Raw genomic sequence first — 57232 nt, forward strand, 5'->3', positions numbered from 1 at the left:
CGCCGGTCGGCCCAGATCACCAGCAGGGCGATGCCGATGCACCACAGCGACTCGTACAGGAACGTCGGGTGGTAGGTGCCCGCGACCCGCCCGTCGGCGGAGGAGGTGATCTCCACCGCCCACGGCAGGTCCGTGGCCCGTCCGTACAGCTCCTGGTTGAACCAGTTGCCCCAGCGTCCGATCGCCTGGGCGAAGGCGATGCCCGGCGCGACGGCGTCGGCGTAGGCGGGCAGGGGGATGCCCCGGCGCCGGCAGCCGATCCACGCCCCCAGCGCACCGAACGCGATCGCGCCCCAGATGCCGAGGCCGCCCTCCCAGATCTTGAAGGCGTCCACCCAGTCACGGCCCTCGCTGAAGTACAGCTGGTAGTCCGTGATCACGTGGTAGAGCCTGCCGCCGACGAGACCGAACGGCACGGCCCAGACGGCGATGTCGGCCACCGTGCCGGCCCGCCCGCCCCGGGCGATCCAGCGCTTGTTGCCGAGCCACACGGCTACGAAGACGCCGATGATGATGCAGAACGCGTAGCCGCGCAGCGGAACGGGGCCGAGGTACAGCACCCCGCTCGACGGGCTGGGAATGTAGGCAAGTTCCATGGCAGGGTCGACGCTACCCTGCCGGACCGGCCGCACGGCGGGCAGCCCGGCTACGGCTCCATAACAGGGGCCCGCAATTCCCGGGGCGGCGCGGCTAGTCCTTGTTGGCCTCCTGCACCATCTGCTTCAGCTTCTCCGGGGTCATCGAGCGGTCCTGGTAGATGTTCTCGCCGTCGAACAGGACGGTCGGCGTGCCCGTGAAGCCGCCCTTCTGGAAGGCTTCGTGGGACTTGGCGACCCAGCTGTTGTGCCTTCCGTCCTCGACGCAGGAGCGGAAGGCCGGGGTGTCGAGGCCGTCGACCTTGCCGGCCAGCTCGATGAGCCTGTCGTTGTCGGCGTAGGCGTCGTCGCTCTCCATCGGCTGGTTGGCGAACAGCACCTCGTGGTACGCGGCGAACTTCCCGTCGTCCTGGGCGCAGGCGGCGGCGTTGGCCGCGTTGCGGGAGCCGGTGCCGCCCATGCCGCCGTCGATGAGGGTGACCAGGTGGTACTCCACCTTCAGCTGCCCCGCTGCGGTCAGTTCGTTGACGGTCGGGCCGTAGGCCTGCTCGAAGGCCTTGCAGGCCGGGCAGCGGAAGTCCTCCCACACCGTGAGCGTGGCCTTGGCGTCCTTCTTGCCGACCGGGATCACGGTGCCGTCCTCGCCCAGCGCGCCCGCGGGTGTGACGACCGGGCCCGCCGAGTCGCTCTCGTCGTCCTTGCCGGCGTTGGCGGCGACGACGCCGATCACCGCCGCGAGTCCCAGGACGCAGACCACGCTCGCGCCCACGATCAGGCCGCGGCGCCGCTTCTCCGCCGTCTTCTGCTTCTCGCGCTCGACCGCCAGCCGCTCCCGGGCGGTGCGCTTTCCCTCATGATTCTTCTCGCTCACACCCCGCAGAACGAACCGGGGAGGCGCACCGCGCCTCCCCGGCCGTAGGTCCACCCGTACGAGGGACCCGTATGACTGCCTGCGGGTCTCCGGCCGGTCGCCCCGGCCCACCCCGCCCGCTTCCTACGCCAGGCCGCGCACGCCCTTGGCCAGGTCACCGGCGAGCGCGCGGACGGCCTCGACGCCGGCGGCGCGGTCGGGGGCGTCCAGCATCCGCTTGACGAAGGCCGAGCCGACGATCACGCCGTCGGCGAAGCCGGCGACCTCGGCGGCCTGGGCGGGGGTGGAGACGCCGATCCCGACGCAGACCGGCAGCCCGGCGCCGGTGGCCCGGGTGCGTTCCACCAGGTCCCGGGCCTGCGCGCCGACCGTCTCGCGGGTGCCGGTGACACCCATCAGGGAGGCGGCGTAGACGAAGCCGCTGCCGGCCGCGGTGATCTCGGCGAGCCGCGCGTCCTTGCTGCTGGGCGCGACCACGAAGACCGTGGCGAGGCCGTGCTTGTCGGCGTGCTCCCGCCACAGCGCCGACTCCTGCACGGGCAGGTCGGGCAGGATGCACCCGGCGCCGCCCGCCTCGGCGAGTTCGGCGGTGAACCGCTCGACGCCGTAGCGGTCGATGGGGTTCCAGTACGTCATGACGAGGATCGGCTTGCCGGTGGCCCGGTGGGCCTCGCGGACCGTGCGCAGCACGTCGGCGATCCGCACGCCGCCGCGCAGGGCGATGTCGTCGGCGGTCTGGATGACGGGGCCGTCGAGGACGGGGTCGCTGTGCGGCAGGCCCACCTCCACGACGTCGGCGCCGCCGTCGAGGACGGCCTTGGCCGCCTCGATGCCGCCGTCCACGGTCGGGAACCCGGCCGGGAGGTAGGCGATGAGCGCCGAGCGCCCCTCGGCCCTCGCCGCGGCGAGGGTGTCCGTCAGCAACTGGATGTTCCCGCTCACTTGGCGTCCCCCTCGATCTCGGCGGCGCCGCCGGCCTCGTCGGCGGCGACCTCGGCGTCGGTGTCGTAGAGCCCGAAGTAACGGGCTGCGGTGTCCATGTCCTTGTCGCCGCGGCCGGACAGGTTGACGACGATCAGCCCGTCCCCGCCCAGCTCCCTGCCGACCTCCAGGGCGCCGGCCAGCGCGTGGGCGCTCTCGATGGCCGGGATGATGCCCTCGGTGCGCGACAGCAGCCGCAGGGCCTGCATCGCGGCGTCGTCGGTGACCGCGCGGTACTCACCGCGGCCGGAGTCCTTGAGGTGGGCGTGCTCGGGCCCGATGCCCGGGTAGTCGAGCCCCGCCGAGATGGAGTACGGCTCGGTGATCTGGCCCTCGTCGTCCTGGAGGACGTAGGAGCGCGAGCCGTGCAGGATGCCGGGCTCGCCCGCGGTCAGCGTGGCCGCGTGCTCGCCGGTCTCGACGCCGTGCCCCGCGGGTTCGCAGCCGATGAGGCGGACGCTCGCGTCGGGGATGAAGGCGTGGAACAGGCCGATGGCGTTGGAGCCGCCGCCGACGCAGGCGACCGCGGCGTCCGGAAGGCGTCCGGCTCGCTCCAGCAGCTGGCGGCGGGCCTCGACGCCGATGACGCGGTGGAAGTCGCGGACCATCGCCGGGAAGGGGTGCGGTCCGGCGACGGTGCCGAAGAGGTAGTGGGTGCTCTCGACGTTGGCGACCCAGTCCCGGAACGCCTCGTTGATGGCGTCCTTGAGGGTGCGGCTGCCCGACTTCACGGCGATGACCTCGGCGCCGAGCATGCGCATCCGGGCCACGTTGAGGGCCTGGCGCCGCGTGTCGATCTCGCCCATGTAGATGGTGCAGTCGAGGCCGAACAGGGCGCAGGCGGTGGCGGTGGCGACGCCGTGCTGGCCGGCGCCGGTCTCGGCGATGACGCGGGTCTTGCCCATGCGCCGGGTCAGCAGGGCCTGGCCGAGCACGTTGTTGATCTTGTGGGAGCCGGTGTGGTTGAGGTCCTCGCGCTTGAGGAAGACCCGGGCGCCGCCGGCGTGCTCGGCGAACCGGGGCACCTCGGTGAGGGCGCTCGGGCGGCCGGTGTAGTGGACCAGCAGGTCGTCGAGCTCACGGGCGAACTCGGGGTCGGCCTTGGCCTTGTCGTACTCGACGGCGACCTCGTCCACGGCGGCGACGAGCGCCTCCGGGATGAACTTGCCGCCGAACGCGCCGAAGTAGCCCTCGGCGTCGGGCGTCTGCCCCTCCGGATCGGGGAGGAAGAAGGTGCTGGGCATGCGGAAACCTCACGGTGAGTGCGGGGAGGAACACTGTTCGCCGTGGGGGCGGGGATGATCAGTCGGCTGCGGACCCGTCGCGGTCGGTCGCGACCGCGCGGCGACGTCGCGCATCCGGCTGCAGCCCCGCGCCCCTTCGGACCGGTCGCTGCCATCGCATGCCGTTCACCTGCCCCGGCTCGTCGCCGATGACGTACCGCACCCGGCGGCCGTGGACGCGGCGGGCGGGCGCGCGGCAGCCGCGCGGGCGGCAGCCTCGCGCCAGGCGCGCGTACGGGTCCCTGGTCACCAGGGGGAGCGGGGGCGTCATCGGGGCCAAGCCTATCGGGGTCAGCCGCGGCCGTGCCGCAGTGCGGGGTGCTCGCCGGCCGCCACCAGGTCGGAGACCGCCGTCTTCGGGTCGCGCCCGGTGACGAGGGACTCGCCGACCAGGACGGCGTCGGCGCCGGCGTTGGCGTAGGCGATGAGGTCGTGCGGGCCGCGGACGCCGGACTCGGCGACCTTGACCAGGTGGGCGGGGATCTCGGGGGCGACCCGCTCGAAGGTGCCGCGGTCGACCTCGAGGGTCTTGAGGTTGCGCGCGTTGACGCCGATGACCTTGGCGCCCGCGTCCACCGCCCGCTCGACCTCGTCCTCGTCGTGCACCTCGACGAGCGGGGTGAGCCCGATGGACTCGGCGCGCTCGATCAGCGACTCCAGGGCCGGCTGGTCGAGGGCCGCGACGATCAGCAGCGCGAGGTCGGCGCCGTACGCGCGGGCCTCCCAGAGCTGGTACGAGGTGACGATGAAGTCCTTGCGCAGGATGGGGATGTCCACCCGCGCGCGGACCGCCTCCAGGTCGGCCAGCGAGCCGCCGAAGCGGCGCTCTTCGGTGAGGACGGAGATGACGGCCGCGCCGCCCGCCTCGTAGTCGGCGGCGAGTCCGGCCGGGTCGGCGATCGCGGCGAGCGCGCCCTTGGACGGGCTGGAGCGCTTGACCTCGCAGATCACCTTGACGCCGTCGCCGCGCAGGGCGGCCGCGCCGTCCTTGGCCGCCGGAGCCTTCGCCGCGCGCTCCTTGAGCTCGTCGAGGCTGACGCGCGCCTGCCGCTCCGCGAGGTCGGCCCGGACTCCGTCGATGATCTCGTCGAGCACACTCACGCGAGCGGCCCCCTTCCAGACGGTGGGTCTTCGATGCGTCCGTTTCCGCCGCGGACCCGCCTCCGGGGTCGGGTCGTCGGACGAAACCGGTGGTCACTGCGATGGTATCCGCAGCCGGGCGTATGCCCCGCATCCGGTTGACGCCGGTCCCACTAGCTGGACATTCACCCGTCGATCAAGGATGCAGCCAGCCACCGAACGGCAGGTTCCGGACAACCGTGAAGACCAGCAGCAACGTCCCCAGGGTCCACAGGAGCACCGGCGGGGGGTCGAGCCTCGTCGGCCTCCCGCGCACCGCGCGGACCACCCATACGGTCCACAGGACGGCGAAGCCCGCGTAGCCGAGGACGGCCGGCGCGTTGGCCTGGAGTGCGGCGGGGAGGTCGCCGTGGACGACGGCGTGCGCGCTGCGCAGTCCGCCGCAGCCGGGGCAGTACAGGCCGGTGAGGCGCAGCAGCGGGCAGGCGGGGTAGTGGCCGGGCTCGTTGGGGTCCACGGCCCCGACGTAGGCGAAGGCCCCGGCGACGGCGGCGAGCACCCCCGCGGGGACGGCCAGCCGGGCCGCCCTGCCGCGGGTCGTGCCGGGATCGGGGAGGTTCACGCCGTGCATTGTGCCCCGGACACGCGGCAGGGGCGGGTGCGGCACCACCGTGCCGGCCGCCCCTGTCGGGAGTGCCCCGCCGTGCTCAGCCCTCGGCGCGGGCCGGCTCGCGGTCACCGGTGGTCTGGTGCACCGGGTGGGTGTGCTTCGGCTGGCCCATGCCCATCGCGCTCATGATGCCGCCGACGACGGCGCCGAGGATCACCAGGCCCATGCCCGCCCAGAAGCCGACGGGCTGGGCCATCACCATGAACATGCCCGCGACGCAGAAACCGATGAAGGCGATGATGACACCGGTCCAGGCGGCCGGGGTGTGACCGTGGCTGCTGCCCGCCATTGCTTGCTCCTCGTTGCTGTGTACGTGTCTGAGCAGGACGCTCAACGCTCATTGTCCCGCACCCACGCCCGCGCGGTGAGCGGGGGTGTCCCCGGCGCGCTGAGCGGCTCCGAGGCCGCACGGGTCTCAGGCGCCGGTCGGGTCCTCGCCGCGGTCGAGGGCCTTCCAGAGGTCCTCGGGGCGGTCGGGGTCCACGGCGGGGGCCCTGCGGCGCTCCCGGGGGGCACCGCCCCGTTCGTAGCGGCCGGACATGGCGGGCCACAGCCGGCCGTAGCGCAGGGCGAGCAGCCCGGCCAGCAGGATCAGCGCGCCGCCCACGGCCGCGACGTAGGGCCACGCGGTGTGGGTGAGCGCCTCCACCGTGGCGGAGGTGTCGCCGGAGGCCCGAGCGGCCTTCTCGTCGAGCGCGGAGCCGTCCGAGGCTCCGACCAGGGCCGCCGTCACGGTGCCCGCGCCGGCGAGGGCGAGCAGCGCGGCGACGGCGAGACGGCCGGCGCGGCGGACGGCGAAGACGGCGACGAGCGCGGCCAGGCCCACCACGGCCAGGGCGGCGGGGACGCCGGTGACGTCGCTGCCCTGGGCGGTCAGGGGGAAGGCGCCGCCGGCCACGCGCGCGGTGCCCTCCGACCACTGCTGCCGGGTGGCGAGCAGGGCCACGGCCGCGCCCAGGGCGCCGCACAGCAGGGCGGCGGCGAGGCTGAGGCGGCCGGCCCGGGCGGAGCCGGCGGCCTCGGAACGGGGGTGGGGTGCAGCAGTCACGTACTCCACTATCACCCGAACCCCGGGCGAACCGTCACCCGGGGTTCGTCTCAGGGCTTCCCCAGCCGGTTCGCCGTGTGCACGGCGCGCAGCACCGCGGCCGCCTTGTTGCGGCACTCGGTGTCCTCGGCGACCGGGTCGGAGTCGGCGACGATCCCGGCGCCGGCCTGGACGTACGCGGTGCCCTCGCGGAGCAGCGCGGTGCGGATGGCGATGGCGGTGTCGGAGTCGCCGGCGAAGTCGAGGTAGCCGACGCAGCCGCCGTACAGTCCGCGCCGGGACGGCTCGAGTTCGTCGATGATCTGCATCGCGCGGGGCTTGGGCGCGCCGGAGAGGGTGCCGGCCGGAAAGCAGGCGGTGAGCACGTCGAAGGCGGTGCGGTCGGCCGCCACCCGGCCGGTGACCGTCGAGACGATGTGCATGACGTGCGAGTACCGCTCGATCGACATGAAGTCGACGACCTCGACCGAGCCGGGCTCGCACACCCGCCCGAGGTCGTTGCGGCCCAGGTCGACGAGCATGAGGTGCTCGGCGCGCTCCTTGGGGTCGGCGAGCAGTTCGTCGGCGAGTGCCTGGTCCTCCCGCGGGGTGGCGCCGCGGTGCCGGGTGCCGGCGATGGGGTGGACCATCGCGCGCCCGTCCTCGACCTTCACCAGGGCCTCGGGGGAAGAGCCCACCACGTCGAAGCCGTCGAAGCGGAACAGGTACATGTACGGCGAGGGGTTGGTGGCGCGCAGGACCCGGTAGACGTCCAGGGCGCTCGCCGTGCACGGGGTCTCGAACCGCTGGGAGGGGACGACCTGGAAGGCCTCGCCCGCGCGGATGCGCTCCTTGACGTCCTCCACGGCCCGCTGGAAGTCGGGGCCGCCCCACAGCGCGGTGTACTCGGGCGTTTCGGAGGGCGGCAGCACGGCCGGGGGCTGGGCCACCGGGCGGGCGAGGTCGGCCTCCATGGCGTCGAGGCGGGCCACGGCGTCGGCGTGGGCCTCGTCGACGCCGGTCTCGAGGTCGTTGTGGTTGATCGCGTTGGCGATCAGCCAGACGGTGCCCTCCCAGTGGTCCATGACGGCCAGGTCGCTGGTGAGCAGCATGGTCAGCTCGGGCAGCCTCAGGTCGTCCCGCTCGCCGGGGCCGATCCGCTCCAGGCGGCGCACGACGTCGTAGCCGAGGTAGCCGACCATGCCGCCGGTGAAGGGCGGCAGGCCGAGGTCGTGGGCGAGGTCGTGCGGGGTGTGCAGGGTCTCGAGGGTGGTGCGCAGCGCGGCGAGCGGGTCGCCGCCGGTGGGGACGCCGACGGGCGGGGAGCCCTGCCAGTGGGCCCGTCCGTCGCGCTCGGTGAGGGTGGCGGCGCTGCGGACGCCGACGAAGGAGTAGCGGGACCAGGAACGCCCGTTCTCGGCGGACTCGAGCAGGAAGGTGCCGGGGCGCTCGGCGGCGAGCTTGCGGTAGAGCGCGACCGGGGTGTCGCCGTCGGCGAGCAGCTTGCGGGTGACCGGGATGACCCGGCGGTCGGCGGCGAGCTTGCGGAACGTCTCGAGGTCCATGGCGGCAGCCCTTACTGATCCGGGACGGCCGTGCCGGACCCGGCGCCGTCGGCGGGGGCTTCCTCCAGCAGCACGTCGGCGTCGAAACAGGTGCGGGCACCGGTGTGGCAGGCGGCGCCGACCTGGTCGACCTTGACCAGCACGGTGTCCGCGTCGCAGTCGAGGGCGACCGACCTGACCCACTGGAAGTGACCGGAGGTGTCCCCCTTGACCCAGTACTCCCGGCGGCTGCGCGACCAGTAGGTGCAGCGGCCGGTGGTCAGCGTGCGGTGCAGCGCCTCGTCGTCCATCCAGCCCAGCATCAGCACCTCCCCGGTGTCGTACTGCTGGGCGATGGCGGGCAGGAGGCCGTCGGGGCTGCGCTTGAGTCGCGCGGCGATCTCCGGGTCGAGGCGGCTGGGCCGGGACGTGCTGGTCATGCCGACCATTGTGCCGCGCCCGCCCGGCCTCCCGGGGGGACGTCCACGGGTTGGGCGGGCGGCGCGAAGTCTCCCGGTGGGGGGTGGGACCGGATGACGGGTGGGCGGACCGGGCGGGCGGCCGTAGGCTGGCTGGCATGTCGACCCATGCCAAGCGTGAACGGCTCCTCCTCGCCGACCTGCTGGAGACCGCGGGACCCGAGGCCCCCACCCTGTGCGAGGGCTGGACGACCCGTGACCTCGCCGCCCACGTGGTGGTGCGCGAGCGCCGCCCCGACGCCGCCGGCGGCATGTTCGTCAAGCCGTTGGCGTCGCACCTGGAGCGGGTGACGGCGGAGTTCACCGCCAAGCCGTACGAGGAGCTGATCCAGCTGATCCGTACCGGGCCGCCGCGCTTCTCGCCCTTCTCGCTCAAGCAGGTCGACGAGATGGCGAACATCGTCGAGTTCTACGTCCACACGGAGGACGTCCGCCGGGCCCGGCCCGACTGGACGCCGCGGGAGATCGACCCGGTGTTCCAGGACGCCCTGTGGTCCCGGCTGGAGCGCTCCGCCCGCCTGATGGGCCGCGGCATCCCGACGGGCCTGGTGCTGCGCCGTCCGAACGGCCAGACGGCGGTGGCCCACCGCGGCACCCCGGTGGTCACGGTGACCGGCGAGCCGTCGGAGCTGGTGCTGTTCGCCTACGGGCGGCAGAGCGCGGCGAAGGTCGAACTGGAGGGCGACGAGAACGCGATCGCGAAGCTGCAGGAAACCAAACAGCTCGGTATCTGACCGGTACCCGAAAGGCACGGTTCGTGATCAAAGTCGCCATGACCAGTGTGTACGTCGACGACGTGGCGAAGGCGCACGCCTTCTACACCGGCGTCCTCGGCTTCGAGACCCGCACCCACAGGGACCTGGGCGACGGCGCCCTGTTCGTCACGGTGGGCGCGCCGCAGGGGGCCCAGCCGGACCTGGAGCTCCTGCTGGAGCCGGGCCAGGGGCCCATCGCCGAGCCCTACCGCCGGGCGGTGCGCGAGGCGGGACTGCCCTCCATCGTGTTCTCCGTGGACGACCTCCGCGCGGAGTACGAACGGCTCCGCGGCGAAGGCGTCCACTTCGTCCGGGACCCCGAGGAGCAGGGCCCGGTGCTCACCGCCCTGCTGGACGACACGGTGGGCAACCTGGTCCAGCTGACCCAGCCGCTGGGCTGAGGGTCAGCGGACCGGGTGCCCGGCCTCCCGCAGGGTCTCCTTGACCTGGCCGATCCGCAGGTCTCCGAAGTGGAAGACCGAGGCCGCGAGGACCGCGTCCGCGCCCGCCGCGACCGCGGGCGGGAAGTCGGCCAGCCTGCCCGCGCCGCCGGAGGCGATCACCGGGACGGTGACGTGCTTCCGGACGGCGGCGATCATCTCCAGGTCGTAGCCGTCCTTGGTGCCGTCCGCGTCCATCGAGTTGAGCAGGATCTCGCCGGCGCCCAGCTCGGCGGCGCGGTGCGCCCACTCCACGGCGTCGATCCCGGTGCCGCGGCGGCCGCCGTGCGTGGTGACCTCGAAGGAGCCGGAGTCCGTGCGCCGGGCGTCGACCGAGAGGACGAGGACCTGCCGGCCGAAGCGCTCGGCGATCTCCCGGATGAGGTCGGGGCGGGCGATGGCGGCGGTGTTCACGCCCACCTTGTCGGCGCCCGCCCGCAGCAGCCGGTCCACGTCCTCGGCGGTGCGGACGCCGCCGCCCACCGTCAGCGGGATGAACACCTGCTCGGCGGTGCGGCGCACCACGTCGTAGGTCGTCTCGCGGTTGCCCGACGAGGCGGTGATGTCCAGGAACGTCAACTCGTCGGCGCCCTCGGTGTCGTACACCTTGGCCATCTCGACGGGGTCGCCCGCGTCGCGCAGGTTCTGGAAGTTGACGCCCTTGACGACCCGGCCGTTGTCCACGTCCAGGCAGGGGATGACTCGGACCGCCAGGGTCATGAGGTCACGGCTCCTCTGAATGCTTCGAGTTCCACTGAGACCAGGACGCGCGGGTCGACGAAGCCCTCGACCACCAGGAGGGTGGTGACCGGGCGCACCGAGTCGAACAGTTCCTTGTGGGCCCGGCCGGCCTCGTCGACGTCCCGCACGTGGGCGAGGTGGACGCGGGTGCGGATCACGGACTCGATGCCGAGTCCGAACGCGCCGATCGCCTCCAGCGCGATGGTGAAGGCCTCCTTGGCCTGCTCGTAGGGGTCGCCCTCCCCGTGGAGCACCTCGCCCCGGAACGCGGTCGTGCCCGCCACCAGGACGCGGTCACCCGCCGCCACGGCCCGTGCGGAGCCGAAGGACTCCTCCCAGGGGTTTCCGCTCTGCACGCGCCGTACGGCCTCGGTCGTCATCGCGACACAGCCTCCAGGGCCTCTTCCAGGGTGAACGCCTTCGCGTACAGGGCCTTTCCGACGATGGCGCCCTCGACGCCGAGCGGTACGAGCTCCGCGATGGCGCGCAGGTCGTCCAGCGAGGACACCCCGCCGGAGGCGACCACCGGGCGGTCGGTGGCGGCGCAGACGTTCTTCAGCAGCTCCAGGTTGGGGCCCTGGAGGGTGCCGTCCTTGGCGATGTCGGTGACCACGTAGCGGGCGCAGCCCTCCTTGTCGAGGCGCTCCAGCGTCTCGTAGAGGTCGCCGCCGTCGCGGGTCCAGCCGCGTCCGCGCAGGGTGGTGCCGCGCACGTCGAGGCCGACGGCGATCCTGTCGCCGTGCTCGGCGATGATCCGGGCGACCCACTCGGGGCTCTCCAGGGCGGCGGTGCCGAGGTTGACGCGGGTGCAGCCGGTGGCGAGCGCGGCGGCGAGGGTGTCGTCGTCGCGGATGCCGCCGGACAGCTCCACCTTGATGTCCATCGCCCCGGCGACCTCGGCGATCAGCTCACGGTTGTTCCCGGTGCCGAACGCGGCGTCCAGGTCGACCAGGTGCAGCCACTCGGCGCCCGAGCGCTGCCAGGCGAGGGCGGCCTCCAGGGGGGAGCCGTACGACGTTTCCGTCCCGGACTCGCCGTGCACGAGGCGGACGGCCTGGCCGTCACGGACGTCGACGGCGGGGAGCAGTTCGAGCTTGGCCATGTCTCTACAGGGTTCCGATCCAGTTGGTGAGGAGCTGGGCACCGGCGTCGCCGGACTTCTCGGGGTGGAACTGGGTGGCCCACAGGGCGCCGTTCTCCACCGCGGCCACGAACGGCTTGCCGTGCGTGGACCAGGTGACCAGCGGGGCGCGCATCGCCGGGTTCGCCGTCTCCAGGGTCCAGTCGTGGACCGCGTAGGAGTGCACGAAGTAGAAGCGGGCGTCCGCGCCGAGGCCGGCGAACAGCTCGGAGCCGGCCGGCGCGTCCACGGTGTTCCAGCCCATGTGGGGCACGACGTCGGCCTGCAGCGGCTCGACCGAGCCGGGCCACTCGTCGAGGCCCTCGGTCCGCACGCCGTGCTCGACGCCGCGCGCGAACAGGATCTGCATGCCGACGCAGATGCCCATCACCGGGCGCCCGCCGGCCAGCCGGCGGTCGACGATCCAGTCGCCGCGCGCCTCCTTCAGGCCGCGCATGCAGGCGGCGAAGGCGCCGACGCCGGGCACCAGCAGGCCGTCGGCGTTCATCGCCCGGTCGAAGTCGCGGGTGATCTCGACGTCGGCTCCCGCGCGGGCGAGGGCACGCTCGGCGGAACGGACGTTGCCGAAGCCGTAGTCGAAGACCACGACCTTCTTGGTGGTGCTCAAGGGATCACACCTCCAGCCTCAGGACGCCCGCGAAGAGGCACATCGCGGCGCCGACCGAGAGCAGCACGATCAGGCTCTTGGGCATCTTCTGCTTGACGAAGGAGATGACCCCGCCGACGAGGAACAGACCGACGACGATCAGGACGGTGGACAGTCCGTTCATGGGCTACAGCGCGCCCTTCGTGGAGGGCACGATGCCCGCCGCGCGCGGGTCGCGCTCACAGGCGTAGCGCAGGGCCCGGGCGAGCGCCTTGAACTGGCACTCCACGATGTGGTGCGCGTTGCGCCCGTAGGGCACGTGCACGTGCAGCGCGACCTGGGCCTGCGCGACGAAGGACTCCAGGATGTGCCGGGTCATCGTGGTGTCGTACTCGCCGATCATCGGCGCCATCTTCTCGGGCTCGGTGTGCACGAGGTAGGGGCGGCCGGACAGGTCGACGGTGACCTGGGCGAGGGACTCGTCCAGCGGGACCGTGCAGTTGCCGAAGCGGTAGATGCCCTTCTTGTCGCCGAGCGCCTGCTTGAAGGCGCCGCCGAGCGCGAGGGCGGTGTCCTCGATGGTGTGGTGGGAGTCGATGTGCAGGTCGCCCTCGGTCTTCACGGTCAGGTCGAACAGACCGTGCCGGCCGATCTGGTCGAGCATGTGGTCGTAGAAGCCGACCCCGGTGGAGATCTCGGTCTTCCCGGTGCCGTCGAGGTCGATCTCGACGAGGACCGAGGTCTCCTTGGTCGTCCGCTCCACACGTCCCACGCGGTTCATGCGCTCTGCTCCTTCTTGATCTCACGGACCGCGTCGAGAAACGCGTCGTTTTCCGCCGGGGTGCCCGCGGTGACCCGCAGCCATCCCGGTACGCCGTTGTCCCGGACCAGGACGCCCCGGTCGAGGATCCGCCGCCAGGCGGCCTGGGAGTCGGCGAACCTGCCGAACTGGACGAAGTTCGCGTCCGACTCGGTCACCTCGTAGTCGAGGGCGCGCAGTTCGGCGACCAGCCGGTCCCGCTCGGCCTTCAGCTGCTCGACGTACTTCAGCAGCGTGCCGGTGTGTTCGAGGGCGGCCAGCGCGGTCGCCTGGGTGATCGCCGAGAGGTGGTAGGGCAGCCGGACGAGCTGCACGGCGTCCACGACCGCGGGGTGCGCGGCGAGGTAGCCGAGGCGCAGCCCGGCGGCGCCGAACGCCTTCGACATGGTGCGGGAGACGACCAGGTGCGGCCGTCCCTCGAGCAGCGGCAGCAGCGAGTCGCCGTGGCTGAACTCGACGTACGCCTCGTCCACGACCACCATCGACGGCTTGGCCGCCTGGGCGGCCTCGTACAGCGCGAGCACCGTCTCGGGCGGGACCGCGTTGCCCGTGGGGTTGTTGGGGGTGGTGACGAAGACGACGTCGGGCCGGTGCTCGGCGATCGCCTCCTCGGCGGCGGCGAGGTCGATCGAGAAGTCGTCGCGGCGCGGGCCGGAGATCCAGCCGGTGCCGGTGCCGCGCGCGATCAGCGCGTGCATCGAGTACGACGGCTCGAAGCCGATCGCGGTGCGGCCGGGCCCGCCGAAGGTCTGCAGCAGCTGCTGGATGACCTCGTTGGAGCCGTTGGCGGCCCACACGTTCTCGAGGCCGACGGGGTGCCCGGCCGTCTTCGTCAGGTACTCGGCCAGCCCGGTCCGCAGCTCCACCGCGTCCCGGTCGGGGTAGCGGTTGAGGTGCCGGGCGGCTTCCCGGACCCGCTCGGCGATCCGCTCGACCAGCGGCTCGGGCAGCGGGTAGGGGTTCTCGTTGGTGTTCAGCCGTACGGGGACGTCCAGCTGGGGCGCGCCGTAGGGGGACTTGCCGCGCAGCTCGTCCCGTACGGGCAGATCGTCGATCCTCACGTCGCTCACTTGCTCTCGGGCACCTTCCAGCCGAACCTCGCCTTGATCGCCGCGCCGTGCGCGGGCAGGTCCTCCGCCTCCGCCAGCGTCACCACGTGGTGCGCGACCTCGGCCAGCGCGTCCTCGGTGTAGTCGACGATGTGGATGCCGCGCAGGAAGGACTGGACCGACAGCCCCGAGGAGTGGCAGGCGCAGCCGCCGGTGGGCAGGACGTGGTTGGACCCGGCCGCGTAGTCGCCGAGCGAGACCGGGGCCCAGGGGCCGACGAAGACCGCGCCGGCGTTGCGCACCCGGTCGGCGACCGCGGCGGCGTCGGCGGTCTGGATCTCCAGGTGCTCGGCGCCGTAGGCGTCGACCACGCGCAGGCCCTCGTCGAGGCCGTCGACCAGGACGATGGCGGACTGCCGGCCGGACAGCGCCGGGACGATCCGGTCCTCGATGTGCTTGGTCGCCGCGACCTGCGGCTCCAGCTCCTTCTCGACCGCGTCCGCGAGCTCGGTGGAGTCGGTGACGAGGACGGCGGCGGCCAGCGGGTCGTGCTCGGCCTGGCTGATCAGGTCGGAGGCGACGTGCACCGGGTCGGCCGTGGAGTCCGCGAGGATCGCGATCTCGGTGGGGCCGGCCTCGGCGTCGATGCCGATGCGGCCGGTGAAGTAGCGCTTGGCCGCGGCGACCCAGATGTTGCCGGGGCCGGTGACCATGTTCGCGGGCGGGCAGGACTCGGTGCCGTACGCGAACATCGCGACGGCGGTGGCGCCGCCGGCCGCGTACACCTCGTCGACGCCGAGCAGCGCGCACGCGGCGAGGATGGTCGGGTGCGGCAGCCCGCCGAACTCGGCCTGGGGCGGGGAGGCCAGCGCGACGGACGGGACACCGGCCTCCTGGGCGGGTACGGCGTTCATGATCACGGAGGACGGGTACACGGACCGGCCGCCCGGCGCGTACAGCCCCACGCGGTCGACCGGCACCCACTTCTCGGTGACCGTGCCGCCCGGCACGACCTGGGTGGTGCGGGTGGTGCGGCGCTGCTCGCGGTGGACGAGCCGGGCGCGGCGGATGGACTCCTCCAGGGCGGCCCGCACGGCCGGGTCCAGCGCCTCCAGGGCGTCGGCGAGCGCCTGCGCCGGGACCCGGACGGATTCCAGACGCACGCCGTCGAACCGCTCGGCGAAGTCGATCAGCGCCGCGTCGCCGCGATGATGCACGTCCTCGCAGATCGGACGCACCTTCTCCAGGGCGGCCGCGACGTCGAAGTCGGCTCGGGGCAGCAGGTCACGCAGGGCGGGGCCCTCGGGAAGGGCGTCGCCGCGCAGATCGATTCGGGAGATCACGTGCTCAATTCTCTCAGACCCGCGCAGTGAGCCGTCCGCGCGTTCCAATGGCTGATACGGGGCCCCTCGGTGACGGTGTGCACACATGTCGGAGATCCTCCTCACTTTCCGTGTTCAACCTCTCACGGAAACGGGCATCACCGGTTGTACGAAGGGATGAACCGACGAGTACCCGGGAGGGAGGGGAAAGCCGTGGCCGAAGGGGCGGGACCGCGCGCCGGGGACGTGCCGGAGGATCTGACCGCCGTGGAGGCCGGGATGTGGCAGGCCTTCCGGAACGGCAGCGTGTACGACCTGAGCAGCGGTGACACGGTCGTCGACGACCCGCACGGCGGGCATCCGTGGGGCCCCGAGCGGACGGTCCGGGCCCGTGTCGTGTGCTGGCTCCTGCTGGACGGGCCGCCCGCGCTGGCCGGCCGGGTCTCCTCGCTGAAGCTGGTCGGGGTGCGGATCAGCGGCCTCCTGGACCTGGCGGGCGGCACGGTGGGGCCGTACGTGGAGATGCGGGACTGCCGCTTCGAGCGGGACGTGCTGCTGCCGGAGGCCCGCTTCACGACCGTGCGGCTGGTGGACTGCTCCGTGCCGCGCCTGGAGGCGGCCCGGCTGCACACCGAGGGCGATCTGCATCTGCCGCGCTGCCGGTTCCTGGGCGGCATACGGCTCACCGACGCCCGCATCGGCACGGACCTGATGCTCAACCAGGCGATCGTGCACCGGGACCGCAGCGGCCGCTCGATCGCCGGGGACGGCATGACGGTCGGCCAGGACCTCCAGGCGGAGATGCTGGAGTCGCACGGCGAGCTGAGCCTGCGCAGCGCGCAGATAGGCGTCTCGCTGAGCCTGCGCGGCGCCCGCCTGGTCAACCCGTACACCCGGCTCGCGCTGAACGCGCCCCAGCTGACCGTGGAGCGTTCGCTGTACCTGACCCCGGCGGGGGTCGGCGCCCAGGCGCGGAGCGGGATGACCCCGGCGCGCGGGACACGGATCCAGCGGTTCGAGTGCCAGGGCGGGGTGCGGCTGGACGACGGGCGGTTCGGGGACGCGGTCGACTTCGAGGGGGCCCAGTTCGCCTTCACCGACGACCAGGAGCTGTCGCTGCGCCGGGTGCAGACGCCGGAGCTGCGCTTCCTCGGGGAGCGGCCGGCGCGCGGCAAGGTGGTGCTGTCGGGGGCGCGGGTGGTCAACCTGATGGACCGGGCGGAGAGCTGGCCGGGGCCCGGGCGGCTGCACATGGGCGGCTTCACCTACGAGAACCTGGTGCCGCGCGGCCCGTTCCCGCTGGAGCTGCGGCTGCGCTGGGTGGACGCGGCGAGCGCCGAGTACAACCCGGAGCCGTACGAGCGGCTGGCCGCCGTGCTGCGGGCGAGCGGGGAGGACGAGGAGGCCCGCGAGGTGCTGCTCGCCAAGCAGCGCCGGCGTCGCGAGAGCCTGCCGCTCGCGGCCAAGCTGTGGGGCTACGCGCAGGACTGGACGGTCGCCTACGGATACCGGCCGGGCCGGGCCGCGGTGTGGATGGCGGTGCTGTGGGCGGGCGGTTCCCTGGCCTTCGCCCGCGCGCACCACCCGCCCCTCAAGAGCGGTGAGCACCCCCCGTGGGACCCGGCCCTGTTCGCCCTGGACCTGCTGCTGCCGGTGATCGACCTGGGGCAGGTGGGCTTCTGGGAGCTGCGCGGCGGCTGGCAGTGGCTGGCGGCGGCGTTCATCCTGCTGGGCTGGGTCCTGGCGACGACGGTGGCGGCGGGGGCGACGCGGACGCTGCGGCGCACCTAGCCCAGCCGCACGGTGCCGTGGCGTCATGGCGTCATGACGTCCTGTGCGACGCATGAGGCCCGTGGTGTTCCGCAGGCGTCGCACACGGCAAGAAACCGACCACTTTTTAACGGCCCTTGACCGGTCCGCGTACAACCTTCCACGACTTCAGCGTGGCCTCTGGCGCGGCCGTGACCTGCGGTCTTTCAATGGTCGACACCATGGCTCTGCTGCACGGATTCACCCGTACGTCCCGGGCACGAGGCAGGGCGGACGCCGCGCCCGTCGGCGTGCTGCCCGCCGACGTCGTACTGCCCACCGACGACGACGTGCTCCTCGACGCGCCCGACGACGCGCTGGGTCCGGCGCTGGTCGCGGCGGCGGGCGGCGACCACGCGCCCGCCGCCGGCCTGCTCGCCGCCACCCGCCGCCAGGGCTCCTGGGAGCACCGCGACCGCTATGTGCGGCGACTGGCCGTCTTCGCCCGCTCGCGCCCCGGGTGGCTGGACGCCTGGCGCGCCCTCGATCCGCACGACCCCGACGGGCTGCTGGTGGAGGCCCAGCGGGCGGTGGACCTCGCGTGGGACTCACCGGCCCGGACCGAGCTGCTGCGCGAGGTGAGCCCGCTGATCACCGCCGCCGCGAAGGGGGACGACCGCGATCCGGTGCCGTGGCGGCTCGCCCTGGACCACGCCCGCGGCGCACGCGCCGGGCACCGGTACTTCCAGGAGCTGTGGGAGGCGGCGGTCCGCCGCGCCCCGCACCACTACGGCTGCCATGTGGCGGCCCTGCGCTACCTGTCGTCCTCCTGGCACGGCGCGCACCGCGAGTGCTTCGACTTCGCGGACCTGGCCGCCCAGGACGCGCCGGGGGACTCGCTCACCCAGGCACTGCCGCTGTGGGCGGCGTTCGGCTATCTGACCGACGGCGGCGGCCCCGAGGTGCCGCGCGCGCGACTCGAAGCCGCGGCCGACCGGGCCGCCGTCCTGTCCGCCCGGCTGCCGACGGGCCACTCCTGGCCGGCCGAGCTGCGCAATCTGCTGACCTACGTCCTGGTGAGCCTCGAACGCTGGCCGGACGCCCTGGAACAGCTGCGCCTGACCGGCCCGTACGCCACGTCCTTCCCGTGGGACCGGGACGCGGACGACCCGCTCGGGCGGTTCCTGGAGGTGCGTCAGGGGGTGCGCGCGGCGATGGCGTTCGGCTCTCCCGGGGGCGGGAACCGCTTCCTGCGCCACGGGCTCCGGCCATCCGAGGAATGAACAGGGCGGACGGGTCCGCTTCGGCGACCATTAGGCTCTTGAGTCGTGACCACCGTCCGCCTCCCGCTCTTCCCCCTGAACACGGTGCTGTTCCCGGGGCTCGTGCTCCCGCTCAACGTCTTCGAGGAGCGCTACCGCGCCATGATGCGCGAGCTGCTGAAGACCTCGGAGGACGAGCCGCGCCGGTTCGCCGTCGTGGCGATCCGCGACGGCCACGAGGTCGCGCCGAGCGCCCCCGGCCTGCCCGACCCGACCGCCGTGCCCGACCGGGGGGCGGCGGCCGGCTTCGGCACCGACCCGCTCCGGGCCTTCCACAAGGTGGGCTGCGTGGCCGACGCGGCGACGATCCGGGAACGCCCCGACGGCACCTTCGAGGTGCTGGCCACCGGCACGACCCGGGTGCGGCTGCTGTCGGTCGACGCCTCCGGGCCGTATCTGACGGCCGAGCTGGAGCCGGTGGCCGAGGAGCCCGGCGACGGGGCGGGGGCGCTGGCCGAAGGGGTGCTGCGGGCGTTCCGCCAGTACCAGAAGCGGCTGGCGGGGGCCCGGGAGCGGTCGCTGGCGACCGGTGCGGACCTGCCGGACGAGCCGGGCGTCGTCTCCTACCTGGTCGCCGCCGCGATGATGCTGGACACACCGACCCGGCAGCGTCTGCTCCAGGCGCCGGACACGGCGTCCCGGCTCCGCGACGAGCTGAAACTCCTTCGCACGGAGACGGCCGTCATCCGTAGCCTGCCGTCGTTGCCGGCGTCGGACCTGACGCGCGGGCCGACGAGTCTCAACTGACGCACGACTGTCTGGGGGTACGGACCGGGATGGCGAAGAAGTCCAGGAAGCAGCAGGCGGGAGGCACACCCGCGACGGTGGCCCTCACCGCGGCCGGGGTGCCGTTCACGGTCCACTCCTACGACCACGACCCCTCCCACCCGTCCTACGGCGAGGAGGCGGCCGAGGCGATGGGCGTCCCGCCGGACCGCGTCTTCAAGACGCTGGTGGCCGACGTCGACGGCGCGCTGACCGTGGCGGTGGTCCCGGTGGCCGGCCAGCTGGACCTGAAGGCGCTCGCGGCGGCGGCCGGCGGCAAGCGGGCCGCGATGGCCGACCCGGCGCTGGCGGAACGCACCACGGGGTACGTCCGCGGCGGCATCTCGCCCCTCGGCCAGCGCAGGGCACTGCCGACGGTCCTGGACGAGTCGGCCGTCCTGCACGACACGATCTGCGTCTCGGCCGGCCGCCGCGGCCTGGAGGTCGAGCTCTCCCCCGACGACCTGACCAGGCTGACCTCGGCCGTCCTCGCCCCGATCGGGCGTGCGTGACCCCTCGGCGGGGCCCTCTTCCTCGACCAGGGAGACCAGGGGGCGAGGGGACCAGGGGGACCAGGGAGAAAGGGCACGTCGCAGGGGCCCCGCACACGCGGGTGGCGCGCGGGGAAGGGCCGGGCGCACCGCGGACGGCGCCCGGCGTGGACCGCCGGGGCCGGGAGACCGGTGCCGGGGAGCCGGTGGCCGGGGGGATACCCGGCGCCGGCCCCTACGGTCCCTGCGGGATGTACGGGTCCGGCAGGAGGGGGTCCGGGTCGCGGGGGCCGAACAGGGCGGTCAACCCCAGGTGCAGGACCAGCGCCGCGAACGGCCAGGCCAGCAGCGCGCCCTTGGCGCTCAGCTTCAGCGGCGCGTCGAAGGCGACCCCTTTGCCCACGCTCCTCGCTTGGGCGATCACGTCCTGCGCGGGGCCGAGCCATATGCCGATCCGCCATGCCAGCAGCGATCCGAGCAGCCCTCCGACCGCCAGCGCCACCACCAGCGGCACACCCCCGTGCCGCCGCACGAGGAACACGGCGAGCGCGCTCACCCCGCCGAAACCCAGCGCCAGGAGGGCGAACGTCCCGTCCACCCCGACGGCCTGCTCGCCCTCGGTGTCCTTGAGGTAGACGACCCAGTTGCCGCCCACCACGTCGCCCACGAGCGGCACGCGCGGCGCCAGCCACCACCACAGCACCCCGAGGAGCGCCCCGCCGAGCGCCACCGCCACCGCGATCACGGTGGCCTCCCGCACTTCCGTCTTCATCGCGGGGCCGTCCTGTCCGTACCAGCCGTACCCCCCGGCGTTCCCCGCGGACCCGTCCTTCCCGGACGGGTCCGCCACGGGTCCGGCGGACGGCGGCTGCCACGCGTCATGCGAGGAACCCTCGTGCGGAGGCGGTGGTGGTGTCAGAGGTGCGCTCACCCTGACATCGTGCCAGGCCCGGCTGTGTGGCGCGTCACCGGACGGCGGCCCTGCGGTACGCCCAGGTCGCCACGGCCAGCGAGACCACGCCGACGCCCCCGCACACCGCGAGGTCACCGAGCACGTGCGCCCAGTCGGGGTGCGGGCCGAAGGTCCGCGCGAGGGCCTCGACGCCGTACGTCGACGGCAGCAGGTCCCGCGCCAGGCGCACCGCCTCCGGCATCCGCTCCGCCGGCAGCACGCCCAGCAGCAGCGCCGCCGACATGCCCAGCTGGCCGAGCAGCGTCGCCAGCTCCGGCCGCGGCGCGAGCAGGCCCAGCGCCGCGCCCAGCCCGGCGAGCGCGGCCCCGGCGAGCGGGATCACCGCGGCGAGCACCCACAGGTGCGCCAGGGGCAGACCGAACAGGACGCACCCGAAGACGGCGGTCACGACGGTCCCCGGCACGGTGAACGAGGCGTAGGCGCCGGCCGCGCCCAGGACCACCGCCGCGGGCGGCACGGGCAGGGTGGCGTAGTGGTCGAGTCCGCCGCTGGCCCGCAGCTGACCGAAGTACTGCGCGAGGAGGTTCAGCGCCACGAAGGCCACGACCAGGACCGACGAGCCGGCGACCACGGCCTGCGCCTCGCCGCCGCCGTCCACCACCCCGCGCATCAGGATCATGATCCCGACCGACTGGAAGGTCGCCACGAACAGCAGCGGGATCCTCGCCACCCGTGCCCGGGAGAGCTGCGCCCGGTACACGGCCGCCAGCGACGGCCACAGCCGCGCCCGGGGGCCGAGCCCGGCCGGTTCCGGCCCGGCCTCCCGCACGGGCAGGGCACCGCCCGGCAGGACATCGGCGGGTACGGCACTCACGTCGTGCTGCTCCCCTTCGCTCGGAGGTTCGCTCGGAGGTTCGCTCGCAGGCGCGCTCGCAGGTTCGCCCACGGGTCCGCTCGCGGGTCCGCTCGGATCCGCTGCGGCAGCCGTCCCGTTCCGTACGGACGACGCGGCCCGTGCGCTCATGCCTTCACCAGTCCCTGCCGTACGGCGCCGCCCAGCGCCAGGTACACGTCCTCCAGGCTGGGCGTGGCCAGCGTGAAGTCGTCCAGGGCGGCGAAGGCGGCCCCGCCGGTGACGGTGGCGACCACCGTACGGGCCTCCTCGGGGGCCAGCCGCAGGGTCCAGCGGCGGCCCGACTCGACGACCCGGTCGCGCAGCGCGGCGACCTCGGGCACGTGCAGCGGCGCCGCCTCGCGCCACACCAGCTCGACCCGGACCTCGCCCGCGACCTGCTCCTTCAGTCCGGCGGGGCTGTCGCAGGCGATGACCCGGCCCCGGTCCAGGACGGCGACCCGGTCGAGGACCGTCTCGGCCTCGATGACGTTGTGGGTGACCAGCAGCACGGTCGTGCCGCGCTCGGCCCGGCGCCGGTCGACGGCGGACCACACCGCGCGCCGCGCCACCGGGTCCATGCCGGTGGTGGGCTCGTCCAGCACGAGCAGCGGCCGCTCCCCCACCAGCGCGGCGGCGAAGCATGCCAGCCGGCGCTGGCCGCCGGACAGCTTCCGCAAGGGGCGTCCGGCGATCGGGGTGAGTCCCAGCTCCTCCAGAACGGCGTCCCGTTCGGCCCGCGCCCGGCGCACGTCGAGCCCGCGCAGCCGGCCGGTGGTCTCGGCGGCGAGGGACACGGTCAGCTCGTCGAGGGCGGTGGACTCCTGCCCGAGGTAGGCGAGGATGCGCGAGGCCCGCTCGGGGTGGCGCACGATGTCGTGGCCGAGGATCGCCACGCTGCCCCGGTCGGGCCGCATCAGCCCGGTCAGCTGGCGTACGAGGGTGGACTTGCCGGCCCCGTTCGGCCCGAGCAGACCGAAGATCTCCCCGCGCCGGACGTCGAGCCGCACGTCGTCGGTGGCCCGGACCTCGGGTGTCGCCGGCGCCCCGCGCCGTCCGCGCACCGCCGGGTAGGTCTTGGTCAGCCCGCGCACCGCGCACACGACGTCACCACCGTGCCGGAATGCCTGTGCCGCGCGCCTACTCACAAGGAACGAGCCTACGGGGTCGGAAACCCCGCCACGCCCTCGGGTCGCCCTCGTGCCGCGCCTCCCCCGCCACGAGCCGAACCCCTCCGGACGCGCTCGGCGGCCGGGCCCCGCCGTCCGGGCCCCGCCGTCCGGATCGCGCCGGGCTCGCGGGACCCGCGACCGGGTCGGCCGGCGCCGCTCACTCCCCGGCGGCCGTCCCCCGTTCCGTGCCCGTGCGCACGTCGATCTCCCGCCAGAAGCCCGCCCGGATGGCGTAGCGGTCGCGTTCGTCGATCTGGTCGTCCTTGTGGGCGAGGAGCCCGAAGCGGGCCGCGTAGCGCAGCAGCTCGCCGTCGACGCGGTGCGGGATGCGGGGGTACATGACGGACAGCCGCTGCAGGTGGCTCTGGTCGCCGAGCCGCTCCACCCAGCGGCGGGCGAAGACCTGCCCCACCTCGAAGGGGTCGCCGCCGACGGTGGTGATGTCCTCCTCGCGGTCGGCCCACCGCTGCTCGGCCGTGGTCAGCTGGGCGAGCGTCGGCATGGAGGCGGCCTCGGGGGATTCGGCGACGGGCCGGTCGACCCAGCCCTTGTCGGAGGACCAGCGCAGGGTGGCCGAGGCCGGCTGCTGAGGGGGCTGGGCGCCGGGGCCGCGCAGGGCGGCCAGGTCCTTGGGGGTGGGCACGCCCTTGACCGCGGGCGTCCGCTCCACGCTGCCGTTCTGCGCGGTGGCGGCCGGGTGCTGCGGCTCCTGCGCGGTCCGCTCGGCCGTCGCGGCGAGCGCGGAGTCCGGCAGCGGGGCGGAGAGGATCGCGGCGATCTCGGGCCGCGGCACGGGCGGCGGGGCGCACACCCCGGTGACCTCCTTGGCCCGGACCGCCTGGGTGATCCACGCGCGGTCCAGCACCCGGCGCTCGTCGGCCTCGGCGACCAGGTCCTCGGACTGGTTGTAGTCGCCGTCGGCGGCCTGCACGGCCCACAGGTGGACGGCGACGCCGTGCTCCTTGGCGGCCATCATGCCGGGCAGCAAATCACCGTCACCGGTGACCAGGACGATGTCGGAGCAGGCCCGGTTGCGGGCCAGCTCGGTGAGTTCGGCGTGCATCGCGGCGTCGACGCCCTTCTGCGCCCAGCGGCCGTCACTGCGGGTCAGCGCCCCGAGCCGGACGGTGACCCGGGGCATCACGCGCAGTCTGCGGTGCTCGGGCTGCGGGACGCGGTCGGGGGCGCCGTCGAACCAGTAGATGCGCAACAGGGGCTGCCGCGTGTCGGACTCGGCGCGTTCGCGCAACCCTTGGATGAGGGCCGCGTGATCGACGGTGATGCGGGACCGCGAAGGCTCCCCGGCGAGGAGACTGGCGGCGGCCCCCAGCAGATACCCGGCGTCCACCAGGACGATGCAGCGGTCCACGCGATCCACCCTCTTTCCGGGAGGTTTGCTTCGGGCTTGCTTCGAGTCTGCCCGACCACGCCGGGGTTAACGGCCCGAACTCGATCTTCGGCGTGGCGTTTCCCCACTTCCTTCTCCGACCATCCCGGTCACACACGGTAATTGTCCGGCATGCGTTCGTTGTCGGGCTATGTGAATCTGGTTGCGGCCCTGGCCCCTAGATCCCCCACAGGAGGCATCACCATGGCCAAGAACAAGAACCGCGACCGGAAGCAGCCGCAGGCCGAGCGCGCCCGACGGGCGTCGCAGCCGGCCGCGATGGAGACGCCGGACGAGCAGCGCACCACGGAGGCCACGCCCGGCGAGGTCGGCCGGGGCAAGAACCGGCAGAAGCGCTTCGGTCACAACTGACATTCCCTAAAGGATCGTTGAGATCCAGGCACAGATGAAGAGGGGCGCACCCGCCGTCGCCATCGGGTGCGCCCCTCACACGCGTCCGGTACGCGGGGCCGCTCGCTCGGTCCGCCGGACGGGACCGCTCGCTCAGCCCGCCAGGCAGGAGGGTCCGAGCAGGACCTTCAGGTCGCCGAAGAGGGCCGGGTCCGGCTTGACCCGGTGCCGGTCCAGGCGCAGCACCGTCGTCTTCGTCGGCCCCTGCAGTTTGATGCGGACCTCGCTGTCGCCCTTGTGGTGGGTGAGGATCTCGCCGAGCCGGCTGACCATCGGCGGGGTCACCCGCGTCGCCGGGATGGTGAGGACGACGGGCGCGTTGGTGCCCGCGGTGGACAGGTCGGGGACCATCAGCTCCATCGCCACCAGGCGCGGCACGTCCTCCCGCTTGTCGAGGCGGCCCTTGACGAACACCACGGCGTCCTCGACCAGTTGCGTCGACACCAACTGGTAGGTCGCCGGGAAGAACATGCACTCGATGGAGCCGGCGAGGTCCTCCACCGTGGCGATCGCCCAGGCGTTGCCCTGCTTGGTCATCTTGCGCTGCAGGCCCGAGATGATGCCGCCGATGGTGACCACCGCGCCGTCGCCGAAGTCGCCGCCGGTGAGCTGGGAGATGCCCGCGTCGGCCTTGTCGGACAGCACGTGCTCCAGGCCGAACAGCGGGTGGTCGGAGACGTAGAGACCGAGCATCTCCCGCTCCTGGGCGAGCAGGTAGGTCTTGTCCCACTCGTCGTCGGTGAAGGTGACGTCGAGGCCGAAGCCGGGCTCGCCGGACTCCTCCTCGCCCATGCCGCCGAAGAGGTCGAACTGCCCCTCGGCCTCCTTGCGCTTCACCGCGACCACGTTGTCGATCATCGGCTCGTACTGGGCGGTGAGGCCCTTGCGGGTGTGCCCCATGGAGTCGAAGGCGCCCGCCTTGATCAGCGACTCCGTGGTGCGCTTGTTGCAGACGACCGCGTCGACCTTGTCGAGGTAGTCCGGGAAGGACGTGTACTTCCCCTTGGCCTTGCGGCACTTGATGATCGACTCCACGACGTTGGTGCCGACGTTGCGCACCGCCGAGAGGCCGAAGAGGATCACGTCGTCGCCCTGCGCGGCGAAGTTGGCCTCGGACTCGTTGACGTTCGGCGGGAGCACCCTGATGCCCATGCGGCGGCACTCGTTGAGGTAGACGGCCGACTTGTCCTTGTCGTCCTTCACCGAGGTGAGCAGCGCCGCCATGTACTCGGCGGGGTGGTTCGCCTTGAGGTAGGCGGTCCAGTACGACACCAGTCCGTACGCGGCCGAGTGCGCCTTGTTGAAGGCGTAGCCGGCGAAGGGCACCAGCACGTCCCACAGCGCCTGGATGGCCTCGTCGCTGTAGCCGTTCTTGCGGGCGCCGGCCTGGAAGATGACGAAGTTCTTCTCCAGTTCCTCCGGCTTCTTCTTGCCCATCACGCGGCGGAGGATGTCGGCCTCGCCGAGCGAGTAGCCGGCGATGATCTGGGCGGCCTTCTGCACCTGCTCCTGGTAGACGATCAGGCCGTAGGTGACGTCCAGGACCTCCTTGAGCGGCTCCTCCAGCTCGGGGTGGATGGGCGTGATCTCCTGCTGGCCGTTCTTGCGCAGGGCGTAGTTGGTGTGCGAGTTCATGCCCATCGGGCCCGGCCGGTACAGGGCCGACACGGCGGAGATGTCCTCGAAGTTGTCCGGCTTCATCAGCCGGAGCAGGGAGCGCATCGGACCGCCGTCGAACTGGAACACGCCGAGGGTGTCGCCGCGCTGGAGCAGGTCGAAGGTCGTGGGGTCGTCGAGCGGGAGGCTCAGGAGATCGATGTCGATCCCCTTGTTGGCCTTCACCATCTTGACGGCGTCGTCCATGATGGTCAGGTTGCGCAGGCCCAGGAAGTCCATCTTCAGCAGGCCGAGCGACTCGCAGCTCGGGTAGTCCCACTGCGTGATGGTGACGCCGTCGGTGTGCCTGACCCAGACCGGGACGTGCTCGGTGATGGTCTCGCTGGACATGATCACGCCGGCCGCGTGCACGCCCATCTGCCGGACCAGGCCCTCCACGCCGCGCGCGGTGTCGATGACCTTCTTCACGTCCGGCTCGTTCTCGTACATCGAGCGGACCTCGCCCGCCTCCGAGTACCGCGGGTGGCTGGGGTCGGTGATGCCGGACAGCGGGATGCCCTTGCCGAGGACGTCGGCGGGCATGGCCTTGGTGATGCGGTCGCCCATCGCGTACGGGTAGCCCAGCACGCGCGCGGAGTCCTTGATCGCGTTCTTGGCCTTGATGGTGCCGTAGGTGCCGATCATGGCGACCTTGTCGGCGCCGTACTTCTCCGTCACGTACCGGATCACCTCGACGCGCCGGCGCTCGTCGAAGTCGATGTCGACGTCGGGCATCGAGATGCGCTCGGGGTTGAGGAACCGCTCGAAGATCAGGCCGTGCGGGATCGGGTCGAGGTCGGTGATGCCGAGGGCGTAGGCGACGATCGAGCCGGCCGCGGAACCCCGGCCGGGGCCGACCGCGATGCCCTGCTTCTTGGCCCACATGATGAAGTCGGCGACCACGAGGAAGTAGCCCGGGAAGCCCATCGAGATGATGGTGTCCATCTCGTACTCGACCTGCTTCATGCGGTCGTCCGGGATGCCGTCCGGGAAGCGGCGGTGCATGCCGCGCATGGTCTCCTCGCGGAACCAGCTGACCTCGGTGTACCCCTCGGGGATGTCGAACTTCGGCATCAGGTCGCGCTTCTCGAACATGCCGGTGGTGTCGACCATCTCGGCGATCAGCCGGGTGTTGTCGCAGCCCTCCTGCCAGGCGTCCGAGGAGTCGATGGCGTACATCTCGTCGGTGGACTTGAGGTAGTAGCCGGTGCCGTCGAACTTGAAGCGGTCGGGGTCGGAGAGGTTCTTGCCGGTCTGGATGCACAGCAGCGCGTCGTGGGCGGTCGCCTCGTGCGCGTAGGTGTAGTGCGAGTCGTTGGTGACCAGGGGCGGGATGCCGAGCTTCTTGCCGATCTCCAGCAGACCGTCGCGGACCCGGTGCTCGATGTCGATGCCGTGGTCCATCAGCTCCAGGAAGTAGCGGTCCTTGCCGAAGATGTCCTGGTAGTCGGCGGCCGCCTTGAGGGCCTCGTCGAAGTGGCCGAGGCGCAGCCGCGTCTGCACCTCGCCCGAGGGGCAGCCGGTGGAGGCGACGATGCCCTCCGACCACTGCGCGATGGTCTCCTTGTCCATCCGGGGCCACTTCTGCAGCCAGCCCTCGGCGTACGCGTCGGAGGAGAGGCGGAAGAGGTTGTGCAGGCCGGTCCTGTTCACCGCCCACATGGTCTTGTGCGTGTAACCGCCCGAACCGGAGACGTCGTCCCGCTTCTGGTGCGGCTGGCCCCAGAGGATCTTGCGCTTGTTGCGCCGCGACTCGGGGGCGACGTACGCCTCGATCCCGATGATCGGGGTGACTCCGGCCTTCTGCGCGGAGTGGAAGAAGTCGTACGCTCCGTGCAGGTTGCCGTGGTCGGACATGGCGATGTGCGTCATGCCCATCTCGTTGCAGGCGTTGAACATGTCCTTCAGCCGCGCGGCACCGTCCAGCAGCGAGTACTGGGTGTGGACGTGCAGGTGCGTGAACGGCGGCTTCGACACGGTGCGGCCTCCAAGGAGAACTAGGAGAACTATCGGCGACGGGCTGCGGACAGTCCGGTGGACAGCGTCGAAGTCTATGCCCCGGCGCTGACACTTCGAGGGCGCCCCGACGTACCTTCGGGCGGGGCACTCCCGTGCTCCCTTACACGTTAGGCAGGGGACGGACCAGCCGTCCCCGAGACGTCCCGCACCAGGAGGCACCCAGCGATGTCGGTCCCGCAGCTCGACGACGAGCACCGCGGTGAGGAGATCCTCGCCGTCCTCGACACCGCCTTCGGCGAGCTCCTGGCCGCCGACCCGGCCGCGTTCCGCGTGAAGTTCCGGAAGATGGCGGCCTCGGCGTTCGCGTTCTACCGGGGGACGGCGTGCCTCTTCTACCACGACCTGGACGCGGAGAACGCCGGGCGGGGCGGTGGGAGGACGTACAGCGGCCCGTACCTGGACGACCGGACCTCCCGGGTGTGGATCCACGGCGATCTGCACGCGGAGAACTTCGGCACCTACATGGACTCCAACGGCCGCCTGGTCTTCAACGTCAACGACTTCGACGAGGCCTACGTCGGCCCCTTCACCTGGGACCTCAAGCGCTTCGCGGCCTCCATGGCGCTGATCGGCTACGCGAAGGCGCTCAGCGACGAGCAGATCACCGAGCTGGTGCGGATCTACGCGGGCGCCTACCGCGAGCGCATCCACGCGCTGGCCGGCGGCGCGAAGAGCGACGAGGTGCCGCCGTTCACGCTGGACACCGCCCAGGGACCGCTGCTGGACGCGCTGCGCGACGCCCGCTCGCTGACCCGGTTCGGGCTGCTGGACTCGATGACCGAGATCCGCGACTTCGAGCGCCGCTTCGCCCCCGGCGGCGGCGCGGTCGAGCTGGACGCCGCCACCCGCTACAAGGTGCTCGCCGCCTTCGACGGCTACCTGGAGACGCTGCCGGACGCCTCCCTGGCCCGCCCGGACTCCTACCGCGTGAAGGACGTCGTGGGCCGCCGCGGCATCGGCATCGGGTCGGCCGGGCTGCCGTCGTACAACATCCTCCTGGAGGGCCACAGCGACGCCCTGGAGAACGATGTCGTGATCTACGTCAAGCAGGCCCAGACCCCGGCCGTCTCCCGGCACATCCCCGACCGGGCGATCCGGGACTACTTCCTCCACGAGGGCCACCGCACGGTGATCTCCCAGCGCGCCCTCCAGGCGCACGCCGACCCGTGGCTGGGCTGGACCGAGCTGGACGGCGCGGGCCAGCTGGTCGCCGAGGTCTCGCCGTACGCCGTGGACCTGGACTGGAGCGACCTCGACGACCCCGAGGAGATCGCCCAGGTGGTCGCCGACCTCGGCCGGGCCACGGCCACGATGCACGCGGCGGCGGACGACACCTCCGGCGAGTCCCTGGTGCCGTTCTCCACCGAGCGGGCCATCGACGCGGCGATCGCGGCCGACGAGGAGGGCCTCGCGCCGCTGCTGGTCGACTTCGCGCACGGCTACGGCGCACGCGCGCGCCGCGACCACCAGACCTTCCTGGACCTGTTCCGCAACGGCAGGATCCCGGGACTGTGACCCTCCGCACGCCCACCGGGACCCTTTAGGCACCCCTTACCGGAACGCATGACAGACTTTCCCCGCCATGGACATATCCGGAACCCAGCTCAGAGCCGTCCGCGCGGCGCTGTTCACGGCAGTGACCGTGACGCTCAGCGTCGCGTCGCACGTGCTGCTGTCCGGGGCTCCACTGCCGGTGAACACGGTGAGCGCGATCGCCGCCGCCGTGTTCGCCCTGGCGTACGCCCTGGCGGGGCGGGAGCGCTCCTTCGGGCGGATCGCCGCTCTGCTGATCCCGCTGGAGCTGGCCGCCGACACCGTCTTCACCGCCGGCCAGCACGTCTGCTACGGCCGGATGGGCGGGCCCGTGGCGGGCCCGCTGCGCTCCGTCGGCTTCGACGTGCTGTGCGGTGACGGCACCAGCGTCGGCGCACCGCTCGCCCGGGTGACCGGCACCGCCGCCGAGGGCGGCGACCGGCTGGCGGTCCTGCTCGCCCAGGCCGACCCGGCCACCTCCTGGCTGCTGCTCGGCGCGCACATCGGCGTCGGCCTGTTCGCCGCCGCCTGGCTGCGCCGCGGCGAGCAGGCGCTGGCCCGGCTGCTCGCCGCGGTGGCGGCCACCGCCTCGACGGCGGTCCGACCGCTGCTGTTCGCGGTCGCGGCGGTGACGGGCCGCCGGACCCCGGAGGTCCACCGGCCCCTCCTCCCGGTCCTCGGGACCGTCACGGCCCGGACCCGGATCCTCGTGCACTCCCTGGGACGGCGCGGACCGCCGTGCTCCACCGCCCTCGTCTGAGGCGCTCCCCCGCCCCGGTACCGGCGGCACCCCGAACACGAGCAGTCCCCCCATACGCATCCCGCACACGACCGTGTGCGTCCCCCCGTGGAGAACATCACCATGAGCAAGCGGAACAGCCAGGCGGCGAAGACGGCGGCCCGGGAGCGCCTGCGCGCGGAGCGCGAGCGCCAGGCCAAGAAGGACAAGGTCAAGCGGCAGGTCGTCGTCGCCTGTTCCCTCGTCGGCGTCCTGGCGATAGCCGGCGGCATCGGCTACGCCGTCGTCCAGGCCAACCAGCCCGACCACTGGGAGGCCGCGCAGGACGCCGAGCTCGTCAAGCCGGCCAACAGCAGCGGCAAGAACGGCACGACCGTCGTCATCGGCAAGCCCGACGCGAAGAAGACCCTGGAGCTGTACGAGGACCCGCGCTGCCCGATCTGCGCCACGTTCGAGCAGAGCGTCGGCAAGACGATCGACAAGGACGTCGAGGACGGCAAGTACAAGATCCGCTTCATCGGCGCCTCGTTCCTCGACCGCAACCTGACCGGCGAGGGCTCCAAGAACGCCCTGAGCGCCCTGGGCGCCGCGCTGAACGTCAGCCCCGAGGCGTTCCTCGCCTACAAGTCCGCGCTCTACTCGGCCGAGTACCACCCCCAGGAGAGCGAGGACAAGTTCAAGGACGACTCGTACCTGATCAAGATCGCGAACTCGGTCGACGCCCTGAAGGACAACAAGCAGTTCCGGACGGCCGTCGAGGACGGCACCTACGACCGGTGGGCGCTGGAGATGTCCAAGACCTTCGACGAGAGCGACGTGAACGGCACGCCGACCCTGATGATGGACGGCAAGAAGATCACCGGCTCCGACGGCCAGAGCACCCCCATGACGGTGGACGAGTTCAACACGGCGATCGACAAGGCCCTCAAGGCCTGAGCACCGGTCGGCCGACCACACGTCGAAGAGCGGGCGAACTTTTGCGAGTTCGCCCGCTCTCGCGTGTACCTGTCAGTAACCTGATCGGCTGTGACCAGTCGACACAGATCATCCGAGAGCACCGCCCCCGTCCTCGCGGACGCCCCCTCCCCCGCCCCGCGCCGCCGTACGGTCGTCAAGGCGGCCGCCGCCACCGCGGTGCTGGCCGGACCGCTCGCCGCGTCCGTGCCCGCCCAGGCAGTGACGCAGGCCCCCGCCTTCCTGCACGGCGTGGCCTCCGGCGACCCGCTGCCGGACGGCATCCTGCTGTGGACCCGCGTGACACCGACGCCGGAGGCGATACCCGGCTCCGGGCTCGGCCCGGACACCGAGGTGAGCTGGACCGTCGCCCGGGACAGGGCGTTCACCGACGTCGTCGCCCAGGGTTCGACGCTCGCCACCGCCGCCTTCGACCACACCGTCAAGGCGGACATCCGCGGCCTGCGACCGGCCACCGACTACTGGTTCCGCTTCTCCGCCGGTGGCACCGACTCCCCCGTCGCCCGCACTCGCACCGCGCCGGCCGCCGACGCCGCCGTGACCGGGCTGCGCTTCGGCGTGGTCTCCTGCTCCAACTGGGAGGCCGGCCGCTTCTCCGCGTACCGCCACCTCGCGGCCCGCGGCGACCTGGACGCCTGGCTGCACCTGGGCGACTACATCTACGAGTACGGCACCGGCGAGTACGGCACCCGCGGCAGGACGGTGCGCCCGCACGCGCCCGCCCACGAGACCGTCACCCTCGCCGACTACCGCCTGCGGCACGCGACGTACAAGACCGACCCCGACCTGCAGGCCCTGCACCACCGGGCGCCGGTCATCGCGATCTGGGACGACCACGAGATCGCCAACGACACCTGGTCGGGCGGCGCCGAGAACCACACCGAGGGCGCCGAGGGCACCTGGGCCGCGCGCCAGGCCGCCGCCAAGCAGGCCTACTTCGAGTGGATGCCGGTGCGCCCGGCGCTCGCCGGCACCACCTACCGCCGGCTGCGCTTCGGCCGGCTCGCCGACCTCTCCCTGCTGGACCTGCGCTCCTTCCGCTCCCAGCAGGTCTCGCTCGGCAACGGCGAGGTCGACGACCCGGACCGCACGCTCACCGGCCGCGCCCAACTGGACTGGCTGAAGGCGGGACTGACGGCGTCCGACACCACCTGGCGGCTGGTCGGCACCTCGGTGATGATCTCCCCGTTCGCCATCGGCTCCCTGCCGGCGAGCCTGCTGAAGCCGCTCGCCAAACTGCTCGGCCTGCCGCAGGAGGGCCTCGCGCTCAACACCGACCAGTGGGACGGCTACACCGACGACCGCCGCGAACTCCTCGCCCACCTGCGCGCGAACGCCGTCCGCAACACGGTCTTCCTCACCGGCGACATCCACATGGCGTGGGCCAACGACGTGCCGGTCAACGCCGGCACCTACCCGCTGTCGCCCTCGGCCGCCACGGAGTTCGTGGTCACCTCGGTCACCTCCGACAACCTCGACGACATCGTCAAGGTCTCCGAGGGCAGCGTCTCCTCGGTCGCCGCGCCGCTGATCCGGGCCGCCAACCGGCACGTCCACTGGGTGGACACCGACCGCCACGGCTACGGCGTCCTGGACATCACCGCCGAGCGGGCGCAGATGGACTACTACGTGCTGTCCGACCGCACGGATCCGGCCGCCACGTCCACCTGGGCCCGTTCCTACCGCACGCGCAGCGGCACGCAGCGGGTGGAGCGCGCCTACCAGCCGGTCTGACGCCGGGGTCCCTCGGCCGCGCCCGGGCGCGGCCGAGGGACCCGTGCCCGCCGGGAGCGAGGGGCCCGTGCCCGCCGGGGACGAGAGGCCGCGCTCGCCGGGAACGACCGGCGGGCCGGTGGCCGAAAACGTACGGTCGGCCGGGGCCGCGGGAGCCGACCCGGGGTGTTCCGCGGCCGGTTCACCTAGGTTGGGCGCACTGGTCACCGCCCGTCCACAGGAGGCTCAGCCGTGTCGCAGGAGACCACACAGGACCGCACCGGTTCCGGGACACGTGCCCGGATCGATACGACCAAGCCGCACTCGGCCCGCTTCTGGAACTACTTCGTCGGCGGCAAGGACCACTACAAGGTCGACCGGGAGATCGGGGACCAGATCAAGGAGATCTTCCCCGGCCTGGCCGACGTCGCGCTCACCAGCCGGCGGTTCCTGGGACGGGCCGTCCGGTACCTCGCCGGCGAGCAGGGGATACGGCAGTTCCTGGACGTCGGGACCGGGTTGCCGACCGCCGACAACACCCATCAGGTGGCCCAGCGCGTCGCCCCGGACGCGCGGATCGTGTACGTCGACAACGACCCCATAGTCCTCACCCACGCCCACGCCCTGCTCAAGAGCACGCCGGAGGGCAGGACCGCGTATCTGGACGCCGACCTGTACGACCCCGAGGCCGTGCTGCGGGCCGCCGCCGAGACGCTCGACCTCTCCCGGCCGGTCGCCCTGATGATCCTCAACACGCTCGGCCACGTCGCCGACTACGAGGAGGCCCGCGGCCTGGTGCGCCGGCTCATGGCGGGGCTCCCCCCGGGCAGCCACCTGGTGATCAGCGACAGCACGGCCACCAGCGAGGGCATGGTCGCGGCGTCAAAGGCGTACAACTCGAGCGGCGCGGTGCCGTACCACGTGCGCGGCGTCGAGGAGATCGCCGGGTTCTTCGAGGGGCTGGAGCTGGTGGAGCCCGGCGTCGTGCGGGTGCCCGAGTGGCGGCCGGAGGGCGGGGAGCCGGACAAGGACCTCGCGGCCGTGGACGCCTACTGCGGGGTGGGCCGCAAGGCGTAGCCCGGCCGGCGGTTCCCCACCGGCCCCTCCTCCCCGGCTTCCGCCCGGCCGCCCCCGCCGGGATCAGCCCTCCAGCGACTCGAGGAAGCCGAGTGCCACCCGCCAGGTGGCCTCGGCGGCCTCCTCGTCCCAGTCCGGCAGGTCGGGGTCGGTGTAGAGGTGGCCGGCCCCGGCGTACCGGTACACCTCGACGTCGGCTCCCGCCCGGCGCATCTGCAGGTACCAGGCGCTCAGCCAGTCGTCGGTCTCGAACGGGTCGGGCTCGGCGACGTGCAGTTGCACCGGCAGGTCGTCCACCGAGGCGTTCGCCGCGATGTCGGACGTGCCGTGCAGGAGCAGCAGCCCGCGCGCGTGGCCGTCGCCGAGGGCCAGCGTCTGGGCGACGGAGGCGCCGAAGGAGAACCCGGCGTACACCAGCCCCCGTTCCGAGTAGGGCGCGGCGGCCAGCACGGCCCGCCTCAGCAGCTCCTCCTTGCCGGTCTCCTCCCGGTACGCCATGCCCTCCTCGACCGTGGTGAACGTGCGGCCCTCGAAGAGGTCGGGCGTGAACACCTCGTGTCCGGCCGCGCGCAGCCGGTCGGCGGCCCGGTGCACCGCGGGTCCGAGCCCGTAGGTCGAGTGAAAGAGCATGATGTTCATGGGGCCCATGGTGCCAGCCCGGTGTGACCGCGCCGGATCGCGGCAGTACCCACGAGCGCGCGGAAGTCACATGTTCGTGCCCGCCCGGGGCCGGTTAGGTTCGGAGGCATGGATGACGTGCTCCGCCCACTGATCGTGGTCGGCGGCTCGGTCGTGCTCACGCTGCTGCTCGGCTGGGCGACCGACCTGCTGCTGCGCAAGGCCGACGAACGCCACCACGACACGCCGTTGTGGGGGCTGCTCCGCCGCGCCCGCGTCCCGTACCAACTGGTGCTCTGCGCGGCCCTGCTGAGAGGGTCGTACGTCGAGGCCCAGGTGTTCCCGGACCACCGGGTCGGCATCGGCCGGACGCTGTCCCTGGTGCTGATCGGGTCGGCCGCCTGGCTGGTGATCCGGATCGCGGCGGCGATCGTCGAGACCACCTACACGCGGTACGCCAACGCCCGCTACCACCGCGATCCGGCGCGGGTCCGCCGGGTACGCACCCAGGTGACGCTGATCCGGCGGGTGGTGTCGGCGATCGTCACGGTGGTGGCGGCGGCCTCGATGCTGCTGACCTTCCCGGCGATGCGGGCGGCCGGCGCCTCGCTGCTGGCCTCGGCCGGCATCCTCGGCATCGTCGCCGGTGTCGCCGCCCAGTCCACGCTGGGCAACATGTTCGCCGGGCTGCAGATCGCCTTCGGCGACATGGTGCGCATCGGGGACACGGTCGTGGTGAACGGTGAGTGGGGCACGGTCGAGGAGATCACGCTGACCTTCCTGACGGTCCGCACCTGGGACGAGCGCCGGATCACCATGCCGGTGTCGTACTTCACCTCCAAGCCGTTCGAGAACTGGTCGCGCGGCACGCCGCAGATGACCGGTGTCGTCTTCTGGCACCTCGACCACTCGGCCCCGCTGGAGGCGATGCGCGACCGGCTCCGCGACATCCTGCGGGAGTGCCCGGCCTGGGACGGCCGCGCCCACAACCTGGCCGTGACGGACACCACGCCCAGCACCATGGAGGTGCGGGCCCTGGTCACCGCCAAGGACGCGGACGACATATGGACGGTACGGGTCGTGGTCCGCGAGCAGATGATCCGCTGGCTGGCCGAGGAGCACCCGTACGCCCTGCCCCGGGTCACCACGGCGGACGCGATCCTGCCGCCGCACCTCGACGGCCACCGCATTCCCGACGGCATACCGTCGGCCCGCAGGGTGCACACCCACCCCAGGGAGCGCTGAGCGCCCGTCAGTGGCCGCGCTCGGCACCGCCGTTGACCTGGATGATCTGCGAGGTGATGTGCGCGGCGCCCGGGGAGGCGAGCCAGTGCAGGGTCGCGGCGACGTCCCCGGGCGTCCCGGCCCGCTTGTCGGACGTCTCGGCGATCAGCCGGGCCCGCCGCTCCTCGTCGATGCCGTCGCCGAAGAAGGCGGTGTCCTCGATGTAGCCGGGCGCGACCACGTTCACGGTGATGCCGTGCGGGCCCAGTCGCCGGGCGAGGTCGTGGGCGTACGGGTGCAGCCCCGCCTTGGCCGCCGCGTACGCCACCTGCCCGGACCCCCGGTACGCGGCGATGGAGCTGAGGAACAGCACCCGCCCGCCGGGTTCGGCGAGCCGGTCCCTCAGGGCCTCGGTGAGCAGGACGGCGGTCAGCAGATTGAGCCGGAAGTTGACCGTCCAGTGGCGGGCGACGGCGTCGAGCGGATCGTCGCCGCCGACCGGGGGCTCGAGGAGCCCGTTGCCCCCGGCGCTGTGGACGAGGACGTCCACGGCGCCGAACTCCCGTCCCACGAAGCCAGCCACGCCCCGCACGGCCTCCGGGTCGGCCAGATCGGCGGCGTACGTCAGCGCCCCCGGCACCGCGGCCCGCTCCAGCACGTCCCCGCGCCGCCCGAGCAGCAGCACCCGGTCCCCGTCGGCGGCGAAGACACGCGCGGTGGCCAGCCCGATGCCCGTACCGCCCCCACTGATCACAACGTTCCGAGTCATGCCCCGACCCTACGGACAGAAGGCCGCCGACGGCGGCAACTCCACGGCGCTCACCGCAGACTCCGCACGTCCAGGTGCCGCAGCACCCGGTCCACCACCTCCGGATCCGCCCCCGTCTCGCTGCGCGCCGCCAGCACCTCGTGCCGCGCGGCGCTCAGCATCTCCCCCTCGATCCGCCGCACCCGCTTCAACCGCCGTGCCCGCTGCCGGTACGCCTCCCGCCGCTCGTCCTCCGCCATCTCCGGGCTGATCCGCACCCCGATGTCGAACGACCTCCGCAGCATCTGCTCGGACAGCTCCTCCGGCAGGTCCTCGACCTCCTCGATCTCCCGCAGCCGGCGCTTCGCCGCCTTCGCCGCCCGCACCGCCAGCTGCCGCTCGAACTCCTTCTCGCGCCCGATGTCGCCCCGCACCCCCAGCCGGCCCACCAGCCACGGCAGGGTCAGCCCCTGCACCAGCAGTGTCGCCAGCACCACGCCGAACGCGATGAAAACGATCTCGCCCCGGGCGGGGAAGTCGCCCCCGGCGTCGGTCTCCAGCGGGATGGCGAGGGCCAGGGCGACGGAGGCCACCCCGCGCATCCCCGACCACCACATCACCACGGTCTCGCGCCAGCTCACCGGGATCTCCTCGCCGACGTCCCGCGCGGTGTGCAGCCGCTGCGTCAGCCAGGTCGCGGGCAGCAGCCACGCCAGCCGGACGAGGACGACCACGCCCACGACCGCCGCCGCCCAGGTGAGCAGCTCGCCCCAGTGGCCGGCCGCGGTCTCGACCGCGTTGTGCAGTTCGAGACCGACCAGCCCGAACGCGACGCCGGTGACGAGCGTGTCCACGATGTCCCAGAAGGTGTGCCCGGCGAGCCGGGCCGTGACGTCGTCGGCGTCGGTGGCGTACTCCACGAGGAACAGCGCGGTGGTGAGCACCCCGAGCACCCCCGAACCGTGCAGTTCCTCGGCCAGGACGTAGGAGGCGAACGGCACCAGCAGGGTCAGGGCGACCTGCAGGGTCGGGTCGCCGAGCAGGCCCATCAGCTTGTTGGTGCCCCAGCCGAGCGCGAGCCCGACCGCGACCGCCACCACGGCCGACAGCACCAGGTCCAGCCCGGCCCGCCAGGGCGAGAAGGTGCCGCTCACGGCGGCGGCGATCGCCACGTGGTACAGGACGATGGCCGTCACGTCGTTGAACAGCCCCTCGCCCTCCAGGATCGACACCAGCCGGCGCGGCAGCCCCAGCTTCCCGGCGACGGCGGTCGCCGCGACCGGGTCGGGCGGCGCGACCAGGGCACCGAGGGCGACGGCGGCGGCCAGCGGCAGCCCCGGCACGATCGCGTGGGCGACGACGGCCACGCACAGGGTGGTGACGAAGACCAGCGCCACGGCCAGCAGGAGGATCGGTCTGATGTTCGCCGCGAACTGGCGCCAGGACGTCCGGCGCACGGCGGCGTAGAGCAGGGGCGGCAGCAGCAGCGGCAGGATCAGTTCCGGCGGGACGTCGACGTTCGGGACGAACTCCAGCAGCGCCAGGACGATCCCGAGGACCGTCATGAGCACCGGCGCCGGCAGCCCCAGCCGCTCCCCGACGGCAACGCTCACCACCGCCCCGAGCAACAGGACGAACAGCAGGGCCAACTGATCCACGGTCGGTGCTCCTGGGGGGTCGACGATCGGTCGGCGGGCCTCCAGCCTGCCATGCCGCCGCCCCCACCGGGCCGTTGGCGGACCCCGGTTACAGCACGCGCCGCATGGCCCGGTGCGGTATCCCCGCGTCCGGGAACTCGGGCCCGTACGCCTCGTACCCCAATCGTTCGTAGAAACCCAGGGCGTGGGTCTGCGCGTGCAGGTCGACGGCGGTGAGGCCGCGCGCGCGTGCCGCTTCCTCGACGGCCCGCACCAGGGCCGCCCCGACCCCGAGCCCGCGTGCCTCCCGGGTCACCGCGAGCCGCCCGAGGGAGCCGACCTGCGGGTCGCCGCCGTTCTTCGCCGCGGCGGCCTCGCCGTGCAGCAGCCGCCCGGTGCCGAGCGGTACGCCGTCCTCCCGGACCGCCAGCACGTGCACGGCGCCGGCGTCGTACGCGTCGTACTCGATGTCCTCGGGGACGCCCTGCTCGGCGACGAAGACCTCCTTGCGCACCGCGAAGCACGCCTCCCGGTCGGCGGGCTCCACCGCTTCCCCGACCACGTAGGAGGAGCTCATGCGTACGTCTCCTCCCGGACCTGGTCCAGTGCCTTCTGCAGGTCCTCCGGGTAGTCGCTGGAGTACTCCGCCCACCGGCCGTCCCCGGGGTGCTCGAAGCCGAGGCGCACCGCGTGCAGCCACTGGCGGGTGAGGCGGAGCCGCTTGGCGAGCGTGGGGTCGGCGCCGTAGGTCAGGTCGCCGACGCAGGGGTGCCGGTGGGCGGCCATGTGGACGCGGATCTGGTGGGTGCGGCCGGTCTCCAGCTTGACGTCGAGGAGGGAGGCGGCGCGGAAGGCCTCGATGAGGTCGTAGTGCGTGACGGACGGCTTGCCCTCTGCGGTGACCGCCCACTTGTAGTCGTGGTGCGGGTGCCGGCCGATGGGGGCGTCGATGGTGCCGCTGGTGGGGTCGGGGTGGCCCTGGACGAGCGTGTGGTAGCGCTTGTCGACCGTGCGCTCCTTGAACTGGCGCTTCAGCGACGTGTACGCGTACTCGGACTTGGCGACCACCATCAGACCGGAGGTGCCGACGTCGAGGCGGTGCACGATGCCCTGGCGCTCGGCGGCGCCGGAGGTCGAGATGCGGTACCCGGCGGCGGCGAGACCGCCGATCACGGTCGGGCCGGTCCAGCCCGGCGAGGGGTGGGCGGCGACCCCGACCGGCTTGACGATCACGACCACGTCGTCGTCGTCGTGCACGATCTCCATGCCCTCGACCGGCTCGGCGACGACCTGCACCGGCGCGGGTGCCTGCGGCATCTCGACCTCGAGCCAGGCGCCGCCGCTCACCCGCTCCGACTTGCCGACCACCGACCCGTCGACCGTGACCTTCCCCGCGGCGGCGAGTTCGGCCGCCTTGGTGCGGGAGAAGCCGAACATGCGGGAGATGGCGGCGTCGACGCGCTCGCCCTCCAGGCCGTCGGGCACGGGCAGGGTACGGATCTCGGGAATCGTGCTCACCCGTCGAGTATGCCGGACGGGCCCGGCGACCCCGTACGCGCGTTCAGTCCTCAGTCCTTGTGGACGGTCCCGTCGGGGTCGAGACCCCGGAACGACAGCAGCACGATCAGGATGCCGCCGCACACGATGGCCGAGTCGGCCAGGTTGAACACGGCGAAGCCCTTGGGCGCGATGAAGTCGACGACCGCGCCCTCGAAGACGCCCGGGGACCGGAAGATCCGGTCGGTGAGGTTGCCGAGGGCACCGCCGAGCAGCAGGCCGAGCGCGATCGCCCAGGGCAGGCTGTACAGCTTGCGGGCGAGCCGGATGATCACCACGATCACCACGGCCGCGATCACCGTGAAGATCACGGTGAAGGCCTCGCCGAAGCCGAAGGCCGCGCCCGCGTTGCGGATCGCCTCGAACCTCAGCCAGTCCCCGATGATCTCGACGGGCTCGTGGTGCTCCAGTTCGGCGACCACGATCATCTTGCTGATCAGGTCGAGGGCGTAGGCGAGGGCGGCGACGGTGAACAGCACGGCGATGCGCCGCTTGCCGCGGGGCCGCTCGCTCTGCGCCGCCGTCCCCCCGGGGCCGGACGCGGCGACGGGGGCGCCGCCCTCCCGGGCACCGGCCCCGGGGGCACCGCCCGCACGGGCGTCGTCCCCCTCCGTCCCGTCCCGGCCCGTGTCCGGGGTGTCCGGCGTACCGATGATGCGCTCCGCCTCTGCCACGTGAGTCCCTCGACCTAGGTACCTGACTGAGGACGAGGGTACGGCACGCCCCGCACGCCCCTCGTGCCCAGGAGGCATACGGCGGTGCTCAGGGGCGGCGCTCCTGCTTCTGCTTGCACTCGACGCACAGGGTGGCCCGGGGGAAGGCCTGCACACGGGCCTTCCCGATGGGGTTGCCGCAGTTCTCGCACAGGCCGTAGGTGCCGGTGTCCAGGCGCTGCAGGGCCCGCTCGGACTGGGTGAGCATCTCGCGCGCGTTGGCGGCGAGCGCCAGCTCGTGCTCGCGCGTGATGTTCTTGCTGCCGGTGTCGGCGTCGTCGTCGCCCGCGCCGTCGCCGGAATCCCGCATGAGACCGGCCAGCGACCGCTCCGACGAGCTGATCTCGTCGCGCAGCCGCACCACCTCGGCCATCAGCCCGGCCCGCGCCTCCTCGACCTCTTCCGGTGTCCAGGGGTCCTCGCCCGGCCGCACCGCCAGGTCGCCCGGCTCCACCGCGGCGATCCGCGCCTTGGGCACGGCGGTCTTCGCCGCCGTGGCCGCGCCAGGAGTCTTCTTCGCACCCACCGTCGTCGCTCCCGTCTGCGTCGCGGCCTCGGCCGCGCCCGCGTCAGTGGCCGTGCCGCGCCCGGCCATGTCCTGTGTGCCCCCGCTGTTCCTGGTGGTGCCCTTGCTCCTTCCCCCCGCGCCCCCCGCACTCCGGGCGGCCTTCCGGCCGACCCCGCCGCGGGCACCGCCACCGGCACCGCCCGCTCCGGCCCCCCGCGCGGCCGCCTCCCGGGCGCCCTTCTCCCCGGCCGCGGCCCCCTTCACCGCCGCCCCCCGGGCCGGCGCCTTCTTGGCCGGTGCCTCCTTGGCCGCATCCTTCGCCGCCGTCGCCTTCTTCCCCGCCGTCCTCTTCGCCGTCTTCGTCTTCCCCGTCGTCTTCTTCCCCGTCGTCTTCTTCGCCGCCGCCTTACTCGCCCCGGCCTTCTCGACCGGCGCTTCCCCCGCCGGGGCGGCCCCGGCCGCGCTCTTCTCCGCCGCCTTCTCGGCGGGCGCGCCCTCGGACGGCCCCTTCCCGGCCGCCGCCTCCCCGACGACACCCTTCCCGGCCGCGGCCCTCTTCACCGCGGCCTTTTCGGTCGCCGCGGCCTTCCCGGCCGCCGGCTTCCTCGCGGTCCTCTCCCCCGCGGCCTCTCCGGTCGCCGCCGTCCCGGCCCGCGCAGCCCCGGTCCCGGCCGCCCGCGCCCCCTTCGGGTGCTCCGTGCCGCCCGTGCCGCCCGGGTCGGCCGCAGGTCCCCGCGATCGCTTCGCGGGCTCCGCCGCACGGCCCGCCGCACTCCGGGGACCCTTCTTCCCGTCCACGCTCCCGGCCGCACCGCCGGAGGCCTCCGCACGGGGCGCGCCGCCGCCGGCGCGCCCGGACCTGCCGGACGCCGACTGCTGTACGGCGGTCTTCTTCACCACCATGACCGCGGCCCCTTCACATATTGTGATTTTGTGCGCAAATCGTTCTGGGACGATAAATCGACTCGAGTCCCGCGGCAACGGGGCGCACCGCCCGATCTCCTCGCCCCGCGGACGCCGCGCGGCGAACCTGCATGCGTTGTGCCCAGCTCCCCGCCGGGTATGCCGCCGAGGGCGACGTCCCGGGATCCGAACGTACACACCACACCATTCGGGTCATCACCCTCCATGTCAGGTCATATGCAATCCGTACACCGTCCCTCTCTTCCCCTCCCTCCTCACCCCCTCCCCGGCTCCCTCCCCGGCCCGCTCCCGGCCCGCTCCCCGGCCGCGGAGAAACCGGTCGGCCGCCGCTCCCGACGCGCCGTACACTGGGCGGAGCGAAAAGCGGAGATGGGGACGAGTAGCGGCGTACGCAGCCCAGAGCGACCCGGGGACGGTGTGAGCCCGGGGGCGAGCGCGACGTGAAGATCACCCCGGAGCCGCCGGAAGAAAGCCGCCGCCCGACGGCGACGGCGAGTAGAACCGGCATCGCGATCCCAATGAGGGGGCTCACCGGCGCACACGAAGCACCGGGGGGCCAAGGAGGGTGGTACCGCGGGAGCGCGCCGAAGGCGGCGCAGGCATCGACACAGCTCTCGTCCCTCCGGACGGAAGGCAGCAGATCCGCCGGAGGAAGCTCGCTGATGACAACGCCGACGTACCGCCAGGTACCCGCCCAGGTCGACCTGCCCGCCCTCGAGCACGCGGTGCTCGACTTCTGGCGCGAGCAGAAGATCTTCGCCAAGAGCCTGGAGCAGTCCGAGGGCCGACCCGAGTGGGTGTTCTACGAGGGCCCGCCCACCGCCAACGGCATGCCGGGCGCCCACCACATCGAGGCGCGCGTCTTCAAGGACGTCTTCCCCCGCTTCCGCACCATGCGCGGCTACCACGTGGCCCGCAAGGCCGGCTGGGACTGCCACGGCCTCCCGGTGGAGCTGGCCGTGGAGAAGGAGCTCGGCTTCTCCGGCAAGCAGGACATCGAGGCGTACGGCATCGCCGAGTTCAACGCCAGGTGCCGCGAGTCGGTGACCCGCCACACCGACGCCTTCGCCGAGCTGACGACCCGCATGGGCTACTGGGTCGACCTCGACGACGCCTACCGGACCATGGACCCGGAGTACGTCGACTCCGTCTGGTGGTCGCTGAAGGAGATCTTCAACAAGGGGCTGCTGGTCCAGGACCACCGCGTCGCCCCCTGGTGCCCGCGCTGCGGCACCGGCCTGTCCGACCACGAGCTGGCGCAGGGCTACGAGACGGTCGTCGACCCCTCCGTCTACGTCCGCTTCCCACTCACCTCCGGCCCGCTGGCCGGCGAGGCCGCGCTCCTGGTGTGGACGACCACCCCGTGGACCCTGGTCTCCAACACGGCGGTCGCCGCGCACCCCGAGGTCACCTACGTCGTCGCGACGAACGGTGAGGAGAAGCTGGTCGTCGCCGAGCCGCTGGTCGCCAAGGCCCTCGGCGAGGGCTGGGAGACCACCGGCCGGACCTTCACCGGCGCCGAGATGGAGCGCTGGACGTACCGGCGCCCCTTCGAGCTCGTCGAGTTCCCGAGCGTCGGCGAGGGAACCGGTGAGCACAGCCCGGCCGGGGCCCACTACGTGGTGAACGCCGAGTACGTCACCACCGAGGACGGCACCGGCCTGGTCCACCAGTCCCCCGCCTTCGGCGAGGACGACCTCAAGGTCTGCCGCTCCTACGGCCTGCCCGTCGTCAACCCGGTCCGCCCCGACGGCACCTTCGCCGAGGACGTCCCCCTGGTCGGCGGCGTCTTCTTCAAGAAGGCCGACGAGAAGCTGACCGCCGACCTCGACGAGCGCGGCCTGCTCTTCCGGCACACCCCGTACGAGCACAGCTACCCGCACTGCTGGCGCTGCCACACCGCGCTGCTCTACTACGCGCAGCCGTCCTGGTACATCCGCACCACGGCCGTCAAGGACCGCCTGCTGGCGGAGAACGAGAACACCAACTGGTTCCCGGACACGGTCAAGCACGGCCGGTACGGCGACTGGCTGAACAACAACATCGACTGGGCCCTGTCCCGCAACCGCTACTGGGGCACCCCGCTGCCGATCTGGCGCTGCGCGGACGACCACCTCACGGTCGTCGGATCCCGCGCGGAGCTGTCCGAGCTGACCGGCACCGACCAGTCGGGGCTCGACCCGCACCGCCCGTACATCGACGAGGTCACCTTCGCCTGCCCGCAGGACGGCTGCGGGCAGGAGGCCACGCGCGTGCCGGAGGTCATCGACGCCTGGTACGACTCGGGTTCGATGCCGTTCGCGCAGTGGGGCTACCCGTACAAGAACAAGGAGCTGTTCGAGGCCCGCTACCCGGCGCAGTTCATCTGCGAGGCCATCGACCAGACCCGCGGCTGGTTCTACACGCTGATGGCGATCGGCACGCTCGTCTTCGACAAGTCGTCCTACGAGAACGTCGTGTGCCTGGGCCACATCCTCGCCGAGGACGGCCGCAAGATGTCCAAGCACCTGGGCAACATCCTGCAGCCGATCCCGCTCATGGACCAGCACGGCGCGGACGCGGTCCGCTGGTTCATGGCGGCCGGCGGCTCCCCCTGGGCGGCCCGCCGGGTGGGCCACGGCACCATCCAGGAGGTCGTCCGCAAGACGCTGCTGACGTACTGGAACACGGTCGCCTTCCAGGCCCTGTACGCCCGTACGTCGAACTGGGCGCCGAGCGGGGCCGACCCGGCCCCGGCCGACCGCCCGCTGCTGGACCGCTGGCTGCTGTCCGAACTGCACGCGCTCACCGACCAGGTGACCCGGGCACTGGACGGCTACGACACCCAGCGCGCCGGCAAGCTGCTGTCCGCGTTCGTCGACGACCTCTCCAACTGGTACGTCCGCCGCTCCCGGCGCCGCTTCTGGCAGGGCGACAAGGCGGCGCTGCGCACCCTGCACGAGGTCGTGGAGACGGTCACCAAGCTGATGGCCCCGCTCACCCCGTTCATCACCGAGCGGGTCTGGCAGGACCTGGTCGTCCCGGTCACCCCGGGCGCGCCGGAGTCGGTGCACCTGTCCTCCTGGCCGCAGGCGGACCCGAGCGCGATCGACCCGGAGCTGTCGAAGCAGATGGTGCTGGTGCGCCGGCTGGTGGAGCTGGGCCGGGCCACGCGCGCGGAGTCGGGCGTGAAGACCCGCCAGCCGCTGAAGCGGGCGCTGATCGCGGCCGGCGGCTTCGACACCCTCGACCCGGAGCTGCACGCCCAGATCACCGAGGAGCTGAACGTCGAGTCGCTGGCGTCGCTGTCCGAGGTCGGCGGCTCGCTGGTGGACACCACGGCGAAGGCCAACTTCCGCGCGCTGGGCAAGCGGTTCGGCAAGCGCGTCCAGGACGTGGCCCGGGCGATCGCGGACACGGACGCCGCGGCCCTGTCCCTGGCCCTGCGCGAGGGCACCGCCTCGGTCGAGGTGGACGGTGAGACGATCACCCTCGCCCCGGACGAGGTGATCATCACGGAGACCCCGCGCGAGGGCTGGTCGGTGGCCTCCGACGCCGGTGCCACGGTCGCCCTCGACCTGGAGATCACGGAGGAGCTGCGCCGCGCGGGCCTGGCCCGGGACGCGATCCGGCTGATCCAGGAGGCCCGCAAGAACAGCGGCCTCGACGTGGCCGACCGGATCGCCCTGCGCTGGACGGCCGCGGACCCCGCGACCGTCGCGGCCCTGACCGACCACTCCGCCCTGATCGCCGACGAGGTCCTCGCCACGGACTTCGCCCGGGGCGAGGCGGACGACACCTACGGGGACGCGTTCACGGACGAGGGCCTGTCCCTGACGTTCCGCCTGCGCAAGGCGTGACGCGCGGCGATCCTGCACCCGGGGCCCGGGCCCGTCGAGGAGAACCTCGGCGGGCCCGGGCCCCCGGCGTTGCGTCCCGCGGACGGACGCCCCGGCTCGAACACCCGGCGTCCGCGCCCCGGACGCGCGGAGCACGAGGGCGGGGCCCCGGGTTGGTGAACCCGGGGCCCCGCCCTGAACGCTGCCGACCGCTACGCCGTACTCATGGCCACAGGGCCGTCAGTTGTCGTCCTCGTCGATGAGGAACCCGCGCATCGGCGAGGGGGCCTGCCCCATCGGCGACGGCCCCTGCGGACGCACCGGCGCCATGGGCTGGGTCATCGCCGGCTGCATCTGCTGCTGACCGCCGTAGGACGGGCCGGACTGACCGCCGGGGCCGCCCATCGCCTGGTTGCCGCCGTAGGACGGCGCACCGGCACCGGCCGGAGCCATGGAGGGCGCCGGGGACGGCGGGAGCGACGGCGCGGTGCTCGCGGGCTGGCGCGGCGGGGCGAGCGAGTCGTCCGCCTGGGTCTCCAGCTGGCGCAGCTGCGACTCCAGGTAGGACTTCAGCCGCGTGCGGTACTCGCGCTCGAAGCCGCGCAGGTCCTCGACCTTGCGCTCCAGCGTGGCGCGGGCGGACTCCAGGGAGCCCATCGCGACGCGGTGCTTCTCCTGCGCGTCCCGCTCCAGGGCGTCGGCCTTGGCACGGGCGTCCCGCTCGAGACCCTCGGCACGCGAACGCGCCTCGCCGACGATCTTGTTGGCCTCGGAACGGGCCTCGGCGATCGCCTGGTCGGCGGTCTGCTGGGCCAGCGACAGCACGCGGGCGGCGCTGTCGCCGCCGGGGCCGCCCTGACCGGGAAGACCGGGGCCGCCCATGGGGCCGCCCATCGGGCCACCGGGGCCCATCTGCCCCTGCATCGGGCCACCCTGGCCCATCGGCCCGGGACCCTGACCCATCGGGCCGGGACCCTGCGGGCCGCCCTGACCGCCGGGGCCGGCGGGCAGCTGAGGAGCACCGCTCGGCAGCTGGGGCGGACCACCCATGGGGCCACCCATCTGCTGCTGCGGCGGGCCCGATATCCCGGCGGGCACGGGAGCGCCGGGACCTCGCATGCCCTGCTGCGGCATCCCCTGCTGGGGCATGCCCTGCTGGGGCATGCCCTGCTGGGGCATGCCCTGCTGCGGCATCCCCTGCGGCGGTCCCTGCTGGTCCTGCTCCGGGGGCTTGCGCATGTTCTGCTGGTTCTGGGCAGCGGCGCGCGTGGCAGCGGCCAGCTTGGCGCGCAGGTCCTCGTTCTCGCGCAGCAGGCGCGTCAGTTCGGCTTCGACCTCGTCGAGGAAGGCATCGACCTCGTCCTCGTCATAGCCTTCTCGGAGGCGGACGGTCGTGAACTGCTTGTTCCGCACGTCCTCGGGGGTCAACGGCATCTCTTCACCTCAACGTAGTCATCGGCAGTCGGCAGGCCCATGTCGTCCACAGTCACCTCAGTGCATTGCCCACGAGGGAGATCAGAATGTAGACGATGATCATCAGCACGAAGAAGGACAGGTCGAGCGCCACGCCCCCGAGACGCAGCGGCGGGATGAACCGCCGCAGAAGCTTCAGCGGTGGATCGGTGACAGTGTAGGTGGCCTCCAGGACGACCACCATCGCCTTGCCGGGTTGCCATGAGCGGGCGAACTGGAAGACGTAGTCCATGACCAGCCGGAAAATGAGCACGATGAGGAACACCATCAGCGCGATGTAGATCACCTGCGCGAACACGCTCATGGCTTGCTCTTCCCTCTCCCCTGTACCTGCTCGATCGGTCCTGCGTCTCAGCTCTGGTTGAAGAACCCGCCCTCTGCGATGCGGGCCTTGTCCTCCGCCGTGACATCGACGTTAGCAGGAGACAGCAGGAACACCTTCTGCGTCACCCGCTCGATACTGCCGTGGAGACCGAACACCAGACCGGCCGCGAAGTCGACAAGTCGCTTCGCGTCCGTGTCGTCCATCTCGGTCAGATTCATGATCACCGGAGTGCCCTCACGGAAGTGTTCCCCGATGGTACGGGCCTCGTTGTAGGTCCGGGGATGGAGCGTGGTGATCCGGTAAGGCTCTCGTTCCGACACGACCTTGGGCATGATCACCGGTGCGTTCTTCTCCAGGCTTGCGCGTTCTTGTGTGATGGACGCCACGGGGGCGATGCGTGCCGGACGTGGCGATTCCGCGGGAAGCGAAGCGGAGCGGGCAACCGGCTCGCGAGGCGCGGGCGGTTGCACGACTCGCACCTCTTCTTCCCTTTGTGACTGATGTGAACCATGCGACTGATGCGAAATTTCGTGCCGCCTGTGGTCACGTTCGGGCTCCGGGTCGAGTTCGGGTTCAAAGTCGTCGTCTGGGTCGAATCCGCGGCCGTCGTACCCATCGTCCTCCACGAGGCCGAGGTAGACCGCCATTTTGCGCATCGCGCCGGCCATGCTCCGAGTCCTCCGCTCTGTGGTGGATCCGCTGACGACCGCCAAGTGCCCGCGATCCACAAGGTCCTTATGTCCGCTATTGGCGGCAATGACCATATTTTCTACTGTGGTCCGACTTCTTGGCGACGTTACCCGAGCCTGGGGCGGACTCCGAGTACCGCACTGCCGACGCGCACATGTGTCGCTCCGGCGGCAACGGCCTGTTCGAGGTCCGTACTCATTCCTGCCGAGACCATGTTCGCAGTCGGATGGGCCTTGCGCAGGGCGGTCGACAGATCCACCAACCGCTCGAACGCCGCCTGTTGACGCCCGGCGTACTCCCCGGTGAGCGGGGCGACCGTCATCAGCCCGTCCAGCCGCAGCCCCTCGGCCCCGGCGACGAGCGCGGCCAACTCCGCGACCCCGCCGGGCGCGACGCCCCCGCGCTCCCCCCGGCCGCCTTCACCCGCGTCGAGCGCGACCTGGACGAGGCAGCCCACTTCGCGCCCGCTCCGCACGGCCTCCCTGGAGAGGGCCGTCACCAGCCGGGCGCGGTCGACGGAGTGCACGACACCCGCGTAACCGACCACGGAGCGCACCTTGTTGGTCTGCAGCTGACCGACGAAGTGCCAGGTGAGCGGCAGGTCCGCACACTGGGCCGCCTTCGGCGCGGCGTCCTGGTCGCGGTTCTCGGCGACATGGCGCACACCGAGTTCCGACAGGAGCCGCACGTCGCTCGCCGGGAAGGTCTTGGTGACCACGATGAGGGTGACCTCGTCGCGCGCACGTCCGGCCGCGGCGCACGCGGCGGCGATCCGCTCCTCCACTCTCGCCAGGTTCGCGGCGATCTCGCTCTTACGATCCGTCATGTTCCATCAGTCCAGCCACACATAGCCCGCGAGCCGCCCGGTGGTGCGGTCGCGTCGGTACGAGAAGTGATCCCCCGACTCCAGCGTGCACACCGGCGACTGCGCCCGGTCGCGCACCCCGAGTCGCTGGAGCTGCGCGTGCACGCCCGCGCCCACGTCGACCGCCGGGGTGCCCCAGCTCGTCACGGCGTGCGCCGCCGGCTCGACGGCGGCCACCTCGGCGCGCATCGCCTCCGGCACCTCGTAGCACCGGCCGCAGACGGCCGGCCCGGTGCGGGCGACGATCCGCGAGGGCTCGGCGCCGAGTTCGGCCATGGCCCGCACGGCGGCGGGGACCACCCCGGCGACCAGTCCGGGCCGTCCCGCGTGGGCCGCGGCGGCGACCCCGGCGACGGGGTCGGCCAGCAGCACCGGCACGCAGTCGGCGGTGAGCACGGCGAGGGCGAGACCCCGCCGCGCGGTGACGATCGCGTCGACCTCGGGGACGGGGCTCTCGCCCCAGGGCTCGTCGACCACGGCCGTAGCGGCCCCGTGCACCTGGTTCATCCAGACCACCCGGGCCGGATCGACGCCGAGGGACTCGGCGGCCAGTTCGCGGTTGGTGCGCACGGCGCCGGGGTCGTCGCCGACCGCTCCGCCGAGGTTGAGCTCCGCATACGGAGCGGCGCTCACCCCGCCCCACCGGTCGGTGAAGGCGAAGTGCGCGCCGCTCACGCTCTCGCGCCGGGCTGCTATCACTTCAGGAAGTCCGGCACGTCCAGCTCCTCGGCCGCGCTGTCGTAGGTCCGCGTCGGCGGGACCGGCGGCTGGACGACCGGGATGTCGTGCACCGGCTCCGGCTTCATCGGCTCCGGGTCCTCCTTGGGCGTGACGCTGCCGAGCGAGCCGAAGGAGGGGCGGCTCTCCGGCTGCCGTGCCGGGGCCTGCTCCTCGCGCTTGGCCGAGGACGAGCCGAGGACGTTCTCCCGCTTGGCCGGCGGCTGGCCGCCGTCGAAGCCGGCCGCGATCACGGTGACCCGGACCTCGTCGCCGAGAGCGTCGTCGATCACCGCGCCGAAGATGATGTTGGCCTCGGGGTGGGCGGCCTCGCTCACCAGCTGGGCGGCCTCGTTGATCTCGAACAGACCGAGGTCGCTGCCGCCGGAGATGGAGAGCAGCACACCGCGGGCGCCGTCGATGGAGGCTTCCAGCAGCGGGGAGGAGATGGCCATCTCGGCCGCGGCCACCGCGCGGTCGTCGCCGCGGGCCGAGCCGATGCCCATGAGGGCCGAGCCGGCCTCCGACATGACCGACTTCACGTCGGCGAAGTCGAGGTTGATCAGGCCGGGCGTGGTGATGAGGTCGGTGATGCCCTGGACGCCGGAGAGCAGCACCTGGTCCGCCGACTTGAAGGCGTCGAGGACCGAGACCTGGCGGTCCGAGATGGACAGCAGCCGGTCGTTCGGGATGACGATGAGGGTGTCGACCTCTTCGCGCAGCTCCGCGATGCCGTCCTCGGCCTGGTTCGCGCGGCGCCGCCCCTCGAAGGTGAACGGGCGGGTGACCACACCGATGGTGAGAGCACCGAGCGAGCGGGCGATGTTGGCCACGACGGGTGCGCCGCCGGTGCCGGTGCCGCCGCCTTCACCGGCCGTCACGAAGACCATGTCGGCCCCCTTGAGGACCTCCTCGATCTCCTCGCGGTGGTCCTCGGCGGCCTTGCGGCCGACGGCCGGGTTGGCCCCGGCGCCGAGTCCGCGGGTGAGTTCACGGCCGACGTCGAGCTTGACGTCGGCGTCGCTCATCAACAGGGCTTGCGCGTCGGTGTTGATGGCGATGAACTCGACGCCCTTGAGACCGACCTCGATCATCCGGTTGATGGCATTGACACCACCGCCGCCGACACCGATGACTTTGATGACTGCGAGGTAGTTCTGCGGTGCTGCCACGTCGAAGGCCTCTCGCCTCGAGTTACGTGTCGCCGTTCCGCGGGTGCGCCGCGAACCGACGACTGATGCCGAATGGGACGGTTCGTAGCGCCGACCCGAACCCTAACGTTGAACTTTAGGGTTACCAGTGTGTCTGTTCCCTGGAGTCTTCTGAACAGGACACTAAGTCGACACGTGGCGCCCGTTCAACGAACACGCCGAACCTCCCGTTTTTCTTTTCACCCTATGTGATCAGGCGTAGCGCTGCCCAACCAGGGTGCTGGCCTGCACTGATGAGCGTCAACTCCCCGATGACGCCGGAGCCGTGGGGACGCTGACGTCGAAGTGCCGCGCATCGGAAGCCGCTTTCATCAGAGCCGTGAGGGCGCGGGCCTTCGCCGCCCCCTTCTCGCTGCTTCCCCAATCGACCGTCCTGTCACCCGTCAACCGCAGCGAGATGTCGTCATAGGAACGGACCTTGACGCCGCGGACCTCGCGCGCGACGGAGTCCGGAACGGCGCCGGCGGCCCGCACCGCCTCCCGCACCAGCCGGTCCTCGCCGAAGCGGCGCAGGCTCGCGGCCGCGGAACCGCTCCGGGAGACGGCCAATTCCAGCAGGGGAACACCTCGCGGAGCCCGGGAAACCGTGGCAAAACGGACGCCCTCCTTGTCCACTTCGGTGAACTTTCCGCCCTTTTGCAGAAGAAGGACCGGAGTGCGCTCCGTCACTTTCAGCTCGATTTCACGGGGCCAGGAACGGATCACGTCAACCGTGGCAATTCGGGGCAATTCTTCGGCGATCCGCGCCTCGATCGCCCCGGTGTCCACCGAAATCACCTGCTCCCCCAGGGGAACGTCCGCGGCCTCGCGCACCTGCGCGGGCGTCAGGATCCGGGTGCCGGACACGGACACGCGCTCCACGCGCACGAGGTCCGAGCCGTACAGCAGCCAGAAGGCCCCGCTCCCGAGGAACACGAAGGCGACAGCCAGAACGATCATCACACGAAGGCGCCGGCGGAAACGCCGGACGGGCGGCGGGCCGGACGACCCCTGACGGCGTTCACCGCGCTCGGCGGTGGTCGGTCCGGCCACGCGCGCGCTCCTTTCAGTGGCGGTGGCGCGAGGCGATCGCCTCGTACACCATGCCGACGAGCAGGTCGTCGGCGTCCCGGCGGCCGAACTCGGAGGCGGCGCGGGACATCTCGTACAGCCGGTGCGGGTCGGCGAGGACGGGCAGCACGTGCTGCTGCAGCCACTCCGGCGTCAGCTCCGCGTCGTCGACCAGCAGCCCGCCGCCGGCCTTGACCACCGGCTGGGCGTTGAGCCGCTGTTCGCCGTTGCCGATGGGCAGCGGGACGTAGGCGGCCGGGAGCCCGACGGCGGAGAGCTCGGCGACGGTCATCGCGCCCGCGCGGCAGAGCATCATGTCGGCCGCGGCGTACGCGAGGTCCATCCGGTCCAGGTAACTTACCGGGATGTAGGGGGGCATGCCCGGCATCTGCTGCACCTGCGGCAGTTCGTTCTTCGGGCCGACCGCGTGCAGGATCTGGATCCCGGCCTGCTGCAGCCGCGGAGCCACCTGCTGGACGACCTCGTTCAGCCGGCGGGCGCCCTGCGAGCCGCCGGAGACCAGCAGCGTCGGCAGGTTGGGGTCGAGCCCGAACGCGGCACGGGCCTCGGGGCGGACGGCGGCCCGGTCGAGGGTGGCGATGGAGCGGCGCAGCGGGATCCCGATGTACCGGGCGCCCCGCAGCTTGCTGTCGGGCGTGGAGACGGCGACCTGGGCGGCGTAGCGGGAGCCGATCTTGTTGGCCAGACCGGGCCGGGCGTTGGCCTCGTGGATCACGATCGGCACGCCGAGCCGCTTGGCCGCGAGGTAGCCGGGCAGGGCGACGTAGCCGCCGAAACCGACCACGGCGTCCGCCTTGGTGCGCTCCAGGATCTGCTCGGTCGCCTTGATGGTGCCGCGCAGCCGGCCCGGCACGGTGATCAGCTCGGGGGTCGGCTTGCGTGGCAGCGGTACGGCGGGGATCAGCGCCAGCTCGTACCCGCGCTCGGGTACGAGACGTGTCTCGAGGCCGCGCTCCGTGCCCAGGGCCGTGATGCCCACGGTCGGATCCTGCCTGCGCAGGGCGTCCGCGAGGGCGAGCGCGGGCTCGATGTGGCCCGCGGTTCCTCCGCCGGCGAGTACGACATGCACCGAAATTCACCGCTCTCCGGACGAACGCGCCGCTCAGGCACGCCGTCGCATCGTGTTCCATCTCCGGGGCCGCTGAGGACCCCCGTTCCGCTTTTTACCAAAGCGGGGTTGCCGCATCGCAAGCGCCATCCGCGCAGCGGGGTCCTCACGCGCGAAGGCGATCAGCAGCCCGATGGCGAACATGGTCGGCAGCAGGGCGGACCCCCCGTAGGAGAACAGCGGGAGCGGGACGCCGGCGATCGGCAGCAGGCCGAGCACCGCACCGATGTTGATCACGGCCTGGGCCATGATCCAGGTGGTCACGCCTCCCGCGGCGTACCTCACGAAGGGGTCCTCCGTGCGTCCGGCCACGCGGATGCCCGCATAGCCTAGAGCCGCGAACAGGGCGAGTACCGACAGCGTCCCCGCCAGACCCAGTTCCTCACCGGTGACGGCGAAAATGAAGTCGGTGTGGGCTTCGGGTAGTTGTCCCCATTTCTCCACACTCGCCCCCAGGCCGGAACCGAAGATCCCGCCGGAGGCGAGGGCGTAGATCCCGTGCACCGCCTGCCAGCAGTCGACCGGTCCCGACTGGGGCTCGGTGGCACCGAGGCAGGCGAGCCGGGCCATGCGGTTCGGGCTGGTGCGGATGAGGATCACGCCGAGCAGGGCGGCGACGGACAGCACCGCGGCGAACATCCGGGTGGGCGCCCCCGCCAGCCACAGCAGGCCGAACAGGATCGCCGTCAGGATGATCGCCGTCCCCATGTCGCCGCCGAGCATGATCAGTCCGAGCAGCATGAAGGCGGCCGGAACCAGCGGCACCAGCATGTGCTTCCACTGGCCCAGCAGCCGCTTGTCCTGTTTGCGGGCGAGCAGGTCGGCGCCCCACAGCACCAGCGCCAGCTTGCCGAACTCGCTGGGCTGGACCTGGAAGGAGCCGCCGAGGGCGATCCAGTTCTGGTTGCCGTTGACCTCGACCCCTATCCCCGGCACCTGCACCAGGACCATCAGGAAGACGGCGCCCGCGAGGATGGGGTAGGCCAGTGCCCGGTGCAGCTTCACCGGCATCCGGGAGGCCGCGAGCAGCAGCACGGTGCCGATCGCGGCGGCCAGGAGCTGCTTGCGGAAGAAGTAGGAGCCCGGCAGGGACATCTGCAGCGCGGTGATCTGGGAGGCCGAGTAGACCATCACCAGGCCGAGCACGGTGATCAGCGCGCTGCCGCCGAGGATCAGGTAGTACGCGGTCAGCGGCCGGTCCCAGGCCTTGCGGGCCCGGGTGTGCAGGGTGCGGAGGGGGTTCTCGCGCCTGGGCCGGGGCACGGCGGGCCGGCGGACGGCGCGCTGCACGGGCGGCCCGCCGGTACGGCTACCGGGCATCAGGACCTCCGTCGCGCGCCGGACAGGTGTACGCCGGACAGGGCCTCGACGGTCCCACACGTCCCTCCCAAGGTCGCCCGGCGCAGGCGGCCGGGTCAGGCGCCGAGTTCGCGCACCGCCTGGGCGAACGCCTCACCGCGCCTGTTGTAGTTGGCGAACATGTCCATCGAGGCGCAGGCCGGGGCGAGCAGTACCGTGTCGCCGGGCCGTGCGAGCCGCCGCGCCTCCTGGACAGCCTGGAGCATCGCCCCAGTGTCGGTCCGGTCGAGGTCGACCACCGGCACCTCGGGGGCGTGTCGCGCGAGGGCTTCGCGGATCAGGGCGCGGTCCCGGCCGATCAGGACGGCACCGCGCAGCCGCTTCGCCGCCCCCGCGACCAGTTCGTCGAAGGTCGCGCCCTTCGCCAGACCGCCCGCGATCCACACCACCGGCTCGTACGCCGCCAACGAGGCCTCGGCGGCATGCGTGTTGGTGGCCTTGGAGTCGTCGACGTAGGCGACGCCGTCCACGTCGGCCACGTGCGCGATGCGGTGGGCGTCCGGGGTGAAGGCCCGCAGGCCGTCGCGCACGGCCGTCGCGGGCACCCCGAAGGCGCGGGCGAGGGCCGCGGCGGCGAGTGCGTTGGCGACGTTGTGCGGGGCGGGCGGGTTGACGTCGGAGACCTCGGCGAGCTCCTGGGCGCTCCTGTACCGGTCCTCGACGAAGGCGCGGTCGACCAGGATGCCCTCCACGACGCCGAGTTGGGAGGGACCCGGCGTGCCCAGGGTGAACCCGACGGCGCGGCAGCCCTCCTCGACGTCGGCCTCGCGGACCAGGTCCTCGGTGGCCTTGTCGGCGACGTTGTAGACGCAGGCGACACGATTGCCCTCGTAGATGCGGCCCTTGTCGGCGGCGTACGCCTGCAGGGAGCCGTGCCAGTCGAGGTGGTCGGGGGCGAGGTTCAGCACGACGGCCGAGTGGGCGCGCAGCGAGGGTGCCCAGTGGAGCTGGTAGCTGGACAGCTCCACGGCGAGCACGTCGTACTCCTCCTCGCCGAGCACCGCGTCCAGCAGCGAGACGCCGATGTTGCCGACGGCCGCGGTGCGCAGGCCCGCCGCCTCCAGGATGGAGGCGAGCATCTGGACGGTGGTGGTCTTGCCGTTGGTGCCGGTGACCGCGAGCCAGGGGGCGGAGTCGGGGCGGCGCAGCCGCCAGGCGAGCTCGACGTCGCCCCAGACGGGGACGCCGGCCCGCTCGGCGGCGGCGAACAGCGGCTTGTCGGGCTTCCAGCCGGGTGCGGTGACGATGAGGTCGGTGCCCTCGGGCAGGGTCGCGCCGTCGCCGAGGCGGACGGTGACGCCGAGCTGCTCCAGCTCGGCCGCCTGGGCCCGGGCGCGTTCGTCGTCGCCGTCGTTGACGACCGTGACGTGCGCGCCGAGGCCGTGCAGCACCTTCGCCGCCGGGACGCCGGAGACGCCGAGCCCGGCGACGGTGATGTGCTTGCCCCGGAATTCCGAGGGCGCCGACGAGGTCACTTTTCCGCTGCCCATCCCGCGTAGAAGAGGCCCAGTCCGACGATCACACAGATGCCCTGGATGATCCAGAAGCGGACCACCACGAGCACTTCGGACCAGCCCTTGAGTTCGAAGTGGTGCTGGAGCGGTGCCATCCGGAAGACCCGCTTCCCGGTGAGCCGGAAGGAGCCGACCTGGATGACCACCGACATGGTGATGAGGACGAACAGACCACCGAGGATGGCGAGCAGCAGCTCGGTGCGGGAGCAGATCGCGAGACCCGCGAGCACACCGCCGAGCGCCAGCGAACCGGTGTCGCCCATGAAGATCTTGGCCGGGGAGGTGTTCCACCACAGGAAGCCGAGGCAGGCGCCCATCAGCGCGGCGGAGACGACGGCGAGGTCGAGCGGGTCGCGCACCTCGTAACAGGCGTTGGGGTTGGTCAGCGTCTCGCCGTTGGCGCAGGACTCCTGGAACTGCCAGACGCCGATGAAGGTGTAGGCGCCGAAGACGAGGACGGAGGCGCCGGTGGCGAGACCGTCCAGACCGTCGGTCAGGTTCACGCCGTTCGACATCGCGAGGATCATGAACAGCGCCCAGACGACGAACAGCACCGGGCCGATGGTCCAGCCGAAGTCCGTGATGAACGACAGCTTCGTGGAGGCCGGGGTCTGGCCGCGGGAGTCCGCGAACTGCAGGGAGAGCACCGCGAAGGCGATGCCGACGATCAGCTGGCCGGCCATCTTCGCCTTGGCCCGCAGACCCAGCGAACGCCTCTTGACGATCTTGATGTAGTCGTCCAGGAAGCCGACCATGCCCATGCCGACCATCAGGCCCAGCACCAGCAGGCCCGAGTACGTCGGCGACTTGCCGGTGATCACCTTGCTGAGGAAGTAGGCGGCGACCGTCGCCAGGATGAAGGCGATACCGCCCATGGTCGGCGTACCGCGCTTGCTGGCGTGCTCGCGCGGGCCGTCGTCACGGATGTACTGGCCGTACCCCTTGCGCGCGAG

Annotated in this window: 56 protein-coding genes (2 of these 56 only partly in view); 14 read left to right on the forward strand and 42 right to left on the reverse strand. The window is 72.3% G+C overall.

All coding sequences use genetic code 11. The features are described 5' to 3' along the window. From lgt to hisI, 11 genes are all read right to left on the reverse strand, one after another. A protein-coding gene (gene lgt / locus CP969_RS11240; protein ID WP_026085267.1) for a prolipoprotein diacylglyceryl transferase crosses the window boundary here: on the reverse strand, positions 1–596 show its 5' portion. 433 nt of this gene lie to the left of the window's left edge; only the first 596 of its 1029 coding nucleotides appear in the window; it begins with the start codon at positions 594–596; its stop codon lies off the left edge, out of view. A 94-nt stretch (positions 597–690) separates the two neighbouring features. After that, positions 691–1467 carry a DsbA family protein gene (locus CP969_RS11245; protein ID WP_016826709.1) on the reverse strand — a complete coding sequence of 259 codons (777 nt, stop codon included), beginning with the start codon at positions 1465–1467 and terminating at the stop codon, positions 691–693. Between the two features lie 123 nt (positions 1468–1590). After that, entirely contained in the window at positions 1591–2409 is an 819-nt protein-coding gene (gene trpA / locus CP969_RS11250) for a tryptophan synthase subunit alpha (protein WP_004989353.1), read from the reverse strand. Then, a complete protein-coding gene (gene trpB / locus CP969_RS11255) occupies positions 2406–3692 on the reverse strand; it encodes a tryptophan synthase subunit beta (protein WP_016826708.1) in 1287 nt (428 codons plus the stop codon). The genes trpA and trpB overlap by 4 nt, the downstream gene beginning before the upstream one ends. A 58-nt stretch (positions 3693–3750) precedes the next feature. Beyond that, positions 3751–4002, reverse strand: a complete 252-nt coding sequence (gene trpM / locus CP969_RS34600) for a tryptophan biosynthesis modulator TrpM (RefSeq protein WP_004989348.1) — start codon at positions 4000–4002, stop codon at positions 3751–3753. Between the two features lie 20 nt (positions 4003–4022). After that, complete coding sequence (trpC, locus tag CP969_RS11265) at positions 4023–4832, reverse strand: indole-3-glycerol phosphate synthase TrpC (protein ID WP_004989346.1); 810 nt, start codon at positions 4830–4832, stop codon at positions 4023–4025. A gap of 175 nt (positions 4833–5007) precedes the next feature. Continuing rightward, positions 5008–5442, reverse strand: coding sequence for a DUF2752 domain-containing protein (locus tag CP969_RS11270; RefSeq protein ID WP_016826707.1), 435 nt, complete (start codon positions 5440–5442; stop codon positions 5008–5010). 76 nt (positions 5443–5518) lie between these two features. After that, complete coding sequence (locus tag CP969_RS11275) at positions 5519–5770, reverse strand: HGxxPAAW family protein (protein ID WP_004989342.1); 252 nt, start codon at positions 5768–5770, stop codon at positions 5519–5521. 126 nt (positions 5771–5896) lie between these two features. Continuing rightward, positions 5897–6538 (reverse strand): TIGR02234 family membrane protein, encoded by a 642-nt coding sequence (locus tag CP969_RS11280; protein ID WP_016826706.1) that lies wholly within the window; start codon positions 6536–6538, stop codon positions 5897–5899. A gap of 41 nt (positions 6539–6579) precedes the next feature. Continuing rightward, positions 6580–8073, reverse strand: coding sequence for an anthranilate synthase component I (locus CP969_RS11285; RefSeq protein ID WP_016826705.1), 1494 nt, complete (start codon positions 8071–8073; stop codon positions 6580–6582). An 11-nt stretch (positions 8074–8084) separates the two neighbouring features. Next, complete coding sequence (gene hisI, locus CP969_RS11290) at positions 8085–8492, reverse strand: phosphoribosyl-AMP cyclohydrolase (protein ID WP_004989339.1); 408 nt, start codon at positions 8490–8492, stop codon at positions 8085–8087. A 137-nt stretch (positions 8493–8629) separates the two neighbouring features. Between hisI and CP969_RS11295 the strand changes: the two genes are divergently transcribed. Together CP969_RS11295 and CP969_RS11300 are read left to right on the forward strand one after the other, a co-directional pair. Then, the gene (locus tag CP969_RS11295) at positions 8630–9265 is read left to right on the forward strand and encodes a TIGR03085 family metal-binding protein (RefSeq protein WP_004989336.1); all 636 of its coding nucleotides are present in this window, start codon (positions 8630–8632) and stop codon (positions 9263–9265) included. A gap of 23 nt (positions 9266–9288) precedes the next feature. Continuing rightward, positions 9289–9687, forward strand: a complete 399-nt coding sequence (locus tag CP969_RS11300) for a VOC family protein (protein ID WP_004989334.1) — start codon at positions 9289–9291, stop codon at positions 9685–9687. Positions 9688–9690: 3 nt separating this feature from the next. On the opposite strand, the gene hisF is transcribed toward CP969_RS11300, so the two are convergent. Genes hisF through hisD form a run of 8 tightly spaced genes read right to left on the reverse strand, consistent with a single transcriptional unit; the run spans position 9691 to position 15406 of the window. After that, complete coding sequence (gene hisF, locus CP969_RS11305) at positions 9691–10446, reverse strand: imidazole glycerol phosphate synthase subunit HisF (RefSeq protein ID WP_004989333.1); 756 nt, start codon at positions 10444–10446, stop codon at positions 9691–9693. Further along, positions 10443–10847, reverse strand: coding sequence for a Rid family hydrolase (locus CP969_RS11310; RefSeq protein ID WP_016826703.1), 405 nt, complete (start codon positions 10845–10847; stop codon positions 10443–10445). Before CP969_RS11310 ends, hisF begins: the two co-directional genes overlap by 4 nt. Beyond that, positions 10844–11569, reverse strand: coding sequence for a bifunctional 1-(5-phosphoribosyl)-5-((5-phosphoribosylamino)methylideneamino)imidazole-4-carboxamide isomerase/phosphoribosylanthranilate isomerase PriA (gene priA, locus CP969_RS11315; RefSeq protein WP_004989329.1), 726 nt, complete (start codon positions 11567–11569; stop codon positions 10844–10846). The genes CP969_RS11310 and priA overlap by 4 nt, the downstream gene beginning before the upstream one ends. Before the next feature lie 4 nt (positions 11570–11573). Next, positions 11574–12215: an imidazole glycerol phosphate synthase subunit HisH gene (gene hisH, locus CP969_RS11320; protein ID WP_004989323.1), complete on the reverse strand. Its 642-nt coding sequence runs from the start codon at positions 12213–12215 to the stop codon at positions 11574–11576. 4 nt (positions 12216–12219) lie between these two features. Beyond that, on the reverse strand, positions 12220–12378 hold the full coding sequence (locus CP969_RS33190) for a hypothetical protein (RefSeq protein WP_004989321.1): 159 nt from the start codon (positions 12376–12378) through the stop codon (positions 12220–12222). A gap of 3 nt (positions 12379–12381) precedes the next feature. Then, the gene (hisB, locus tag CP969_RS11325) at positions 12382–12975 is read right to left on the reverse strand and encodes an imidazoleglycerol-phosphate dehydratase HisB (RefSeq protein WP_004989320.1); all 594 of its coding nucleotides are present in this window, start codon (positions 12973–12975) and stop codon (positions 12382–12384) included. Further along, positions 12972–14084, reverse strand: coding sequence for a histidinol-phosphate transaminase (locus CP969_RS11330; protein ID WP_004989319.1), 1113 nt, complete (start codon positions 14082–14084; stop codon positions 12972–12974). The genes hisB and CP969_RS11330 overlap by 4 nt, the downstream gene beginning before the upstream one ends. Continuing rightward, a complete protein-coding gene (gene hisD / locus CP969_RS11335; protein WP_016826702.1) occupies positions 14081–15406 on the reverse strand; it encodes a histidinol dehydrogenase in 1326 nt (441 codons plus the stop codon). Before hisD ends, CP969_RS11330 begins: the two co-directional genes overlap by 4 nt. 192 nt (positions 15407–15598) lie before the next feature. Here hisD and CP969_RS11340 point away from each other — a divergent pair, with 192 nt between their 5' ends. From CP969_RS11340 to ybaK, 4 genes are all read left to right on the forward strand, one after another. Beyond that, complete coding sequence (locus CP969_RS11340) at positions 15599–17176, forward strand: oxidoreductase (protein ID WP_016826701.1); 1578 nt, start codon at positions 15599–15601, stop codon at positions 17174–17176. A gap of 200 nt (positions 17177–17376) precedes the next feature. Further along, on the forward strand, positions 17377–18417 hold the full coding sequence (locus tag CP969_RS11345) for a hypothetical protein (protein WP_223887070.1): 1041 nt from the start codon (positions 17377–17379) through the stop codon (positions 18415–18417). 45 nt (positions 18418–18462) lie between these two features. Beyond that, positions 18463–19203 carry an LON peptidase substrate-binding domain-containing protein gene (locus CP969_RS11350; RefSeq protein WP_004989301.1) on the forward strand — a complete coding sequence of 247 codons (741 nt, stop codon included), beginning with the start codon at positions 18463–18465 and terminating at the stop codon, positions 19201–19203. 29 nt (positions 19204–19232) lie between these two features. After that, positions 19233–19733 (forward strand): Cys-tRNA(Pro) deacylase, encoded by a 501-nt coding sequence (ybaK, locus tag CP969_RS11355; protein WP_016826699.1) that lies wholly within the window; start codon positions 19233–19235, stop codon positions 19731–19733. Positions 19734–19947: 214 nt separating this feature from the next. On the opposite strand, the gene CP969_RS11360 is transcribed toward ybaK, so the two are convergent. The 4 genes from CP969_RS11360 to CP969_RS11375 form a co-directional block, all read right to left on the reverse strand. Then, positions 19948–20643 carry a hypothetical protein gene (locus tag CP969_RS11360; protein WP_004989297.1) on the reverse strand — a complete coding sequence of 232 codons (696 nt, stop codon included), beginning with the start codon at positions 20641–20643 and terminating at the stop codon, positions 19948–19950. 34 nt (positions 20644–20677) lie between these two features. After that, positions 20678–21499 carry an ABC transporter permease gene (locus tag CP969_RS11365; RefSeq protein ID WP_016826697.1) on the reverse strand — a complete coding sequence of 274 codons (822 nt, stop codon included), beginning with the start codon at positions 21497–21499 and terminating at the stop codon, positions 20678–20680. Positions 21500–21645: 146 nt separating this feature from the next. After that, positions 21646–22620 (reverse strand): ABC transporter ATP-binding protein, encoded by a 975-nt coding sequence (locus CP969_RS11370; RefSeq protein WP_016826696.1) that lies wholly within the window; start codon positions 22618–22620, stop codon positions 21646–21648. 226 nt (positions 22621–22846) lie between these two features. Next, complete coding sequence (locus CP969_RS11375) at positions 22847–24058, reverse strand: NYN domain-containing protein (protein ID WP_004989290.1); 1212 nt, start codon at positions 24056–24058, stop codon at positions 22847–22849. A 222-nt stretch (positions 24059–24280) separates the two neighbouring features. Between CP969_RS11375 and CP969_RS33195 the strand changes: the two genes are divergently transcribed. Then, a complete protein-coding gene (locus tag CP969_RS33195) occupies positions 24281–24448 on the forward strand; it encodes a hypothetical protein (RefSeq protein ID WP_016826695.1) in 168 nt (55 codons plus the stop codon). A gap of 132 nt (positions 24449–24580) precedes the next feature. Here CP969_RS33195 and dnaE read toward each other — a convergent pair whose 3' ends face one another. Then, entirely contained in the window at positions 24581–28120 is a 3540-nt protein-coding gene (gene dnaE / locus CP969_RS11380) for a DNA polymerase III subunit alpha (RefSeq protein WP_004989286.1), read from the reverse strand. A 207-nt stretch (positions 28121–28327) separates the two neighbouring features. Here dnaE and CP969_RS11385 point away from each other — a divergent pair, with 207 nt between their 5' ends. From CP969_RS11385 to CP969_RS11405, 5 genes are all read left to right on the forward strand, one after another. Continuing rightward, complete coding sequence (locus CP969_RS11385) at positions 28328–29677, forward strand: DUF2252 domain-containing protein (RefSeq protein WP_004989284.1); 1350 nt, start codon at positions 28328–28330, stop codon at positions 29675–29677. A 67-nt stretch (positions 29678–29744) separates the two neighbouring features. Further along, complete coding sequence (locus CP969_RS11390; RefSeq protein ID WP_004989283.1) at positions 29745–30455, forward strand: hypothetical protein; 711 nt, start codon at positions 29745–29747, stop codon at positions 30453–30455. A 102-nt stretch (positions 30456–30557) separates the two neighbouring features. Beyond that, entirely contained in the window at positions 30558–31370 is an 813-nt protein-coding gene (locus CP969_RS11395) for a DsbA family protein (RefSeq protein WP_026085265.1), read from the forward strand. Positions 31371–31460: 90 nt separating this feature from the next. Further along, positions 31461–33143 (forward strand): alkaline phosphatase D family protein, encoded by a 1683-nt coding sequence (locus CP969_RS11400; RefSeq protein ID WP_016826693.1) that lies wholly within the window; start codon positions 31461–31463, stop codon positions 33141–33143. Positions 33144–33374: 231 nt separating this feature from the next. After that, positions 33375–34199, forward strand: coding sequence for an SAM-dependent methyltransferase (locus CP969_RS11405; RefSeq protein ID WP_004989273.1), 825 nt, complete (start codon positions 33375–33377; stop codon positions 34197–34199). Positions 34200–34262: 63 nt separating this feature from the next. Here CP969_RS11405 and CP969_RS11410 read toward each other — a convergent pair whose 3' ends face one another. Then, entirely contained in the window at positions 34263–34838 is a 576-nt protein-coding gene (locus tag CP969_RS11410; RefSeq protein ID WP_004989272.1) for a dienelactone hydrolase family protein, read from the reverse strand. A gap of 108 nt (positions 34839–34946) precedes the next feature. Here CP969_RS11410 and CP969_RS11415 point away from each other — a divergent pair, with 108 nt between their 5' ends. Continuing rightward, positions 34947–36062: a mechanosensitive ion channel family protein gene (locus CP969_RS11415; protein ID WP_004989271.1), complete on the forward strand. Its 1116-nt coding sequence runs from the start codon at positions 34947–34949 to the stop codon at positions 36060–36062. 7 nt (positions 36063–36069) lie between these two features. Here the strand turns inward: CP969_RS11415 and CP969_RS11420 are convergent, their stop codons facing one another. The 6 genes from CP969_RS11420 to CP969_RS11445 all read right to left on the reverse strand — a co-directional run bounded on the left by CP969_RS11420 (position 36070) and on the right by CP969_RS11445 (position 41765). After that, a complete protein-coding gene (locus tag CP969_RS11420; protein ID WP_004989269.1) occupies positions 36070–36810 on the reverse strand; it encodes an SDR family NAD(P)-dependent oxidoreductase in 741 nt (246 codons plus the stop codon). 50 nt (positions 36811–36860) lie between these two features. After that, positions 36861–38447 (reverse strand): Na+/H+ antiporter, encoded by a 1587-nt coding sequence (locus tag CP969_RS11425; protein ID WP_004989266.1) that lies wholly within the window; start codon positions 38445–38447, stop codon positions 36861–36863. 88 nt (positions 38448–38535) lie between these two features. Next, complete coding sequence (locus tag CP969_RS11430; protein ID WP_016826689.1) at positions 38536–39003, reverse strand: GNAT family N-acetyltransferase; 468 nt, start codon at positions 39001–39003, stop codon at positions 38536–38538. Then, a complete protein-coding gene (locus CP969_RS11435; RefSeq protein ID WP_004989261.1) occupies positions 39000–39944 on the reverse strand; it encodes an RluA family pseudouridine synthase in 945 nt (314 codons plus the stop codon). Before CP969_RS11435 ends, CP969_RS11430 begins: the two co-directional genes overlap by 4 nt. Before the next feature lie 50 nt (positions 39945–39994). Further along, entirely contained in the window at positions 39995–40657 is a 663-nt protein-coding gene (gene lspA / locus CP969_RS11440; RefSeq protein WP_016826688.1) for a signal peptidase II, read from the reverse strand. Positions 40658–40745: 88 nt separating this feature from the next. Further along, on the reverse strand, positions 40746–41765 hold the full coding sequence (locus CP969_RS11445; RefSeq protein WP_317984030.1) for a TraR/DksA family transcriptional regulator: 1020 nt from the start codon (positions 41763–41765) through the stop codon (positions 40746–40748). Positions 41766–42790: 1025 nt separating this feature from the next. Here CP969_RS11445 and ileS point away from each other — a divergent pair. Beyond that, positions 42791–45967, forward strand: a complete 3177-nt coding sequence (gene ileS, locus CP969_RS11455; RefSeq protein ID WP_016826686.1) for an isoleucine--tRNA ligase — start codon at positions 42791–42793, stop codon at positions 45965–45967. 219 nt (positions 45968–46186) lie between these two features. Here the strand turns inward: ileS and CP969_RS11460 are convergent, their stop codons facing one another. From CP969_RS11460 to mraY, 11 genes are all read right to left on the reverse strand, one after another. Beyond that, positions 46187–47380 carry a DivIVA domain-containing protein gene (locus tag CP969_RS11460; protein WP_016826685.1) on the reverse strand — a complete coding sequence of 398 codons (1194 nt, stop codon included), beginning with the start codon at positions 47378–47380 and terminating at the stop codon, positions 46187–46189. Positions 47381–47432: 52 nt separating this feature from the next. Then, complete coding sequence (locus CP969_RS11465; RefSeq protein ID WP_004989250.1) at positions 47433–47723, reverse strand: YggT family protein; 291 nt, start codon at positions 47721–47723, stop codon at positions 47433–47435. Between the two features lie 47 nt (positions 47724–47770). Continuing rightward, a complete protein-coding gene (locus tag CP969_RS11470; protein WP_004989244.1) occupies positions 47771–48412 on the reverse strand; it encodes a cell division protein SepF in 642 nt (213 codons plus the stop codon). A gap of 128 nt (positions 48413–48540) precedes the next feature. Then, positions 48541–49260 carry a YggS family pyridoxal phosphate-dependent enzyme gene (locus CP969_RS11475; RefSeq protein WP_004989242.1) on the reverse strand — a complete coding sequence of 240 codons (720 nt, stop codon included), beginning with the start codon at positions 49258–49260 and terminating at the stop codon, positions 48541–48543. 6 nt (positions 49261–49266) lie between these two features. Further along, complete coding sequence (gene pgeF / locus CP969_RS11480; protein ID WP_016826683.1) at positions 49267–49974, reverse strand: peptidoglycan editing factor PgeF; 708 nt, start codon at positions 49972–49974, stop codon at positions 49267–49269. 20 nt (positions 49975–49994) lie between these two features. Next, positions 49995–51188: a cell division protein FtsZ gene (ftsZ, locus tag CP969_RS11485; RefSeq protein WP_004989237.1), complete on the reverse strand. Its 1194-nt coding sequence runs from the start codon at positions 51186–51188 to the stop codon at positions 49995–49997. Positions 51189–51467: 279 nt separating this feature from the next. Then, the gene (locus CP969_RS11490; RefSeq protein ID WP_016826682.1) at positions 51468–52259 is read right to left on the reverse strand and encodes a cell division protein FtsQ/DivIB; all 792 of its coding nucleotides are present in this window, start codon (positions 52257–52259) and stop codon (positions 51468–51470) included. A gap of 13 nt (positions 52260–52272) precedes the next feature. Then, positions 52273–53367, reverse strand: coding sequence for an undecaprenyldiphospho-muramoylpentapeptide beta-N-acetylglucosaminyltransferase (gene murG, locus CP969_RS11495; RefSeq protein ID WP_004989232.1), 1095 nt, complete (start codon positions 53365–53367; stop codon positions 52273–52275). Positions 53368–53400: 33 nt separating this feature from the next. Next, positions 53401–54726, reverse strand: coding sequence for a putative lipid II flippase FtsW (gene ftsW, locus CP969_RS11500; RefSeq protein WP_016826681.1), 1326 nt, complete (start codon positions 54724–54726; stop codon positions 53401–53403). A gap of 95 nt (positions 54727–54821) precedes the next feature. After that, a complete protein-coding gene (gene murD / locus CP969_RS11505; RefSeq protein ID WP_086019029.1) occupies positions 54822–56255 on the reverse strand; it encodes a UDP-N-acetylmuramoyl-L-alanine--D-glutamate ligase in 1434 nt (477 codons plus the stop codon). Continuing rightward, positions 56237–57232: the 3' portion of a phospho-N-acetylmuramoyl-pentapeptide-transferase gene (mraY, locus tag CP969_RS11510; RefSeq protein ID WP_004989225.1), read on the reverse strand. It continues 78 nt past the right edge of the window; only the last 996 of its 1074 coding nucleotides appear in the window; its start codon lies beyond the right edge, outside the window — the gene reads right to left on this strand; the stop codon is at positions 56237–56239. The genes murD and mraY overlap by 19 nt, the downstream gene beginning before the upstream one ends.

It is taken from the genome of Streptomyces viridosporus T7A (genome assembly GCF_008704515.1).
In the GTDB taxonomy this organism is placed as follows: Bacteria; Actinomycetota; Actinomycetes; order Streptomycetales; family Streptomycetaceae; genus Streptomyces; species Streptomyces viridosporus.

Bases quoted from the DNA above. Each gene is read 5' to 3' on its own strand.
- trpB (WP_016826708.1), bottom strand. From the start codon at position 3,692: ATGCCCAGCACCTTCTTCCTCCCCGATCCGGAGGGGCAGACGCCCGAC.
- trpM (WP_004989348.1), bottom strand. From the start codon at position 4,002: ATGACGCCCCCGCTCCCCCTGGTGACCAGGGACCCGTACGCGCGCCTG.
- CP969_RS11270 (WP_016826707.1), bottom strand. From the start codon at position 5,442: ATGCACGGCGTGAACCTCCCCGATCCCGGCACGACCCGCGGCAGGGCG.
- CP969_RS11275 (WP_004989342.1), bottom strand. From the start codon at position 5,770: ATGGCGGGCAGCAGCCACGGTCACACCCCGGCCGCCTGGACCGGTGTC.
- CP969_RS11285 (WP_016826705.1), bottom strand. From the start codon at position 8,073: ATGGACCTCGAGACGTTCCGCAAGCTCGCCGCCGACCGCCGGGTCATC.
- hisI (WP_004989339.1), bottom strand. From the start codon at position 8,492: ATGACCAGCACGTCCCGGCCCAGCCGCCTCGACCCGGAGATCGCCGCG.
- CP969_RS11295 (WP_004989336.1), top strand. From the start codon at position 8,630: ATGTCGACCCATGCCAAGCGTGAACGGCTCCTCCTCGCCGACCTGCTG.
- hisF (WP_004989333.1), bottom strand. From the start codon at position 10,446: ATGACCCTGGCGGTCCGAGTCATCCCCTGCCTGGACGTGGACAACGGC.
- CP969_RS11310 (WP_016826703.1), bottom strand. From the start codon at position 10,847: ATGACGACCGAGGCCGTACGGCGCGTGCAGAGCGGAAACCCCTGGGAG.
- priA (WP_004989329.1), bottom strand. From the start codon at position 11,569: ATGGCCAAGCTCGAACTGCTCCCCGCCGTCGACGTCCGTGACGGCCAG.
- CP969_RS33190 (WP_004989321.1), bottom strand. From the start codon at position 12,378: ATGAACGGACTGTCCACCGTCCTGATCGTCGTCGGTCTGTTCCTCGTC.
- hisB (WP_004989320.1), bottom strand. From the start codon at position 12,975: ATGAACCGCGTGGGACGTGTGGAGCGGACGACCAAGGAGACCTCGGTC.
- CP969_RS11345 (WP_223887070.1), top strand. From the start codon at position 17,377: ATGGCTCTGCTGCACGGATTCACCCGTACGTCCCGGGCACGAGGCAGG.
- ybaK (WP_016826699.1), top strand. From the start codon at position 19,233: ATGGCGAAGAAGTCCAGGAAGCAGCAGGCGGGAGGCACACCCGCGACG.
- CP969_RS33195 (WP_016826695.1), top strand. From the start codon at position 24,281: ATGGCCAAGAACAAGAACCGCGACCGGAAGCAGCCGCAGGCCGAGCGC.
- CP969_RS11385 (WP_004989284.1), top strand. From the start codon at position 28,328: ATGTCGGTCCCGCAGCTCGACGACGAGCACCGCGGTGAGGAGATCCTC.
- CP969_RS11390 (WP_004989283.1), top strand. From the start codon at position 29,745: ATGGACATATCCGGAACCCAGCTCAGAGCCGTCCGCGCGGCGCTGTTC.
- CP969_RS11395 (WP_026085265.1), top strand. From the start codon at position 30,558: ATGAGCAAGCGGAACAGCCAGGCGGCGAAGACGGCGGCCCGGGAGCGC.
- CP969_RS11410 (WP_004989272.1), bottom strand. From the start codon at position 34,838: ATGAACATCATGCTCTTTCACTCGACCTACGGGCTCGGACCCGCGGTG.
- CP969_RS11415 (WP_004989271.1), top strand. From the start codon at position 34,947: ATGGATGACGTGCTCCGCCCACTGATCGTGGTCGGCGGCTCGGTCGTG.
- CP969_RS11420 (WP_004989269.1), bottom strand. From the start codon at position 36,810: ATGACTCGGAACGTTGTGATCAGTGGGGGCGGTACGGGCATCGGGCTG.
- CP969_RS11430 (WP_016826689.1), bottom strand. From the start codon at position 39,003: ATGAGCTCCTCCTACGTGGTCGGGGAAGCGGTGGAGCCCGCCGACCGG.
- ileS (WP_016826686.1), top strand. From the start codon at position 42,791: ATGACAACGCCGACGTACCGCCAGGTACCCGCCCAGGTCGACCTGCCC.
- CP969_RS11460 (WP_016826685.1), bottom strand. From the start codon at position 47,380: ATGCCGTTGACCCCCGAGGACGTGCGGAACAAGCAGTTCACGACCGTC.
- CP969_RS11465 (WP_004989250.1), bottom strand. From the start codon at position 47,723: ATGAGCGTGTTCGCGCAGGTGATCTACATCGCGCTGATGGTGTTCCTC.
- CP969_RS11470 (WP_004989244.1), bottom strand. From the start codon at position 48,412: ATGGCCGGCGCGATGCGCAAAATGGCGGTCTACCTCGGCCTCGTGGAG.
- CP969_RS11475 (WP_004989242.1), bottom strand. From the start codon at position 49,260: ATGACGGATCGTAAGAGCGAGATCGCCGCGAACCTGGCGAGAGTGGAG.
- ftsW (WP_016826681.1), bottom strand. From the start codon at position 54,726: ATGCCCGGTAGCCGTACCGGCGGGCCGCCCGTGCAGCGCGCCGTCCGC.
- murD (WP_086019029.1), bottom strand. From the start codon at position 56,255: ATGGGCAGCGGAAAAGTGACCTCGTCGGCGCCCTCGGAATTCCGGGGC.